This window comes from Kosakonia sp. 1610 (assembly GCF_050435845.1).
GTDB classification, from domain to species: domain Bacteria; phylum Pseudomonadota; class Gammaproteobacteria; order Enterobacterales; family Enterobacteriaceae; genus Kosakonia; species Kosakonia cowanii.
The window spans coordinates 113,368-170,563 of the sequence record NZ_JBNDKZ010000003.1; the positions used below are offsets into that span (position 1 = coordinate 113,368).

The 57,196-nt window shown below is 57.7% G+C and carries 53 protein-coding genes (2 of these 53 running past the window's edge); 33 read left to right on the top strand and 20 right to left on the bottom strand.

Annotation, left to right across the window (positions count from 1 at the left end; translation table 11 throughout):
• Positions 1-5 carry the beginning of a hemolysin family protein gene (locus tag ABIC80_RS11180; protein ID WP_023478420.1) on the bottom strand. The gene continues 1,330 nt to the left of window position 1, outside the view, so only the first 5 of its 1,335 coding nucleotides appear in the window; its start codon is at positions 3-5; its stop codon lies off the left edge, out of view.
• 179 nt (positions 6-184) lie between these two features.
• Positions 185-829, bottom strand: a complete 645-nt coding sequence (gene msrA, locus ABIC80_RS11185) for a peptide-methionine (S)-S-oxide reductase MsrA (RefSeq protein WP_270221177.1) — start codon at positions 827-829, stop codon at positions 185-187.
• Between the two features lie 246 nt (positions 830-1,075).
• Between msrA and tamA the strand changes: the two genes are divergently transcribed.
• From tamA to ABIC80_RS11200, 3 genes are read left to right on the top strand one after another with little or no spacing between them, the layout of a single operon-like run.
• The gene (tamA, locus tag ABIC80_RS11190; protein WP_429177135.1) at positions 1,076-2,809 is read left to right on the top strand and encodes an autotransporter assembly complex protein TamA; all 1,734 of its coding nucleotides are present in this window, start codon (positions 1,076-1,078) and stop codon (positions 2,807-2,809) included.
• Positions 2,806-6,582: an autotransporter assembly complex protein TamB gene (gene tamB, locus ABIC80_RS11195; protein WP_429177138.1), complete on the top strand. Its 3,777-nt coding sequence runs from the start codon at positions 2,806-2,808 to the stop codon at positions 6,580-6,582. Before tamA ends, tamB begins: the two co-directional genes overlap by 4 nt.
• Before the next feature lie 2 nt (positions 6,583-6,584).
• The gene (locus ABIC80_RS11200; RefSeq protein WP_023478402.1) at positions 6,585-6,935 is read left to right on the top strand and encodes a gamma-glutamylcyclotransferase family protein; all 351 of its coding nucleotides are present in this window, start codon (positions 6,585-6,587) and stop codon (positions 6,933-6,935) included.
• A 344-nt stretch (positions 6,936-7,279) separates the two neighbouring features.
• Here the strand turns inward: ABIC80_RS11200 and ppa are convergent, their stop codons facing one another.
• Positions 7,280-7,810, bottom strand: coding sequence for an inorganic diphosphatase (ppa, locus tag ABIC80_RS11205; RefSeq protein ID WP_023478348.1), 531 nt, complete (start codon positions 7,808-7,810; stop codon positions 7,280-7,282).
• Positions 7,811-8,210: 400 nt separating this feature from the next.
• Here ppa and ytfQ point away from each other — a divergent pair, with 400 nt between their 5' ends.
• From ytfQ to ABIC80_RS11235, 6 genes are all read left to right on the top strand, one after another.
• Positions 8,211-9,167, top strand: a complete 957-nt coding sequence (gene ytfQ / locus ABIC80_RS11210) for a galactofuranose ABC transporter, galactofuranose-binding protein YtfQ (RefSeq protein WP_023478471.1) — start codon at positions 8,211-8,213, stop codon at positions 9,165-9,167.
• 54 nt (positions 9,168-9,221) lie between these two features.
• On the top strand, positions 9,222-10,724 hold the full coding sequence (ytfR, locus tag ABIC80_RS11215) for a galactofuranose ABC transporter, ATP-binding protein YtfR (RefSeq protein WP_094419218.1): 1,503 nt from the start codon (positions 9,222-9,224) through the stop codon (positions 10,722-10,724).
• A gap of 10 nt (positions 10,725-10,734) precedes the next feature.
• Positions 10,735-11,760 carry a galactofuranose ABC transporter, ATP-binding protein YtfT gene (gene ytfT, locus ABIC80_RS11220; RefSeq protein WP_164896952.1) on the top strand — a complete coding sequence of 342 codons (1,026 nt, stop codon included), beginning with the start codon at positions 10,735-10,737 and terminating at the stop codon, positions 11,758-11,760.
• Positions 11,747-12,745 carry a galactofuranose ABC transporter, permease protein YjfF gene (gene yjfF / locus ABIC80_RS11225; RefSeq protein WP_023478490.1) on the top strand — a complete coding sequence of 333 codons (999 nt, stop codon included), beginning with the start codon at positions 11,747-11,749 and terminating at the stop codon, positions 12,743-12,745. Before ytfT ends, yjfF begins: the two co-directional genes overlap by 14 nt.
• A 110-nt stretch (positions 12,746-12,855) precedes the next feature.
• Complete coding sequence (locus ABIC80_RS11230) at positions 12,856-14,421, top strand: methyl-accepting chemotaxis protein (RefSeq protein ID WP_305206984.1); 1,566 nt, start codon at positions 12,856-12,858, stop codon at positions 14,419-14,421.
• Positions 14,422-14,437: 16 nt separating this feature from the next.
• Positions 14,438-14,935, top strand: coding sequence for a DUF2569 domain-containing protein (locus ABIC80_RS11235; protein WP_094419219.1), 498 nt, complete (start codon positions 14,438-14,440; stop codon positions 14,933-14,935).
• Between the two features lie 44 nt (positions 14,936-14,979).
• Here the strand turns inward: ABIC80_RS11235 and fbp are convergent, their stop codons facing one another.
• Positions 14,980-15,978: a class 1 fructose-bisphosphatase gene (fbp, locus tag ABIC80_RS11240; RefSeq protein ID WP_023478503.1), complete on the bottom strand. Its 999-nt coding sequence runs from the start codon at positions 15,976-15,978 to the stop codon at positions 14,980-14,982.
• Positions 15,979-16,257: 279 nt separating this feature from the next.
• Between fbp and mpl the strand changes: the two genes are divergently transcribed.
• Positions 16,258-17,640 carry a UDP-N-acetylmuramate:L-alanyl-gamma-D-glutamyl-meso-diaminopimelate ligase gene (gene mpl / locus ABIC80_RS11245; RefSeq protein WP_124970340.1) on the top strand — a complete coding sequence of 461 codons (1,383 nt, stop codon included), beginning with the start codon at positions 16,258-16,260 and terminating at the stop codon, positions 17,638-17,640.
• 60 nt (positions 17,641-17,700) lie between these two features.
• On the opposite strand, the gene ABIC80_RS11250 is transcribed toward mpl, so the two are convergent.
• Together ABIC80_RS11250 and yjgA are read right to left on the bottom strand one after the other, a co-directional pair.
• Entirely contained in the window at positions 17,701-18,909 is a 1,209-nt protein-coding gene (locus tag ABIC80_RS11250; protein WP_263753392.1) for an aldose 1-epimerase family protein, read from the bottom strand.
• A 259-nt stretch (positions 18,910-19,168) separates the two neighbouring features.
• On the bottom strand, positions 19,169-19,726 hold the full coding sequence (gene yjgA / locus ABIC80_RS11255; RefSeq protein WP_023478484.1) for a ribosome biogenesis factor YjgA: 558 nt from the start codon (positions 19,724-19,726) through the stop codon (positions 19,169-19,171).
• Positions 19,727-19,820: 94 nt separating this feature from the next.
• On the opposite strand from yjgA, the gene pmbA reads away from it, so the two are divergent.
• The 12 genes from pmbA (at position 19,821) to ABIC80_RS11315 (ending at position 30,579) form a co-directional block, all read left to right on the top strand.
• Positions 19,821-21,173 carry a metalloprotease PmbA gene (gene pmbA, locus ABIC80_RS11260; RefSeq protein ID WP_042714065.1) on the top strand — a complete coding sequence of 451 codons (1,353 nt, stop codon included), beginning with the start codon at positions 19,821-19,823 and terminating at the stop codon, positions 21,171-21,173.
• Between the two features lie 55 nt (positions 21,174-21,228).
• Positions 21,229-21,615: a cytochrome b562 gene (cybC, locus tag ABIC80_RS11265; RefSeq protein WP_023478426.1), complete on the top strand. Its 387-nt coding sequence runs from the start codon at positions 21,229-21,231 to the stop codon at positions 21,613-21,615.
• Between the two features lie 826 nt (positions 21,616-22,441).
• On the top strand, positions 22,442-22,780 hold the full coding sequence (locus ABIC80_RS11270; RefSeq protein ID WP_071789532.1) for a glycine dehydrogenase: 339 nt from the start codon (positions 22,442-22,444) through the stop codon (positions 22,778-22,780).
• Positions 22,781-22,790: 10 nt separating this feature from the next.
• Entirely contained in the window at positions 22,791-23,153 is a 363-nt protein-coding gene (locus ABIC80_RS11275) for an SFCGS family glycine-rich protein (RefSeq protein WP_023480243.1), read from the top strand.
• 2 nt (positions 23,154-23,155) lie between these two features.
• The gene (locus ABIC80_RS11280; protein ID WP_429177140.1) at positions 23,156-23,452 is read left to right on the top strand and encodes a DUF4312 family protein; all 297 of its coding nucleotides are present in this window, start codon (positions 23,156-23,158) and stop codon (positions 23,450-23,452) included.
• Positions 23,453-23,503: 51 nt separating this feature from the next.
• The gene (locus tag ABIC80_RS11285) at positions 23,504-24,280 is read left to right on the top strand and encodes a DUF4311 domain-containing protein (protein WP_094419225.1); all 777 of its coding nucleotides are present in this window, start codon (positions 23,504-23,506) and stop codon (positions 24,278-24,280) included.
• Between the two features lie 9 nt (positions 24,281-24,289).
• Positions 24,290-24,931 (top strand): DUF4310 family protein, encoded by a 642-nt coding sequence (locus ABIC80_RS11290; protein ID WP_023480214.1) that lies wholly within the window; start codon positions 24,290-24,292, stop codon positions 24,929-24,931.
• Positions 24,932-24,973: 42 nt separating this feature from the next.
• Positions 24,974-26,107, top strand: coding sequence for an amidohydrolase/deacetylase family metallohydrolase (locus ABIC80_RS11295; RefSeq protein WP_429177142.1), 1,134 nt, complete (start codon positions 24,974-24,976; stop codon positions 26,105-26,107).
• Positions 26,091-27,209, top strand: coding sequence for a DgaE family pyridoxal phosphate-dependent ammonia lyase (locus ABIC80_RS11300; RefSeq protein ID WP_429177144.1), 1,119 nt, complete (start codon positions 26,091-26,093; stop codon positions 27,207-27,209). The genes ABIC80_RS11295 and ABIC80_RS11300 overlap by 17 nt, the downstream gene beginning before the upstream one ends.
• Positions 27,206-27,943: a 2-dehydro-3-deoxy-phosphogluconate aldolase gene (dagF, locus tag ABIC80_RS11305; RefSeq protein ID WP_429177146.1), complete on the top strand. Its 738-nt coding sequence runs from the start codon at positions 27,206-27,208 to the stop codon at positions 27,941-27,943. The genes ABIC80_RS11300 and dagF overlap by 4 nt, the downstream gene beginning before the upstream one ends.
• 83 nt (positions 27,944-28,026) lie before the next feature.
• Entirely contained in the window at positions 28,027-29,937 is a 1,911-nt protein-coding gene (locus tag ABIC80_RS11310) for a BglG family transcription antiterminator (protein WP_346439953.1), read from the top strand.
• A 216-nt stretch (positions 29,938-30,153) separates the two neighbouring features.
• Positions 30,154-30,579: a putative T6SS immunity periplasmic lipoprotein gene (locus ABIC80_RS11315; RefSeq protein WP_242389738.1), complete on the top strand. Its 426-nt coding sequence runs from the start codon at positions 30,154-30,156 to the stop codon at positions 30,577-30,579.
• 85 nt (positions 30,580-30,664) lie between these two features.
• Here ABIC80_RS11315 and nrdG read toward each other — a convergent pair whose 3' ends face one another.
• The 3 genes from nrdG to treR all read right to left on the bottom strand — a co-directional run bounded on the left by nrdG (position 30,665) and on the right by treR (position 34,910).
• Positions 30,665-31,129, bottom strand: coding sequence for an anaerobic ribonucleoside-triphosphate reductase-activating protein (gene nrdG / locus ABIC80_RS11320; protein WP_305206976.1), 465 nt, complete (start codon positions 31,127-31,129; stop codon positions 30,665-30,667).
• A gap of 353 nt (positions 31,130-31,482) precedes the next feature.
• Positions 31,483-33,618 (bottom strand): anaerobic ribonucleoside-triphosphate reductase, encoded by a 2,136-nt coding sequence (gene nrdD / locus ABIC80_RS11325; RefSeq protein WP_429177147.1) that lies wholly within the window; start codon positions 33,616-33,618, stop codon positions 31,483-31,485.
• A 347-nt stretch (positions 33,619-33,965) separates the two neighbouring features.
• Entirely contained in the window at positions 33,966-34,910 is a 945-nt protein-coding gene (gene treR, locus ABIC80_RS11330) for a trehalose operon repressor TreR (RefSeq protein WP_429177149.1), read from the bottom strand.
• A gap of 382 nt (positions 34,911-35,292) precedes the next feature.
• Between treR and mgtA the strand changes: the two genes are divergently transcribed.
• Positions 35,293-38,001: a magnesium-translocating P-type ATPase gene (mgtA, locus tag ABIC80_RS11335; RefSeq protein ID WP_429177150.1), complete on the top strand. Its 2,709-nt coding sequence runs from the start codon at positions 35,293-35,295 to the stop codon at positions 37,999-38,001.
• 262 nt (positions 38,002-38,263) lie between these two features.
• On the opposite strand, the gene ridA is transcribed toward mgtA, so the two are convergent.
• From ridA to ABIC80_RS11355, 4 genes are all read right to left on the bottom strand, one after another.
• Positions 38,264-38,650 carry a 2-iminobutanoate/2-iminopropanoate deaminase gene (gene ridA, locus ABIC80_RS11340; protein ID WP_023480382.1) on the bottom strand — a complete coding sequence of 129 codons (387 nt, stop codon included), beginning with the start codon at positions 38,648-38,650 and terminating at the stop codon, positions 38,264-38,266.
• Between the two features lie 75 nt (positions 38,651-38,725).
• Positions 38,726-39,187, bottom strand: a complete 462-nt coding sequence (gene pyrI, locus ABIC80_RS11345) for an aspartate carbamoyltransferase regulatory subunit (protein WP_023480436.1) — start codon at positions 39,185-39,187, stop codon at positions 38,726-38,728.
• 13 nt (positions 39,188-39,200) lie between these two features.
• On the bottom strand, positions 39,201-40,136 hold the full coding sequence (pyrB, locus tag ABIC80_RS11350; RefSeq protein WP_042714036.1) for an aspartate carbamoyltransferase: 936 nt from the start codon (positions 40,134-40,136) through the stop codon (positions 39,201-39,203).
• Positions 40,129-40,275 carry a pyrBI operon leader peptide gene (locus ABIC80_RS11355; protein WP_223284269.1) on the bottom strand — a complete coding sequence of 49 codons (147 nt, stop codon included), beginning with the start codon at positions 40,273-40,275 and terminating at the stop codon, positions 40,129-40,131. Before ABIC80_RS11355 ends, pyrB begins: the two co-directional genes overlap by 8 nt.
• Positions 40,276-40,515: 240 nt before the next feature.
• Between ABIC80_RS11355 and ABIC80_RS11360 the strand changes: the two genes are divergently transcribed.
• The gene (locus ABIC80_RS11360) at positions 40,516-40,968 is read left to right on the top strand and encodes a YhcH/YjgK/YiaL family protein (protein ID WP_128483763.1); all 453 of its coding nucleotides are present in this window, start codon (positions 40,516-40,518) and stop codon (positions 40,966-40,968) included.
• Between the two features lie 35 nt (positions 40,969-41,003).
• Here the strand turns inward: ABIC80_RS11360 and argF are convergent, their stop codons facing one another.
• Positions 41,004-42,008, bottom strand: a complete 1,005-nt coding sequence (gene argF / locus ABIC80_RS11365) for an ornithine carbamoyltransferase (RefSeq protein WP_313276278.1) — start codon at positions 42,006-42,008, stop codon at positions 41,004-41,006.
• Positions 41,978-42,073, bottom strand: a complete 96-nt coding sequence (gene argL / locus ABIC80_RS11370; protein ID WP_225975695.1) for a putative translational regulatory protein ArgL — start codon at positions 42,071-42,073, stop codon at positions 41,978-41,980. Before argL ends, argF begins: the two co-directional genes overlap by 31 nt.
• A gap of 98 nt (positions 42,074-42,171) precedes the next feature.
• Here argL and rraB point away from each other — a divergent pair, with 98 nt between their 5' ends.
• From rraB to ABIC80_RS11385, 3 genes are read left to right on the top strand one after another with little or no spacing between them, the layout of a single operon-like run.
• Positions 42,172-42,597 carry a ribonuclease E inhibitor RraB gene (rraB, locus tag ABIC80_RS11375; RefSeq protein WP_023480438.1) on the top strand — a complete coding sequence of 142 codons (426 nt, stop codon included), beginning with the start codon at positions 42,172-42,174 and terminating at the stop codon, positions 42,595-42,597.
• Between the two features lie 46 nt (positions 42,598-42,643).
• Positions 42,644-43,402, top strand: coding sequence for a tRNA isopentenyl-2-thiomethyl-A-37 hydroxylase MiaE (miaE, locus tag ABIC80_RS11380; RefSeq protein ID WP_042714029.1), 759 nt, complete (start codon positions 42,644-42,646; stop codon positions 43,400-43,402).
• A gap of 20 nt (positions 43,403-43,422) precedes the next feature.
• Complete coding sequence (locus tag ABIC80_RS11385) at positions 43,423-44,244, top strand: topoisomerase II (RefSeq protein ID WP_233631505.1); 822 nt, start codon at positions 43,423-43,425, stop codon at positions 44,242-44,244.
• 28 nt (positions 44,245-44,272) lie between these two features.
• Here the strand turns inward: ABIC80_RS11385 and ABIC80_RS11390 are convergent, their stop codons facing one another.
• Positions 44,273-44,776, bottom strand: coding sequence for a GNAT family N-acetyltransferase (locus ABIC80_RS11390; protein WP_094419235.1), 504 nt, complete (start codon positions 44,774-44,776; stop codon positions 44,273-44,275).
• A 191-nt stretch (positions 44,777-44,967) separates the two neighbouring features.
• Here ABIC80_RS11390 and ABIC80_RS11395 point away from each other — a divergent pair, with 191 nt between their 5' ends.
• Positions 44,968-46,170 carry a YjgN family protein gene (locus ABIC80_RS11395; RefSeq protein ID WP_429177151.1) on the top strand — a complete coding sequence of 401 codons (1,203 nt, stop codon included), beginning with the start codon at positions 44,968-44,970 and terminating at the stop codon, positions 46,168-46,170.
• 194 nt (positions 46,171-46,364) lie between these two features.
• Here ABIC80_RS11395 and ABIC80_RS11400 read toward each other — a convergent pair whose 3' ends face one another.
• From ABIC80_RS11400 to pepA, 3 genes are all read right to left on the bottom strand, one after another.
• Positions 46,365-49,220, bottom strand: coding sequence for a valine--tRNA ligase (locus ABIC80_RS11400; RefSeq protein ID WP_305206967.1), 2,856 nt, complete (start codon positions 49,218-49,220; stop codon positions 46,365-46,367).
• Positions 49,220-49,663 (bottom strand): DNA polymerase III subunit chi, encoded by a 444-nt coding sequence (gene holC / locus ABIC80_RS11405; RefSeq protein ID WP_139569590.1) that lies wholly within the window; start codon positions 49,661-49,663, stop codon positions 49,220-49,222. The genes ABIC80_RS11400 and holC overlap by 1 nt, the downstream gene beginning before the upstream one ends.
• 206 nt (positions 49,664-49,869) lie before the next feature.
• Positions 49,870-51,381, bottom strand: a complete 1,512-nt coding sequence (pepA, locus tag ABIC80_RS11410) for a leucyl aminopeptidase (RefSeq protein ID WP_023480432.1) — start codon at positions 51,379-51,381, stop codon at positions 49,870-49,872.
• A 153-nt stretch (positions 51,382-51,534) separates the two neighbouring features.
• Between pepA and ABIC80_RS11415 the strand changes: the two genes are divergently transcribed.
• The 5 genes from ABIC80_RS11415 (at position 51,535) to ABIC80_RS11435 (ending at position 56,100) form a co-directional block, all read left to right on the top strand.
• Positions 51,535-51,585: a hypothetical protein gene (locus tag ABIC80_RS11415; protein WP_216848985.1), complete on the top strand. Its 51-nt coding sequence runs from the start codon at positions 51,535-51,537 to the stop codon at positions 51,583-51,585.
• A gap of 63 nt (positions 51,586-51,648) precedes the next feature.
• A complete protein-coding gene (gene lptF / locus ABIC80_RS11420) occupies positions 51,649-52,749 on the top strand; it encodes an LPS export ABC transporter permease LptF (protein WP_200134142.1) in 1,101 nt (366 codons plus the stop codon).
• The gene (gene lptG, locus ABIC80_RS11425) at positions 52,749-53,834 is read left to right on the top strand and encodes an LPS export ABC transporter permease LptG (protein WP_242389727.1); all 1,086 of its coding nucleotides are present in this window, start codon (positions 52,749-52,751) and stop codon (positions 53,832-53,834) included. Before lptF ends, lptG begins: the two co-directional genes overlap by 1 nt.
• Positions 53,835-53,884: 50 nt before the next feature.
• Positions 53,885-54,376, top strand: a complete 492-nt coding sequence (locus ABIC80_RS11430; protein ID WP_429177152.1) for a hypothetical protein — start codon at positions 53,885-53,887, stop codon at positions 54,374-54,376.
• Between the two features lie 86 nt (positions 54,377-54,462).
• Positions 54,463-56,100: a dihydroxyacetone kinase subunit DhaK gene (locus ABIC80_RS11435; protein WP_429177154.1), complete on the top strand. Its 1,638-nt coding sequence runs from the start codon at positions 54,463-54,465 to the stop codon at positions 56,098-56,100.
• A gap of 172 nt (positions 56,101-56,272) precedes the next feature.
• Here ABIC80_RS11435 and ahr read toward each other — a convergent pair whose 3' ends face one another.
• A protein-coding gene (ahr, locus tag ABIC80_RS11440; protein WP_042713995.1) for an NADPH-dependent aldehyde reductase Ahr crosses the window boundary here: on the bottom strand, positions 56,273-57,196 show its 3' portion. Its footprint extends 96 nt past the window's final position; 924 of the gene's 1,020 nt are visible here — the last part of the coding sequence; its start codon lies beyond the right edge, outside the window; it ends in the stop codon at positions 56,273-56,275.

The following is a 57,196-nucleotide window of genomic DNA, read 5'->3' on the forward strand; positions in this document are numbered from 1 at the left end:
AACATAATTTATCCAGCTATTAACCGGATCCTCGGAAGGTTTTTTTGGAATATCCATGTGGTAAACACAATGAATGCCGGCCCGAAGCGGTGGACCGGCAATTGCGCCGTTAGTATAGCGTAAGCGTGTTACAGCCTGCCAGCGGCTAATTTCGCCACTTTTCGTCGCCTATTCCCCCCTTTATTTAGGGGTTAAGCTGCGGCGGCAAGCACACACCGATACCACCAATCCCGCAATAGCCCTGCGGATTTTTGTAGAGATATTGCTGGTGCTCATCTTCCGCGTAATAGAACGGTTTGGCGCTGGCGATCTCGGTAGTGACGGTGCGCGCGTCACCCGCTTCACGCATTGCGGCCTGGAAGCGCGCCAGGCTTTCGCGGGCGGCGGCGTCCTGCTCCGGGGTGAGCGGATAGATGGCGGAGCGGTATTGCGTGCCGCGATCGTTGCCCTGACGCATTCCTTGCGCCGGATCGTGGTTCTCCCAGAAGATCTGCAACAGCTGCTCGTAGCTCACCACTTTCGGATCGTAAACCACGCGTACCGCTTCGGCATGCCCGGTCTGGCCGCTGCACACTTCGCGGTAGGTTGGGTTTGGCGTGTAGCCGCCGGTGTAGCCTGCGGCGGTGCTGTAGACCCCTTCACGCTGCCAGAAGAGGCGTTCCACGCCCCAGAAGCAACCCATGGCGAAAATCGCTACCTCCATGCCCTCCGGCACATGTGTCATCGAGTGCTCGTTAACAGCGTGTAAACTGGCGACAGGCATCGGCGTCGGGCGTCCGGGCAGAGCATCAGACTGAGAAACAAGGTTATTTTTATCGAACAGGCTCACGGTAATACCTCCCGGCGAGTGTCATTGCGGTTAGGGTTGTGTTAAGGATGGTGTTTTAACACAATGTACGACCTAAATCAGACTAGATTTAAACATAAGAAATTTTGGGCTAGTCGTCCGTTTTTCAACCCGATAATGCGGGTTTTTATCAGCCTGGCTGCTGCTGTCGTGGCACAATCAGGCCCAGCGCGGAGCTGCGCTTACGTTTCCTTCCAGGAGTGGGAGCGAGGATATTCAGGAGAGAACGTGCCAAAGATCCGTCTTTTATGTTTTGCCGGTTTGTTGCTGGTGAGCGAAACGGCATTCGCCGCCAATGTGCGATTGCAACTTGAGGGGTTAACCGGGCAACTGCAAAAAAATGTGCGCGCCCAACTGTCGACTATCCAGAGTGATGAAGTGACGCCCGACCGCCGTTTCCAGGCGCGCGTTGATGATGCCATCCGCGAAGGGTTAAAAGCGTTAGGCTACTACGAGCCAACCATTGTTTTCGAACTGCGTCCACCGCCGGAGAAGGGGCGCCAGGTGCTGATCGCCCGCGTTACGGCGGGTGAGCCTGTGCGCATCGGCGGCAACAACGTGATCCTGCGCGGCGGCGCGCGCACCGACAGCGACTATCTTTCGCTGCTGAAAAAGCGCCCGGCTATCGGCACGGTGTTAAACCACCACGACTACGACAGCTTTAAAAAATCCCTTACCAGCGTCGCGCTGCGTAAAGGCTACTTCGACAGCCAGTTCAACAAAAGCCAGCTGGGTATTGCGCTGGCTCGCCGCCAGGCGTTCTGGGATATCGATTATGACAGCGGTCAGCGTTACCGCTTCGGCGATGTTACCTTCCAGGGCTCGCAAATTCGCGACGAGTATCTGCAAAACCTCATCCCTTTCCACGAGGGGGACTATTACCAGACCCAGGATCTGGCCGAGCTTAACCGCCGCCTCTCCGCCACCGGCTGGTTTAACTCAGTAATTGTCGCGCCGGAATTTGATAAAGCGCGTAAGACCAAAGTGCTGCCGCTGAGAGGCGTGGTTTCGCCGCGCACGGAAAACACCATTGAGACCGGCGTCGGTTACTCGACCGATGTCGGGCCGCGCGTCAAAGCGACGTGGAAAAAACCGTGGGTCAACTCCTACGGCCACAGCTTTACCACCAGCATGAGCGTCTCGGCGCCGGAGCAGCAGCTCGATTTCAGCTACAAAATGCCGCTGCTGAAAAATCCGCTGGAGCAGTATTACCTGGTGCAGGGCGGGTTCAAGCGTACCGATCTTAACGATACGGAAGCGGACTCAACGACGCTCGCGCTGTCGCGCTACTGGGATCTCTCCAGCGGCTGGCAGCGGGCGATCAACCTGCGCTGGAGCCTCGATCACTTTACCCAGGCCAACGTCACCAACACCACCATGCTGCTCTATCCGGGCGTGATGATCAGCCGTACCCGCTCGCGCGGCGGCCTGATGCCAACCTGGGGCGACTCTCAGCGCTACTCGGTTGATTACTCCAACACCGCCTGGGGATCGGATGTCGACTTCCTCGTCTTGCAGGCGCAAAACGTCTGGATCCGCACGCTCTACGATCGCCACCGCTTTATCGCGCGCGGCAACCTCGGTTGGATCGAAACCGGTGATTTCCAGCGCGTGCCGCCGGATCTGCGCTTCTTCGCCGGGGGCGATCGCAGCATTCGTGGTTATAAATACAAATCGATCTCGCCGGAGAACGAACGCGGCAAACTGATCGGCGCCTCAAAACTGGCGACCGGCTCGCTGGAGTACCAGTACAACGTCACCGGTAAATGGTGGGGCGCGGTGTTTGTCGACAGCGGCGAAGCGGTGAGCGATATCCGCCGCAGCAACTTTAAAACCGGCACCGGCGTCGGCGTGCGCTGGCAGTCGCCGGTCGGGCCGATCAAGCTCGATTTCGCGGTACCGGTCGGCGATAAAGAGGAGCACGGGTTGCAGTTTTACATCGGGTTGGGGCCAGAATTATGAGTTTATGGAAGAAGATCAGCCTCGGCGTGGTGGCGTTTCTTGTGTTACTGCTGGGCACGGCGATCTTTCTGGTCGGCACCACCAGCGGCCTGCATCTGCTGTTTAAGGCAGCGAACCGCTGGGTACCGGGGCTGGAGATTGGCCAGGTCACCGGCGGCTGGCGCGATCTGTCGCTGAAAAATATCCGCTACACCCAGCCGGGTGTGGCGGTCGACGCGGGGCAGATCCACTTTGCGCTCAATCTCGGCTGCCTGCGCAACAGCAGTGTTTGCGTCAACGATCTGTCGCTGAAAGATATCAACGTGGCGATCGACACCAAAAAGATGCCGCCTGCGCAGAAGGTAGAAGAGGAAGATAGCGGGCCGCTGAACCTCTCCACGCCGTACCCGATTACCCTGAGCCGGGTGGCGCTGGAAAACATCAATATCAAAATTGATGACACCACCGTCTCGCTGATGGATTTTAGCTCCGGCCTCAACTGGCAGGAGAAAAACCTGACCCTGAAACCGACCTCGCTGCAGGGCCTGCTGATTGCCCTGCCGAAAGCGGCCGATGTGGCGCAGGAAGAGGTTCTCGATCCGAAGGTTCACAACCCCAAGCCGGAAGAGAAACCGCTGGGCGAAACGCTGAAAGCGTTGTTTGAGAAGCCGCTGCTGCCGGAGATGCAGGATGTGCATCTGCCGCTGAATCTCAATATCGAAGCGTTTCGCGGCGAGCAGCTGCGCCTGACCGGCGACACCGATATCCTCGTGCGCAGCCTGCTGCTGAAAGTGAGCAGCATTGACGGGCAGATGAAGCTCGACGCCTTCGATATCGACTCGAATCAGGGCCAGGTCAACGCCACCGGCACCGCGCAGCTGCGCGACAGCTGGCCGGTCGATATCACGCTCAACTCGACGCTGAATGTCGATCCGCTGAAAGGCGAGAAGGTGAAGCTGAAAGTGGGCGGCGAAATGCGCAAGCAGCTGGAGCTTGGCGTTAACCTCTCTGGCCCGGTGGATATGGTGCTGCGGGCGCAGACGCGGCTGGCAGAAGCGGGGCTACCGCTCAATCTCGATATCACCAGCCAGCAGCTCTACTGGCCCTTTACCGGCGAGAAGCAGTACCAGGCCGATAACCTGAAGCTGAAGCTCAGCGGCAAAATGACCGACTATGCGCTTTCGTTCCGCACGGCGGTAAAAGGGCAGCAGGTTCCGCCGGCCACCATCACGCTGGACGGTAAAGGAAATGCGCAGCAGATCAGCATCGATAAGCTCTCTATTGCTGCGCTGCAGGGCACTACTGAACTGAAAGCGCTGCTCGACTGGCAGCAGGCGATCAGCTGGCGCGGCGAACTGACGCTGAAGGGCATCGATACGGCAAAAGCCTTCCCGGAATGGCCTGCGAAGCTCAATGGCCTGGTGAAAACCCGCGGCAGCCTTTACGGCGGCAGCTGGCAGATGGATGTGCCGGAGCTGAAGCTTAACGGCAACGTTAAGCAGAACCGGGTCAAGGTTGACGGGCAGCTGAAAGGCAACAGCTATTTGCAATGGGTGATCCCGGGTCTGCACCTTGAGCTGGGCAAAAACAGCGCGGATATCAAAGGCGAGCTGGGGGTAAAAGATCTCAATCTTGACGCCACTATCGATGCGCCAGGCCTCGATAACGCGTTGCCGGGTCTCGGCGGCACGGCGAAAGGGGTGGTGAAAGTGCGCGGCACCGTCGATGCGCCACAGGCGCTGGCGGACATTACTGCCAACAATCTGCGCTGGCAGGAGCTCTCCATCGCCCGCGTGCGCGTGGAAGGGGATGTGAAATCCAGCGATCAGATTGGCGGCAAGCTGAACGTGCGCGTTGAGCGTATCGCCCAGCCTGGTGTCAACATCAGCCTGGTGACGCTGGCCGCCGACGGCAATGAGAAGCAGCACAAGTTGCAGCTGCGCGTGCAGGGCGAACCGGTCTCCGGTCAGCTGGCGCTGGCAGGCAGTTTCGACCGCCAGCAGCAGCGCTGGAAAGGGACGCTCAGCGACACGCGTTTCGCCACGCCGGTCGGGCCATGGTCGCTGACGCGCCCGATTGCGCTCGATTACCGCAACCAGGAGCAGAAGATCGCCATTGGCCCGCACTGCTGGCTCAACCCGAATGCCGAGCTGTGCGTGCCGCAGACCATTGATGCCGGTGCGGCAGGGCGCGCGGTGGTCAATCTCAATCGTTTCGATCTTGCGATGCTGAAACCGTTTATGCCGGAAGCGACGCAGGCGAGCGGTGTCTTTAGCGGCAAAGCGGATGTCAGCTGGGACAGCACCAAACCGGGTCTGCCGCAGGGGCAGGTGACGCTTGCCGGGCGCGGGGTGAAAGTGACGCAGGAGGTCAACGGTGCGCCATTGCCGGTCGCCTTCGACACGCTGAACCTGAATGCGAAGCTGCAAAACGATCGCGCCGATCTCGGCTGGCTGATGCGGCTGACCAATAATGGTCAGTTCGACGGCCAGATCCAGGTCACCGATCCGCAAGGGCGACGTAATCTCGGCGGAACGGTGAACATTCGCAACTTCTCGCTGGCGATGGCGAATGCCATCTTTAGCCGCGGCGAGAAAGCGGCGGGGACGCTCAATGCCAACCTGCGCCTTGGCGGCAACGCTCAAAGCCCGCAGCTGTTTGGTCAGCTTGGGCTGAATGCGCTGGATGTTGAGGGCAACTTTATGCCGTTCGACATGCAGCCGAGCCAGCTGGCGATGAACTTTAACGGAACCACTTCCACGTTGCAGGGTGTGGTGCGCACCAGCCAGGGGCAGATTAACCTCAGCGGCGATGCGGACTGGAGCCAGATCGACAACTGGCGCGCGCGTATTGCGGCGAAAGGCAGCAAGGTGCGCATCACCGTGCCGCCGATGGTGCGCCTCGATGTTTCGCCGGATGTGGTGTTTGAAGCGACGCCGAGCTTGTTTACCCTCGACGGCGATGTTGATGTGCCGTGGGCGCGCATTGTGGTGCATGATGTTCCGGAGAGCGCCGTCGGCGTCTCCAGCGATGAAGTGATGCTCAACGATCAGCTGCAACCGGAAGAGGAGCAACACGCATCGATCCCGATCAACAGCAATGTGACGGTGCATGTCGGCAATAACGTGCGGCTCTCGGCCTTCGGCCTGAAAGCGCGGCTGACGGGCGATCTGAAAGTGGCGCAGGATAAGCAGGGCCTTGGGCTGAACGGGCAGATCAATATTCCGGAAGGGCGCTTCCGCGCATACGGGCAGGATCTGATTGTGCGTAAAGGTGAGCTGCTCTTCTCCGGCCCGCCGGATCAGCCGCTGCTCAACCTCGAAGCGATCCGTAACCCGGAAGCCACGGAGAACGATGTGATTGCCGGGGTGCGCGTCACCGGCTCTGCGGATGAACCGAAAGCGGAGATCTTCTCCGACCCGGCGATGTCACAGCAGGAAGCGTTGTCCTATCTGCTTCGTGGGCAGGGGCTGGAGAGCGAACAGAGCGATAGTGCGGCAATGACCTCGATGTTAATTGGTCTTGGGGTTGCGCAAAGTGGGCAGGTTGTGGGTAAAATCGGCGAGACCTTTGGCGTCAGCAACCTGGCGCTGGACACACAGGGCGTCGGCGACTCCTCACAAGTGGTGGTCAGCGGCTATGTGCTGCCGGGTCTACAAGTAAAATATGGTGTAGGAATTTTTGACTCACTGGCGACTCTCACGTTACGTTATCGTCTGATGCCTAAGCTGTATCTTGAAGCGGTGTCTGGCGTAGATCAGGCACTTGATTTGCTCTATCAGTTTGAGTTTTAGCAATGCGAATATTTGTCTACGGCAGTTTACGACGCAAGCAGGGCAACAGCCACTGGATGACCAACGCTCAGTGGCTGGGCGACTTCAGCGTTGAAAATCATCAGCTGTACAGCCTGGGGCACTACCCAGGCGCGGTGCCGGGCAACGGCAGCGTGCTGGGTGAAGTCTATCGCATCGACGCCTCAACGCTCGGTGAGCTGGACGCCCTGCGTACCGCAGGCGGCGAGTATAAACGGCAGTTGATCCAGACGCCGTACGGTGGCGCATGGATGTACGTCTACCAGCGTTCGGTTGAGGGGAAAACCTTGATTGAAAGCGGCGACTGGCTTGACCGCGACCATTATCAAAAGTAGTAATCAGTCACAGAGAACCGCGCCAATGGCGCGGTTTTTTTTGCGCCGCGCATTTTTGCCGGATGGCGCTGCGCTTATCCGGCCTACGTTTGACCGCAACCTCTGTCATCCCGCATGCCGCAGGCGCACACCGTAGGCCGGATAAGGCCCCGCCGCCATCCGGCAGAATTTGTAGGCCGGATAAGGCCCCGCCGCCATCCGGCAAAACAGGCCCGCGCCGAAAGCCGGACGTGCGCACTTCGTAGGCCGGATAAGGCATCGCCGCTATCCGGCAATCCCACTCGCAGGCATAAAAAAAGCCCTGTGCGCTTAAGGCGCTACAGGGCTTCTCTTACGAAAACGGCTTACTTCTTGGCAGCGCGCTCGAAGGAGGCAACGATTTCAGCTTTCGCCGCTTCAGCGTTGTCCCAACCGTCCACTTTCACCCATTTGCCTTTTTCGAGATCTTTGTAGTGCTCGAAGAAGTGAGTGATCTGCGCTTTCAGCAGTTCCGGCAGGTCGTTCACATCTTTAATGTGATCGTACTCTTTGCTCAGCTTGGTGTGCGGAACCGCAACCAGCTTGGCATCTTCACCGGATTCGTCGGTCATTTTCAGCACGCCAACCGGACGGCAGCGGATCACAGAGCCTGGCTCCAGCGGGTACGGCGTCGGCACCAGCACGTCTACCGGGTCACCATCCAGAGAGAGGGTGTGGTTGATGTAACCGTAGTTGCACGGATAGAACATCGCGGTGGACATGAAGCGGTCAACGAACAGCGCGCCGCTCTCTTTGTCGACTTCGTATTTGATCGGGTCAGCGTTAGCCGGAATTTCGATAACAACATAGATATCTTCTGGCAGATCTTTACCCGCCGGGACGTTGAGTAAGCTCATGTTTGTTTCCTTTAAAATGTGTGGCAAACAAGTGCCGGGTATTATAGCCAACTGGCGGTGAATGTCTTGGGCTGTTTTACTCGCCAGCGACTTTTCAGAGCCTTTACCGGCGCCATTTAATGACAACTTTGTCCATATCCATAGCAGCATACTGAATAATTTTGTGTAAGCGGTTACAGCGTAAAAATGCGTTTTTGCTGCGCCAGTAAATTTCTGCAATTTCAAGGGAGATTCCTGCTGTGTTTCGCCTCCCCTTTTCGCGCGCCAGATCGCAACTGATAACTAACAATTCATTCACTTTTCCGATTTGTGATGTAACTCATTTTGTTACATCTCCGATTGTCTATAGTTTCCCCGCAGGCGAAGTAGTAGCCAACAATAACCCTACGAGGATGCTCTTATGTGGAAGCGTTTACTTCTTGTCACAGCAGTTTCGGCAGCTATGTCGTCTATGGCGATGGCTGCGTCGTTAACCGTGGGATTTTCGCAGGTCGGTTCGGAGTCCGGCTGGCGTGCCGCTGAAACCAACGTCGCGAAAAGCGAAGCCAGCAAACGCGGCATTACGCTGAAGATTGCTGACGGTCAGCAAAAGCAGGAGAACCAGCTTAAAGCGGTGCGCTCCTTTATCGCGCAGGGCGTTGACGCCATCTTTATCGCCCCGGTAGTTGCCACCGGCTGGGAGCCGGTCCTGAAAGAAGCGAAAGAGGCGAAGATCCCGGTCTTCCTGCTGGATCGCTCCATCGATGTGAAAGACAAATCGCTCTATATGACAACCGTTACCGCTGACAACGTCCTCGAAGGGAAGCTGATTGGTGAATGGCTGGTGAAAACCGTCGCTGGCAAACCGTGTAACGTGGTTGAGCTGCAGGGCACCGTTGGCGCAAGCGTTGCCATCGACCGTAAGAAAGGGTTCGCAGAAGCGATCTCGAAAGCCTCTAACATCAAAATTATCCGCTCTCAGTCCGGTGACTTTACCCGTAGTAAAGGTAAAGAGGTGATGGAGAGCTTTATCAAAGCCGAGAACAACGGCAAAAACATCTGCATGGTTTACGCCCATAACGACGACATGGCGATTGGTGCCATTCAGGCCATTAAAGAAGCGGGCCTGAAACCGGGCAAAGATATCCTCACCGGCTCTATCGACGGCGTACCGGATATCTATAAAGCGATGATCGATGGCGAAGCCAATGCCAGCGTCGAGCTGACGCCGAACATGGCAGGCCCGGCATTCGACGCGCTGGAGAAATTCAAAAAGGATGGCACCGAGCCGCCGAAGTTGACCATTACCAAATCCACCCTCTATCTGCCGGATACGGCGAAAGAGGAGCTGGAGAAGAAGAAAAACATGGGTTACTGAGTCCTGTCGTCCCTCTCCCCGCCGGGGAGAGGGCATCTGTGTAAGGGGTCAACAATGAACGCGGAAGCACACCAGGAAATCCTGCGTACCGAAGGCTTAAGTAAATTCTTTCCCGGCGTAAAAGCGCTCGATAACGTGGATTTCTCGCTGCGACGCGGTGAAATCATGGCCCTGCTCGGTGAGAACGGCGCGGGAAAATCGACGCTTATCAAAGCGCTGACCGGGGTTTACCACGCGGATAAGGGCACCATCTGGCTCGAAGGCCAGGCTATTAATCCCAAAAATACCGCCCATGCCCAACAACTGGGGATCGGCACCGTTTACCAGGAAGTGAACCTGCTGCCGAATATGTCGGTGGCGGATAACCTGTTTATTGGCCGCGAGCCGCGCCGCTTCGGCCTGCTGCGCCGCAAAGAGATGGAGCAGCGCGCCAGCGAGCTGATGCAATCTTACGGCTTCTCGCTCGACGTGCGCGAGCCGCTTAACCGCTTCTCCGTGGCGATGCAGCAAATTGTCGCCATCTGCCGCGCTATCGATCTCTCGGCAAAAGTGCTGATCCTCGATGAGCCAACCGCCAGTCTTGATACCCAGGAAGTGGAGATGCTCTTCACCCTGATGCGCCAGTTGCGCGATCAGGGCGTCAGCCTCATCTTCGTCACCCACTTTCTCGACCAGGTTTACACCGTCTGCGACCGCATCACCGTGCTGCGCAACGGCAGCTTTGTCGGCTGTCGCGAAACGCGCGAGCTGCCGCAAATTGAGCTGGTGAAGATGATGCTGGGCCGCGAGCTGGAGAGTAACGCCCTGCAACGCGCCGGGCGCACGCTGCTTAGCAACAAGCCGGTGGCCGCCTTTAACAACTATGGCAAGAAAGGGGTTATCGCCCCGTTCGATCTTGAGGTTCGCCCCGGAGAGATCGTCGGTCTCGCCGGGCTGCTAGGCTCCGGGCGCACCGAAACGGCAGAGGTGATCTTCGGCATCAAGCCCGCCGATAGCGGCAGTGCGATGATCAAAGGTCAGCCACAAACCCTGCGCTCGCCCCATCGTGCCTCCTGTCTTGGGATCGGTTTCTGCCCGGAGGATCGCAAAACCGACGGCATTATTGCCGCCGCTTCGGTACGCGAGAATATCGTGCTGGCGCTCCAGGCCCAGCGCGGCTGGCTGCGTCCAATCCCGCGTAAAGAGCAGAACGCGATTGCCGAGCGCTTTATCCGCCAGCTGGGTATTCGTACGCCGAGCGCCGAACAGCCGATTGAGTTTCTCTCCGGCGGCAATCAGCAAAAAGTGCTGCTTTCGCGCTGGCTGCTGACGCGCCCGCAGTTCCTGATCCTCGATGAACCCACGCGCGGGATTGATGTTGGCGCGCATGCTGAAATCATCCGCCTGATCGAGACCCTCTGCGCCGACGGGCTGGCGCTGCTGGTGATCTCTTCTGAGCTGGAGGAGCTGGTGGGCTATGCGGATCGGGTGATCATCATGCGCGATCGCAAGCAGGTCGCCGAGATCCCGCTCGCCGAGCTTTCCGTTCCGGCGATCATGAATGCCATTGCGGCGTAAGGAGTAGAGTGTGATGCCTCAATCACTGGGCCAACAGGCGCAGCCGAAGCGCCGTTTTAGCTGGCCGACCGGCACGCCGCAGATCTTAGCCCTGCTGCTGGTTTTACTGGTGGACAGCCTGGTCGCGCCCCATTTTTACCAGGTGGTGCTGCAGGATGGCCGCCTGTTTGGCAGCCCGATCGATATTCTTAACCGCGCAGCGCCGGTCGCGCTGCTGGCCATCGGCATGACACTGGTGATTGCCACCGGCGGCATCGATCTCTCGGTCGGCGCGGTGATGGCGATTGCCGGCGCGACGGCGGCATCATTAACCGTCTCCGGCCATAGCCTGACGGTAGTGTTGCTGGCGGCGCTGGCCACCGGCGTGCTGGCCGGGCTGTGGAACGGCATTCTGGTGGCGATCCTCAAGATCCAGCCCTTTGTCGCCACGCTGATCCTGATGGTCGCCGGGCGCGGGGTGGCGCAGTTGATCACCTCCGGGCAGATCGTCACCTTTAACGCGCCGTCGCTGGCGTGGCTCGGCAGCGGCTCGCTGCTGCTCTTCCCGACGCCGGTGATCATCGCACTGGTGACATTGCTCATCTTCTGGCTCTTTACCCGCAAAACGGCGCTGGGCATGTTTATCGAAGCGGTGGGGATTAATATCCGCGCGGCAAAAAACGCCGGGGTGAATACGCGGCTGGTGGTGATGCTGACCTACGTGCTGAGCGGCGTTTGCGCGGCCATCGCCGGGGTGATTGTCACGGCAGATATTCGCGGTGCGGATGCCAACAACGCCGGGCTGTGGCTGGAGCTGGACGCCATTCTGGCGGTGGTGATTGGCGGCGGCTCGCTGATGGGCGGGCGTTTCAACATTGTGCTGTCAGTGGTGGGGGCGCTGATTATTCAGGGCATGAACACCGGTATTCTGCTCTCCGGTTTTCAGCCGGAGCTTAACCAGGTAGTGAAAGCGGTGGTGGTGATGTGTGTGCTGATTGTCCAGTCGCCGCGCTTTATTGCGTTGCTTAAAGGAGTGCGCGGTCATGATAAAACGTAACCTGCCGTTGATGATCACGCTGGGCGTTTTCGTGCTCGGCTATCTCTACTGTCTGACGCAGTTTCCCGGCTTCGCCTCGACGCGCGTCATCTGTAATATCCTGACGGATAACGCCTTTCTCGGCATTATCGCCGTCGGTATGACTTTTGTGATCCTCTCCGGCGGTATCGATCTCTCCGTCGGCTCGGTGATTGCTTTTACCGGCGTCTTCCTGGCGAAAGCGATCGGTGCCTGGGGTATCTCGCCGCTGCTCGCCTTTCCGCTGATTTTGCTGATGGGCTGCGCTTTCGGGGCCTTTATGGGGCTTTTGATCGACGCGCTGAAAATCCCGGCCTTTATCATCACCCTCGCCGGGATGTTCTTCCTGCGCGGGGTTAGTTATCTGCTGTCGGAAGAGTCGATTCCCATTAACCACCCGATGTATGACACCCTCTCCAGCCTCGCCTGGACCATCCCCGGCGGCGGGCGGCTGAGCGCGATGGGGCTGCTGATGCTGATGGTAGTGGTGGTCGGTATTTTCCTTGCTCACCGCACCCGTTTTGGCAACGAAGTCTACGCCATTGGCGGTAACGCCACCTCGGCGAACCTGATGGGCATCTCGACGCGCAGCACCACGATTCGCATCTATATGCTCTCAACGGGGCTGGCAACGCTTGCCGGGATTGTCTTCTCCATTTACACCCAGGCGGGCTATGCGCTGGCGGGCGTGGGCGTCGAGCTGGATGCGATTGCCTCGGTAGTGATCGGCGGCACGCTGCTGAGCGGCGGCGTTGGCACAGTGCTTGGCACACTGTTCGGCGTGGGGATTCAGGGGCTGATTCAGACCTATATCAACTTCGACGGCACGCTCAGCTCCTGGTGGACGAAGATCGCCATCGGCATCCTGCTGTTTATCTTTATCGCCCTGCAACGCGGCCTGACGGTGCTGTGGGAGAGCCGTCAGAACTCGCCGGTGACGCGGGTAAGCCCAACGGCAACAAAGTAACAAGATATTGAAATTGCTATTTTTCTTCTAAAGGAATTCCGGTAGCGGTCGATAACTGACGAATGGGCTTAATTTACGCCAAAAAGTTCTTCGCTACCGGAATCCACATCATGCTTAAAACGCTTTCGATCCGTACGGGCTTACTTTCTCTGCTGGCTGTTATGACTCTTCTGCTGCTGCTGGTCAGCGGTATCGGTATTTATGCGCTCAATAAGAGCTCCGCTTCGCTGGCGCGAATCAACCAGCTTCAGGGCGAAAAGATGGCGCGCCTGAACAGCGGCTACACCATGATTCTGCGCGCGCGCAACGAAGCCGGCCAGGCGGTGCGTATGATGGAGGTGGGCCTGCTGGATGATGCAGCCAACTCCGTAAAACTGATTAATAACGAAATCGCGCTCGGTGAGCACTCTCTAACTGGCGTTATCAGCGCGGGCGTTGATGATGAGCAGGGCGCGGCGCTGCTGGCAAAGGTGGCGAAAAGCTATGGCGATTACGTCAGCCAGGGCATTAAGCCGATGCAGGACGCGCTCAACCAACAGAGCGCCGATGCCTATTACGAACTCCTCGAAAGCAAACTGATCCCCGTCTCCCGCCAGTTCGATAACGATATGCAGGCCTTCCAGGCGTGGGGCGAAGCGCGCGGTAAAACCGAAGTGGCGGCGGTGCAGAGCAGTAAGCGCTTTGTTATGTCGCTGATTTTTGTGGTCGCGCTGCTGGTGGCCGGGATTATCGTGCTTGCCTGGCTGGCGCTGCGCCATATGCTGCTTAAACCCCTCGACACCTCGATTCAACAACTGGAACAGGTGGCGGCGGGCAACCTGATTGCCGCGAAAACCGAGGTGACGGGAAAAGAGTTTAACCGCCTGAACGCGGCGATTGAGGAGATGCGCCATGCGCTGATCGGCTCCGTGATGCGCGTGCGCGATGCCAGTTCGCAGATTGATACCGGCAGCCGGGAACTGGCGGCAGGTAACCTCGACCTCTCGCAGCGCACCGAATCCACCGCCACTTCACTTGAGCAGACCGCCGCCAGCATGGAGCAGATCACCGCCACGGTGAAGCTTAACGCCGACAACGCCGAGCAGGCGCACACGCTGGCGAAAGCGGTTTCCGATACCGCCGATCGCGGCAGCGAAATGGTCTGCTATGTGATTGAGAAAATGCGCGATATCGCTGGCAGTTCCGATCGCATCGCCGATATTCTTAGCGTGATCGACGCCATTGCTTTCCAGACCAACATTCTGGCGCTCAACGCCGCCGTCGAAGCGGCGCGCGCGGGTGAGCAGGGCAGAGGCTTTGCGGTAGTGGCGGGCGAAGTACGCAGCCTCGCCAGCCGCAGCGCCGATTCGGCAAAAGAGATCCGCCAGCTTATCAGCAGCTCGCAGGCGCAGGTCTCCGAAGGCAGCGAACTGGCGATGCAGGCCGGTGAAACGATGGATGAGATCGCCGAAGAGGTGTTGCGCATGACTAAATTGATGCGCGAAATTGCTAACGCCTCGCAAGAGCAGAGTCGCGGTATTGAGCAGGTTAATATTGCAGTAAGTCAGATGGATGAAACGGCGCAGCAGAATGCGGCGCTGGTACAACAATCGTCTGCGGCGACGCGCTCGCTGGAGCAGCAATCACGAGAGCTGCTTGAAGCGATGGCGTCGTTCCGTTTGCAGACGCAAGCATAATCAAAGGTAAGGTGTCATGGCTGTATGTATTCAATGTGATAGCGAGGCGCTGAAGGGCAGCGACTATTGTGCCATCTGCGAGGAGCGCGAATTTAAAAAGATCCGCGGCTGGCTCTATCTCCCGGCGCTGGGGTTGGTTGCGTCGATCATCGTCAACCTGATATCCATTAACTTTACGCTGCGCTTTTTAATGGAGAACTTCGCACTGATTGGCTCGGGGCAGAAAGGGATCCTCTTTTTCGAGCTGGCGTCGTTTGTCGGCATGTTTGCCTATGCGCTGTTTGTCAGCAGCCTCTTTTTCCGTAAAAAGCGTCAGCTGCCGCGGCATTACATTGTACTGGTGGGGGTGGGTACGGCCTTTGTCGCCGTCGATCTGCTGTTGGGGCACCACTATCTGGATGTGCCTTATGTCTTTGAGACGGTGAAACCGCTGGTGCGCAATGTGCTGAGCGCCTGTATCTGGATCCCTTACTTCATCGTGTCCGAACGCGTGAAGCGTACCTTTGTGAAGTAAATATTTGCCGGAGGGCCATCGCGCCCTCCGGCCATCACAACGTGTTATGCGTCCGGGTACTCACGCATATAACGCTCAACATCATCCACCATATGCTCATTGCCGACGAAGAACGGACGGCGCTGGTGCAGGCTCTCTGGCTGGATATCAAGAATACGCTCTTTTCCGTCGCTCGCTTTGCCGCCGGCCTGTTCCGCGAGGAAGGCCATCGGGTTGCACTCATACAGCAGGCGCAGTTTCCCTTGCGGGTGGCTGGCGGTGCTCGGGTAGAGGTAGATGCCGCCTTTCAGCAGGTTACGGTGGAAATCCGCCACCAGTGAACCGATGTAGCGCGAGGTGTAAGGGCGGTGGGTCGCTTTATCCTCTTCCTGGCAGAACTTGAGGTACTTCTTCACGCCCTGCGGGAATTTGATGTAGTTCCCTTCGTTAATCGAGTAGGTGTTGCCGCGTTCCGGGAAGCGCATGCGCTCCTGGGAGAGACAGAAGACGCCAAGTGACGGATCGTAGGTGAAGGCGTGAACGCCGCAGCCGGTGGTGTAGACCAGCATTGTCGACGAGCCGTAAACCACATAACCGGCAGCAACCTGTTTGTTGCCCGGCTGCAGGAAATCCTCTTCGGTGACCGGCGTACCAACAGGCGTAACGCGGCGGTAGATAGAGAAGATGGTGCCAACAGAGACGTTAACGTCGATGTTGGAGGAGCCATCCAGCGGATCCATCAGCACCACGTATTTAGCGTGTTCGCACCCTTCGAAAACGACGATCTCATCTTCTTCTTCAGAGGCGATACCGGCGACGATGTCGCGGGCGCGCAGCGCGGATTTCAGTTTCTCGTTCGCAAACAGGTCGAGTTTTTGCTGCACTTCGCCCTGTACGTTCTCAGCACCGCTGGCACCCAGGATATCGACCAGACCGGCCTTATTGATATCGCGATGAATGATCTTGGCGCCCAGTTTTATCGCCGACAGTAAAGCAGTCAGTTCACCCGTGGCATGCGAGAACTCATGCTGCTTTTCGACAATAAATTCACCTAACGTTTTCATAACACTTTCCCTGCATTTTTGAATATGGAGTAAAGCGATTGTAGCCTGCGGTTTTCTGCATGTTTGGCGGAGAAGTTCAGGGCCGTTAACCAACGAAACGGTAACAACCCGAGCTTTCGCAAACGAAAACGCAGCGGACATGCAACAATACTAACAAACATTCAAAACTTCGCGCACAGGTGAATCGCGCCAGCGGGGTACGGATTATCCTGAAATGCATTTCTCAGACGTTAAACATATGCGTAAAATGTGCGCCAGGTTAAGCAAGGATAATGACGTATGCGCATTCATATTTTGGGGATTTGTGGCACTTTCATGGGCGGGCTGGCAATGCTGGCGCGCTCGCTGGGCCACCAGGTAACGGGTTCGGATGCCAATGTCTATCCGCCGATGAGCACGCTGCTTGAGAAGCAAGGCATTGATTTAATTCAGGGATATGATGCAAGCCAGCTCGATCCCGCGCCGGATTTGGTTATCATCGGCAATGCGATGACCCGCGGAAATCCGTGTGTCGAAGCGGTGCTGGAGAAGAACATTCCGTTTATGTCCGGCCCGCAATGGCTGCATGATTTTGTGCTGCGCGACCGCTGGGTTGTGGCGGTTGCCGGTACGCACGGCAAGACCACCACCGCCGGGATGGCGACCTGGATCCTCGAAGCCTGCGGCTATAAACCCGGTTTTGTCATCGGCGGCGTGCCGGGCAATTTCGATGTTTCCGCGCGCCTCGGCGAGAGCGATTTTTTCGTTATCGAAGCTGACGAATACGACTGTGCCTTCTTCGATAAGCGCTCCAAATTCGTCCATTACTGCCCGCGCACGCTGATCCTCAACAACCTTGAGTTCGATCACGCGGACATTTTTGACGATCTGAAAGCGATCCAGAAGCAGTTCCACCACCTGGTGCGCATCGTGCCGGGGCAGGGGAAAATCATCTGGCCGGAAAACGACATCAACCTGAAACAGACGATGGCGATGGGCTGCTGGAGCGAGCAGGAGCTGGTGGGCGATCAGGGCCACTGGCAGGCGAAGAAGCTGACCACCGATGCTTCAAACTGGGAAGTGTGGCTGGATGGCGAATGCGTCGGCCAGGTCAACTGGGGCCTGGTGGGCGAGCACAACATGCATAACGGCCTGATGGCGATAGCCGCCGCGCGTCATGTTGGCGTTACGCCTGCGGATGCCGCCAACGCGCTTGGCTCGTTTATCAACGCCCGCCGCCGCCTTGAGCTGCGCGGTGAAGCGCACGGCGTCTGCGTGTATGACGATTTTGCGCACCACCCGACGGCAATCCTCGCCACACTCGCCGCGCTGCGCGGCAAAGTGGGCGGCACGGCGAAGATCATCGCCGTGCTGGAGCCGCGCTCCAACACCATGAAGATGGGGCTGTGCAAAGACGATCTCGCGCCGTCGCTGGGCCGCGCCGATGAGGTCTTCCTCCTGCAACCGCAGCATATTCCCTGGCAGGTTGCGGAAGTGGCGGAGGCCTGTATCCAGCCTGCGCACTGGAGCGCGGATGTCGATACGCTGGCGGATCAGATTGTGAAAAGCGCCCAGCCGGGCGATCACATTCTGGTGATGAGCAACGGCGGCTTTGGCGGCATTCACCAGAAGCTGCTCGATAAGCTGGAGAAAAAAGCGCAGCTCGCGGCTGAAAAAGCCTGATAGCTAACGCGTAAAAAAACCGCGCACGGGCGACCGGCGCGGTTTTTTTTATGCCTGGCGTTACTCTTTCGCCATCGGCGTATCAATGGATTGCGGTGCTTTGTCGCCCTGAATGGTTTTCACGCGCTCTTCAACTTTCGCCACCTGATCGCGGTTGTGCAGCAGGGTATAAGTGAGGTCGAAGCGGGTGCTCTGGCCTGCCTGAAGTTGCTTAACGCGTTTCTGCTCGCGCTCGATGGTGACCGGGTAGGCGTAGCTGGTGCCCGGCTCGATACCGGTGACGTAACCCTGTTTTTCGGTATCGGTGTTTTTCCACAGCGTCAGCACTGGCAGCTGATCGGTGTTGTAGTCAATCGCCACGCCTTTATCGCCCGCTTTATTCAGCAGCGCGGCGACGGTCTGCTTGTTCGCATCGGCCAGCGGTTTGATATTAAAGACCATTTCGTCGAAGCCTTTGGTCGGCCCGGCATAGGTTTGCCACGTTTTCATGCCGCCTTTGGCGTAGTCATTGAACGGGCTGACGCTCTCCAGCGGCGTGATAAAGCGCGCGCCCTCTTCGAGGATCGGTTTGCTGAAGTTGCTGTGATAGATGATCTGGTAATCATGCGGGTAGTCGGCGTGGTTGGTCAGCACATCATGCAGGCTGAAGCTGTTGCTGCCCGGAATGTAGCGCAGCTCCATCTCGGTTTGCAGATCGGCTTTCTTGAAGGTGCTCTCTTTCACCAGCCCGCGAATGCGGATCTCATACGGCGCTTTTTCGCTGACATCGACGGAAACCTGCGATGCAGGCGTGTTGCCCGCTTTACCATGCAGGGTGTAAAGCTGCCCGTCAGCGGTAACCGGGTGACCCGTCCACTCATAGCCGCAGCGCACCACCATTTCGTTGAACCCTTCCAGCCAGCCAAGCCCGTTGCGGCTCTCCAGGTTGATAAACGCCGGATTTACCACTTCTTTCACCGGCGAACTCCAGCCCATATGCACACCAAAACCATCGGCGTAGAGCAAATTCATGCCGCGCGTTGGGCTAAGGGCAATGGTCAGGCCGTTTTTGCTGGTCAGTTTGATGACTTTGCTCCCCTCCTGCTTGCCGCCGTGCAGCACCACCTGCTCAATGCTGAACTGCTGATCTTTAATGTTCAGCTGATCGCTGGTGATACGCCAGTTTCCCTGCTCGATGTTGCCTTCAGCACTTGTCAGCACCCAGGTTTTTGCCATCACCGGCGCGGACACCAGCAGCGCAACAGCGGAGAGCATCACGGTCTTTTTCATCTTATTTTCCTTTTTAGCTGAATCGATTACCTGCGTTACAGCAGGAATCTACGTTTTGCGCCGCCAGGAAAATGTGATCCGTTTCATCTGCTGAAAATGAGCGTCGGGCAGAGACAGAAAGGGAGATATTGATCTCGTTTATTGATGAAATGAAAATAATGGAGGGTATGAATATGTGAAGTGGCGTGCTTTTAGCTTTAACGTTTCAGCTAAAAAGGAATAAAAAAACCCTCTTCGGTTAAAGAGGGTTCTGTGCGGTTTAGCTCTCTTCGCTGCTCTCTGCGAGCTCACGCAGATACTGAAAGATCAAACGCGCGGTTTTTGGCGGCTTGTTGCTCTCTTTCTCTTTCTTGGCGTTGCGGATCAGCGAGCGCAGTTGCTGACGGTCAGCATTCGGCCACAGATTCAGCACGTCCGGCACCGCGTCATCACCCTCTTCAATCAGGCGATCGCGCAGGTGCTCAAGCTTATGGAAGAAGGCAACCTGCTGGTTATGGCGGTTTTTCAGCTTATCCAGCGCCTGGCGAATCGGCTCGACATCGCGCTGACGCAGCATTTTACCGATCAACTGCAACTGACGGCGGCGGCCCTCTTTCTTGATGCGCTGCGCCAGCTCAATGGCGTCGCGCAGATCCTGGTCGAGCGGGATCTTATCCAGCGCGTTTTTTCCCAGCTCTACCATTTCAGCGCCAAGCTGCTTTAACTCTTCAGCATCGCGCTTAATTTCACTCTTACTGACCCAGATGATCTCATCATCTTCGTCTTCACTCTCGTTACCGGGCACGTCGTCGAGCCAGTCGTCGGGCTGCTTTGTCATCTCAGGCTCCTTAAAAAAGAGGCTAATGTTACCAGTTAAGGCGCGCACTGAAAAACGGTTCTCTGTTAGACTTCAAAGATTCTCTCCCTTAATTATGGCATTGGCGATGAAAGTAATCACACAAGTGGCACAACAGCGCAAAGTTCTGGAAGAAGCGGTCGCAACCGCGCTTGATCTGGCTTCAGGCCGTTCGGATGGCGCGGAAGTGGCGGTCAGCAAAACCACCGGTATCGGCGTCAGCACCCGCTATGGTGAAGTGGAGAATGTCGAATTTAACAGCGATGGTGCTTTAGGCATCACCGTTTATCACCAGAACCGCAAAGGCAGCGCCTCGTCGACGGATCTGAGCCCGGAGGCGATTGCCCGCACGGTGCAGGCGGCGCTTGATATTGCCCGCTACACCTCGCCAGACCCGTTCGCTGGCGTGGCAGAAAAAGAACTGCTGGCCTTTGACGCGCCGGATCTCGATCTTTTCCACCCGGCGGAAGTGACCCCCGATGAAGCAATTGAGTGGGCGGCGCGCGCCGAGCAGGCGGCGCTGAAAGCGGACAAACGCATCAGCAACACCGAAGGCGGCAGCTTCAACAGCCACTACGGCATTAAAGTCTTCGGCAACAGCCATGGCATGTTGCAGAGCTACTGCTCCAGCCGCCACTCGCTGTCGAGCAGCGTGATTGCCGAAGCGAATGGCGATATGGAGCGCGATTACGCCTACACCATTAGCCGTGATATCAACGAGTTAAAAACGCCGGAGTGGGTGGGTGAAGAGTGCGCCCGCCGCACGCTGTCGCGCCTCTCGCCGCGTAAACTGTCGACCATGAAAGCGCCGGTGATTTTCGCTAATGAAGTGGCGACCGGGCTGTTTGGTCACCTGGTCGGCGCCATTGCTGGCGGCGCGGTCTACCGTAAATCGACCTTTTTACTCGATTACCTCGGCAAGCAGATCCTGCCGGAGTGGTTAACCATTGAAGAGCACCCGCACCTGCGTAAAGGGTTGGCCTCCACGCCGTTCGACAGCGAAGGCGTGCGCACCGAGCGCCGCGATATCGTCAAAGAGGGCGTGCTGATGCAGTGGCTGCTGACCAGCTACGCAGCGCGCAAGCTGGGACTGAAGAGCACCGGTCACGCGGGCGGCATTCACAACTGGCGCATTGCCGGGCGCGGCCTGAGCTTTGAGCAGATGCTGAAAGAGATGGGCACCGGTCTGGTGGTCACCGAGCTGATGGGCCAGGGCGTGAGCGGCATCACCGGGGATTATTCGCGAGGCGCGTCTGGTTTCTGGGTTGAAAACGGTGAAATTCAGTACCCAGTAAGCGAAATTACCATTGCCGGCAACCTGAAGGATATGTGGCGCAATATTGTTACCGTCGGTGACGATATTGAACAGCGCAGTAACATCCAGTGTGGTTCAGTGTTGCTGCCGGAGATGAAGATCGCCGGACAATAATTCGTGGCGCGGCGTTCTGCGCCTTTAAGCGTGATAATAAAAAAGGAAATGAGCAATGCGTAAAAACCTGTTAGCGATCCTCGCGGTGTCGTCGTTGTTTGTGGGTTCAGCGGTCTTTGCCGCTGACCTTGAAGATGATATGGAAACGCTGAATGACAACTACAAAGTGGTGCAGAAAACCGACGATGCTTCTGAGTTGAAAGAGGCGTTAGGGAAAATGCGCACCGCCGCGCAGGACGCCCAGAAAGAGACCCCGCCGAAGCTGGAAGGCAAAGCGCCGGACAGCCCGGAGATGAAGGATTTCCGCCACGGTTTTGATATTTTGATTGCCCAGATCGACGGCGCGATGAAGCTGGCGAACGAAGGTAAAGTGAAAGAGGCGAAGGCGGCAGCGAAGGATATTGCCGGTACCCGCAATACCTATCATCAGAAATTCCGCTAACCGAATTCCATCAGGAAAGAGCCGCCACCTCACCGTCGCGGCTCTTTTTTTATGCCGTTTTCCAGCATACGTGACGCGCCGTTGTAGGCCGGATAAGGCGCAGCCGCCATCCGGCATGATCTCCGCGGCACAATTGCCGGATGGCGCGTTACACGCTTATCCGGCCTACCAAACCGTACCTACATACCTACAGCCACACCGATATTGCTTTTACCCAAGATCTCACAGCGAGGGGTTGTGTCCCCGCTGAAATCGGCGAACCGAAGCGTGAATGACAAGGTCTGGACGCCATGGATGGCGGACAGAGGCGAACCGAGACAGGATGTCGAGTCGAGCCGGCCGCAGTCAGGCACGTGGGAGGTGAGCGCAGTGCGAAGCACCGATTTCCTCGCGGGGCCGCGGGGATTGATAAGGGGAGCGCGGCCGCTCCCCTTATCCCGTTCACCGCATAAGAGATTAATGAAACTCCCGAACGCGTGGTGAACGGAACCATTCCACCGTGGTAAGCCCATTGCCGGATGGCGGCTGCGCCTTATCCGGCCTACGCGGTTTCAGCGGTTCCGTAACCCCCAATAAGCAAACCTTATCCCCCTCACACTTTCTCTACTCGCGTGCCCCTTTTTTTCTGCTCCATCGGGCATGAAATCCCGCTCTCATCGCCCAACGTTGTGACCGCCGTTCAGTGAAAAATCCCCCCGTGCTCTTTTTTTGTGGCGCAGATCACTAACGCCCTCCCGGTTTCCACTTCGAAGTGGAAAACTCCTCGCTACAAACTCTGCCTTCGCGCCGTTAGCTTTATCCCTGAGCCATCAACGGGGTACGACGAGTGAATAACGGAGCGGTAATGAACGATGCGACCATGCAGGCGGCGCAAACGGCAACCCTGGCGGAGCGCATGCTGTCGCAGGTCTACACCTTGCTTCATGCGCAGAACATCACGCCGAATGCGGTGCAGCAGCAAATGCTGACCTCCCATCTTCGCGCGATGGCGCACCGGTCGGTGACCGGCGAGCCGCTGCCGGAAGTGGATGCCAGCCTGTTTGATGAGATCTCGCCTGAATCGATGCGCCTCGCCCACGACGTGGTGGCGGCGTTTGGCAATCTCCCGCAAGAAGAGGCCTGGCTGCTGTCAGTGCACTTCGAAGTGGCAAAAGAGAACCTTTAAGGAGCAAACCATGGAACAGATTACCGTAGTGATTGGCGACCGCCTGGGCAAAGGGCAGAAAGTTGCGGCAGGCGTCGAGAAAGCGGGCGGCCGCGCGGTAGTGGTACCGGGCGTGGCGGCGGATATGAAACTTGGCGATGTGATGAACGCGGAAAACGCCACCTTCGGCATCTCCTTCTGCGGCAGCGGTGGCGCAGGCGCCATCACCGCGCAGAACAAATATGGCTATAAAGCGAAACACGGCATGCGCTCCATCGACGAGGGCGTCACCGCCATCAACGAAGGGTGCAAAGTACTCGGTTTCGGCTTTATGGATAAAGAAGAGTTAGGCGAGCGCCTGGTGCAGGCGTGGCAGAAAAAACACGGCGCATAACCATGAAAGAACAGTTCACCACCACGGTCAGGGTGAAGGGCAAGGGCGACGCCAAAACGCGCGCCTTTGCTGACGCGCTGAACCATGTTCAGGCCGCGGTGATGAAGGCGTCGCCGCACATTTTACTGCGTATTGAGCCACAGGATGTGCAGGTCGTTCAGGCGCAGGAAAAGACGCGCAAAGAGGCCTTTCTGTTCCTCTTTCTGCGTCGCGAAAGACGCTCGTACAGTGTGGAGCTGGACGTGACCGTCAACGTGACCGCCATCAATCTCGATAAGGTGGAGTTCGTCACGCACTAACTTACCGCATACCCCGCAGGCATCGCTGGCAGGGTAGAAGAGGGCAGACTGATGTTCTTACTCATACTAATAAAATCGCTCATTATCGGCGGCCTGGTCGGCGTCGGTGTGGGCGCCGGGGCTGCACGCATGTTTCACGCGCCAACCACTCAGGGAATGGGCGCATTTCGTACACTGGGCGAGCTGAACTCCTGCGAAGGGGATCCGGCGTCGCACTTCTCCTTTGGCCTGGGCTTCTTCTTTAACGCCTGGGCTTCATCAGTAGCGGCGGGTTCGTTTACCCAGGACGTTGATCACCGCATCATTCCGAACTGGGGCGCGGCGGCGCTGATGGTCAAAAACCGCAACGTCGGCGAAACCCTGCACAATCCGAAAAAGATGGCGATTGCCTGTGGTTTGATCGGCATGGCGGTCGTCACCTTTCTTAACCTTACGGCTTCCTCCGTTCCGGCAGCGCTGCAAGTCACCGCCGTCAAAGTGCTGGTACCCGCCGCTAACCTGCTGGTCAACACCATCATGCCGGTGATCTTCTGGCTGGCGGCAATCGACGCGGGCAAAAAATCAGGCTTCTGGGCGACGGTGTTCGGCGGCGCAGCGCAGCTGATTATGGGCAACGCCGTACCGGGCCTGGTGCTCGGCATCCTGATTGGTAAAGGGGTGGAAGAGAGCGGCTGGAACCGCGTCACCAAAGTGATGATGAGCGCCATTGTCGCCCTGTTTGTGCTGAGCGCCTTCTTCCGCGGCTTCGATCTGAAAATGATTGAGTCATTCCACCTGAGCGCGCCGAACTGGCTGGAGCTCATCCACAACTCGCTGAGCGGCAAATAAGGATCTGCAATGGAAGAGAATAAAGGCTTCTGGTACGCCGACTGGTCATTCCCGATCTTCGTTGGCCTGCTCTCCTCCGGCGTCTTTGCCGGAACGCACATGTACTACCTCTACGGCATCGGCGCGTTTAACGAAGTGGCGTTTGTCTCGATGCTGCGTGCAGGCATGGATACCGGCGTTTACGGCGCGGTCGCTGCCTTCGGTGCCAGCTTCCTGTTTGCGCGCATTATCGAAGGGTCGCTGGTCGGTATTCTCGATATCGGCGGCGCGATCCAGACTGGCGTTGGGCTTGGCGTCCCGGCGCTGCTGCTCGGCGCGGGCTTTGTCTTCCCGGTTGCCAACTTTGTTGCCTCGCTGGCCACCGGGCTGGTGATTGGCCTGGCGATTGGTTACCTGATCATTCTGGCGCGTAAATTCACCATTAATCAGAGCGACTCCACCTACGGCGCAGACGTAATGATGGGTGCGGGTAACGCCTCCGGCCGTTTTCTTGGCCCGCTGATTATCTTAAGCGCCATGACCGCCTCGATTCCGATTGGCATTGGCTCGCTGGTGGGCGCGCTGCTCTTTTACCTCTGGCAAAAGCCGATTACCGGCGGCGCTATCCTCGGCGCGATGTTGCTGGGCGCGATCTTCCCGGTCGCACTCTGATCGATACGGGTGCTGCGGCACCCGTCACTTCTGGAGAGAGATATGTTTGATTTACTCCTGCGCCGGGCGCGTCTGGTGGACGATACGGTAACGGATATTGCCCTCAGCGACGGGAAAATCGCCGCACTTGGCGAAATTAGCGGCCCGGCGGTGAAAACCGTCGATCTGGCGGGCAAACACTATGTCAGCGCTGGCTGGATCGACTCCCATGTCCACTGCTACCCCAACTCGCCAATTTACTATGACCAGCCGGACAGCGTCGGGATTGAAACCGGCGTCACCACGGTTATCGATGCTGGCAGCACCGGCGCGGATGATATTGATGACTTCTACGCCATCACCCGCCAGGCCACGACCGACGTTTACGCCCTGCTTAATATCTCCCGCGTCGGGCTGATTGCGCAGAATGAGCTGGCGAACCTCGACAATATTGATGCCAGCGCCGTGCGCGACGCCGTGCAGCGCCACCCCGACTTTGTTGTTGGCCTGAAGGCACGCATGAGCAGCAGCGTGGTTGGTGACAACGGCATCACGCCGCTGGAGCGCGCGAAGGCGATGCAGCAGGAGAATGGCGATCTGCCGCTGATGGTGCATATCGGCAACAACCCGCCGAACCTCGATGAGATTGCCGACCTGCTGAGCACCGGGGACATCATCACCCACTGCTACAACGGCAAGCCGAACCGCATTCTGACGCCGGGCGGCGAACTGCGCGCTGCGGTGACCCGCGCCATTACGCGCGGCGTGCGCCTCGATGTCGGCCACGGCAGCGCCAGCTTCAGCTTTGCGGTGGCGAAGCAGGCCATCGGCCTCGGTATTTTGCCGCACACCATCAGTTCCGATATCTACTGCCGCAACCGCATCGATGGCCCGGTGCGATCGCTGGCGAACGTGATGTCCAAATTTCTCGCCATCGGCCTCGCGCTGCCGCAGGTGATCGCCTGCGTGACCGACCACGCCGCCGACGGCCTGCGCCTGGCGAAAAAGGGGCGGCTTGCGGTTGGCTTTGATGCCGATCTGACAATTTTCGATCTTCGCCGCCAGCCGGTGCTGTTCACCGATGCAGAGAACAGCGCCTTGCAGGCCGACCAGTTACTTACGCCGCTGGCCGCCATTCGCGCGGGCCGGGGCTATCTGACCGAACAAGGGAGGGCAGAGCATGTCTTCGATTTATGAGAAGTACCAGTTAAAACAGGTAATTAACGCCTCCGGGCGCATGACGGCGCTCGGCGTCTCGACCCCGCGCCCGGAAGTGGTTGAGGCGGCGTTGCAGGGCATGAACCACTACTTTGAAATGAAAGACCTGGTGAATAAAACCGGCGATTACATCGCGAAGCTGCTGGATGTTGAAGGCGCGACCGTCGTCTCCTGCGCCTCGGCCGGGCTGGCGCAAGCCGTTGCCGCCGTGCTGGTGAAAGAGAGCGACTGGCTGCTGGAGAACCTGCACAGCACAAAGATCGAAAACAGTGAGATTGTTTTGCCGCGCGGGCACAACGTCAACTACGGTGCGCCGGTCGGCACGATGGTGGCGCTTGGCGGCGGCAAAGTGGTTGAAGCCGGTTACGCCAACGAATGCTCCGCCGATCAGCTGGCGGCGGCGATCTCCCCACGCACTGCGGCGATCCTCTTTATCAAGTCTCACCACTGTGTGCAGAAGAGCATGCTCAGCGTCGAGCAGGCCGCCGTGGTAGCGCGTAAACATAACCTGCCGCTGATTGTCGATGCCGCTGCCGAAGAGGATTTGCAGTGCTACTACCGTGCCGGGGCCGATCTGGTGATCTACAGCGGCGCGAAGGCGATTGAAGGGCCAACCAGCGGGCTGGTGATTGGCAAAACGCAGTATGTCGAGTGGGTGAAACGCCAGACGGCGGGCATTGGCCGCGCGATGAAGGTGGGCAAAGAGGGTATTCTTGGCCTCACCTGCGCCATCGAGCACTACCTCAGCGCGAAAAAGGAGAGCGGGGCGGAGATGGTCGCCAAAATGACCCCCTTTATTGAACAGCTTAATAGCCTTAATGGCGTCAGCGCCCGCGTGGTGTGGGACAGCGCCGGGCGCGACATCGCCCGCAGTGAAATCAAATTTGATGAAGCCGTCACCGGCATTGCTACCGGTGAGCTGGTCGAGGCCCTCAAACAGGGGGAGTACGCCATCTATTTTCGCGGCTACAAAGCCAATGAAGGGATTATCGAAGCCGATGTGCGCAGCGTCAGCCCTGAGCAACTGATCATCATCGCGCAACGCATCGCCGAGGAACTGAATAAGGAGCCACGTCCATGAAACTGACCCCCAACTTTTACCACGACCGCGTATGTCTGAACGTGCTGGCAGGCAGCATTGATAACGCCAGCGCCATCTATGAAGCGGCGGAAGGGCATGTGCTGGTCGGCGTGCTGTCAAAAAACTACCCCGATATCGACTCAGCGGTGGCCGATATGCGCCAGTACGCGCTGAGGATCGATAATGCGCTCTCCGTTGGCCTTGGTGCTGGCGATCCGAACCAGTCGGCGATGGTCAGCGCCATCTCCCGCGAAGTGCAGCCGCAGCATGTGAACCAGGTCTTTACCGGCGTAGGCACCAGCCGCGCGCTGCTCGGGCAGAACGAGACGGTAGTTAATGGTCTGGTGTCACCTACCGGCACGCCAGGGCAGGTGAAAATCTCCACCGGGCCGCTTAGCAGCCAGGCCGCCGATGCGATTGTGCCGGTGGAAACGGCGATTGCCCTGCTGAAAGATATGGGTGGCAGCTCAATCAAATATTTCCCGATGGGCGGGCTGCAATGCCGCGAGGAGTACAAAGCCGTAGCCGAAGCCTGCGCGCGACACGACTTCTGGCTGGAGCCGACCGGCGGCATCGATCTGGAGAATTTCAGCGAGATCCTGGAGATCGCACTGGCAGCAGGCGTCAGCAAAATCATTCCGCACATTTATAGTTCAATTATTGATAAGGTGAGTGGCGAGACCCGCCTGGCGGATGTCCGCCAACTGCTCATGATGACTAAAGCGCTGGTGTAAGGCCATCGCCGGATGGCGGCTGCGCTTTGATTATCTGCATAGGCTTCAACGCCTTACGCCACTTTTAACCATGAGGTAACGACGTGCGATTTCCGAACCAACGTTTAGCGCAACTCTTCAGCCTGCTGCAGAACGAGACGCTGCCGCAGGATGAGCTGGCGCAGCGGCTGTCGGTCTCCACGCGTACCGTCCGCGCTGATATCACTGCGCTCAATGCGTTGCTGGAGAACCATGGCGCGCAGTTTATTTTGAGCCGCGGCAGCGGTTACCAGTTGAAGGTGCTTGATGCCGCGCTTTATCACGCCCTCCAGGCAACGCGTCCGCGCGCGCTGCGCATTCCGCGCACCGGGCCGGAGCGGGTCCACTATCTGGTGGTGCGCTTTCTCACCTCGGCCTTTTCGCTCAAGCTTGAGGATCTGGCTGACGAGTGGTTTGTCAGCCGCGCCACGCTGCAAAACGATATGACCGAGGTTCGTGAGTGGTTCTCCCGCTACCGCCTGACGCTGGAGACCCGCCCGCGCCACGGTATGAAGCTCTTCGGCAGCGAGATGGCGCTGCGCGCCTGCCTCACCGACCTGCTGTGGGAACTGGCGCAGCACAATGCTCATAACCCGCTGATTACCGAAGATGCGCTTAATGCGGGGGTGCCGGAGGCGCTGGCACCGTTTCTGCACGACTGCTTTAGCCGCTACCATATTCGCCTTACCGATGAGGGCGATCGCTTTATCCAGCTCTACTGCGCCGTCGCCGTGCGGCGTATCAGCGAAGGGTTTCCGCTCTCGGAGTTCACCGCCGACGATGGTGATGAGCAGGTGCATCACGCCGCGCGGGATATCGCCAGTGCGTTGCAGCAACTGGCGGGCAAACCGCTGGCGGAGGCGGAAGAGCACTGGCTGCGGGTGCATATCGCCGCCCGGCGGGTGCAGGATCCGGCACCCAGCGCCATCAGCGCCGATGATGACGAAACGCTGGTGAACTACATCCTCGGCTATATCAACACCCACTATAACTACAACCTGCAGGGCGATGCGCAGCTGCATGCCGACCTGCTGACCCATATCAAAACCATGATCACCCGCGTGCGCTACCAGATTATGATCCCTAACCCCTTGCTGGATAACATAAAACAGCACTACCCGATGGCGTGGGATATGACGCTGGCGGCAGTGTCGAGCTGGGGGAAATATACGCCCTATACCATCAGCGAAAATGAGATCGGTTTTCTGGTGCTGCATATCGGCGTCGGGCTGGAGCGGCACTACAACGTTGGCTACCAGCGCCAGCCGCGCGTGCTGCTGGTGTGCGATGCCGGGAATGCGATGGTGCGGATGATTGAAGCGGTGCTGGCACGCAAATATCCGCAAATCGTCATTACCCGCACCGTGACGCTGCGCGACTACGAGCAGTGCGACACGCTGGCGGAAGATTTTGTTATCTCTACCGCGCGCATCAGCGAAAAAGATAAACCGGTGGTGATCATCGCGCCGTTCCCCAGCGACTACCAGCTGGAGCAGATTGGCAAACTGGTGCTGGTGGATCGCACCCGCCCGTGGATGCTGAAGAAGTATTTCGACGCCGCCCACTTTCGCATTATCGATGAGGCGATGGATCAGCAAACCCTGTTCCGCACTCTCTGCGCCGAGCTGCAGCAGGAGGGCTTTGTCGATGGCGAGTTCCTCGATTCGGTGGTGGAGCGCGAAGCGATTGTCAGCACCCTGCTCGGGGAAGGCATCGCGCTGCCGCACGCCCTTGGCCTGCTGGCAAAGAAAACCGTGGTTTACACCGTGCTGGCCCCGCAGGGCATCGCCTGGGGCGATGAGACGGCGCACGTTATCTTTTTACTGGCGATCAGCAAAAGCGAGTATGAAGAGGCGATGGCAATCTACGATATTTTTGTCACCTTCCTGCGCGAACGCGCCACCGCGAGGCTCTGCGCCTGCGCCGATTTCGACACCTTTCAACGCGTGGCAATGGCCTGCGTCAGCCGGTTTTGAGAGCGGTTATGTGGGGATGTTCTACCCGCTAAGCCGTATTAAAAGCGGAAACACAGATATATGACTCTTTCATTTTGTTAGAATTTACGGCGCTAAATATTTTACATTGGCACCGCAAGCTTAGTTTTAGCTCATTAATTTTTTACCGCGTAACTGCGGGTTTTAAATTGGGTTGATAAGAAAGGTGGTGTTTATGATGTTTTCCGGGGGCTATAAATGAACAGCTTAAATAAACTCGCTATAGTTTTAATCGTTGTTGTGAGTGGTTGTACATTGGGGGATAACCTCGATCGTCGGTATACGAAAGAGACTCCCGTCTCTGCTCACGTAAACAATAACGATATATGCTTGTCTTTACCTCTACAGAGTGATGAGGCGGTGGTATCGGCAATAACTTACAACCTCGAAAAGCCATCGGAACAGTTCATCTATCCCTCTTCCAAACAAGCAAAATCTGGGCTTTTTTGTATCCAGCCTGATGAATTTAAATTCAAATCAGGTCAGGAGTACCTCACCCAGATTGAAGTAAACAGAAGTGCAGATAGTGAGAATAAAAAAGCGACAAGGAAAGCCTATGTCTCAACTTTCCGTGTGATAGAGAAGGGCGATAAATTAGACATTATTCAGACTCGGCATAAATAAAATAAGCCCGCACTCATTATGTGCGGGTTAATTTATCTAATGACTGCGTAACGTTTAATACAGCCTGACTCAGGAAATAACCCCATCACCGCAAATGGTGCACCACCTGATTGCTGCTGCCGCGCCAGATCAGCATCGGGTCTTTCAGATCCTGCATAAATTTCCCGTCGATCAGCACATTGATCAGATCCACAACCTCCTGCTGCGCGGCGTTCAGCTCATCGATTTTATACCCGGTCCACACCCAGATATCTTTGCCGGGGCACTCTGCGCGGATGCGTTTTACCAGCTTCAAAATATCGGGCACGTTTTGCGGATGCAGCGGATCGCCGCCGGAAAGCGAGATCCCCTGGCGCTTAATACGCGTGTCGTTGAGATCGGCGATGATCCGATCCTCCATCTCCTGCGTGAACGGCAGGCCGGAGTTCAGCCGCCAGGTGCTTTTGTTGTAGCAGCCCGGGCACTCATGCACGCAGCCGGAGACGAACAGGGTGCAGCGGGTACCGGGACCATTCACGATATCGACAGGGTAATACTGATGGTACTTCATTTTCGCTTCCCACTTGACGCCATAACTGTGTTGGCTGCTCTCACTCACCCGGGTCACTTACTTATGTAAGCTCCCGGGATTCCTTCGGTTGCCGCCTTGTTATGACGTCAATTGCTTTGCGAAATCGCTTCCCACTTGCCGCCATAACTGTGTTGGCTGCTCTCACTCACCCGGGTCACTTACTTATGTAAGCTCCCGGGATTCCTTCGTTTGCCGCCTTGTTATGACGCCAATTGCTTTGCGAAATCGCTTCCTGCTTGACGCCATAACTGTGTTGCGAAATCGCTTCAGAGTCGTTTTGCAAAACAACCGTAGGCCCGATAAGCGGAGCGCCATCGGGCACGTCTCCGGGCTTAACCCATCTGCCCATTGCCAAGGTGTTTCACGCGGCGTTTTACCTCTTCCTGCTTGCCAGCGTTGAACGGGCGCGCGTCCGGGCTGCCGAGATAACCGCACACGCGGCGGGTGACCGATACGCGAGAGGCATCATGGTTACCGCATTTCGGGCAGGTAAAGCCCTTACTGGTGCAGGCAAACTCGCCGGTAAAACCGCACTCATAACACTCATCAATCGGCGTATTGGTGCCGTAATAGGGCACATGCTGATAGCTGTAATCCCACACATCCTCCAGCGCGCGCAGGTTGTGCTGAATGTTCGGGTACTCGCCGTAACAGATAAACCCGCCGCTGGCTAACGGCGGATAGGGCGCTTCGAAGTCGATTTTGTCGTACGGGTTCACCTTCTTCTCCACGTCGAGGTGGAAGCTGTTGGTGTAATACCCTTTATCGGTCACGCCATCGACCACGCCAAAATCGGCGGTATCGATACGGCAGAAGCGGTCGCAGAGGTTTTCGCTCGGCGTGCTGTAGAGGCTGAAACCGTAGCCGGTCTCCTCTTTCCACTGATCCACCGCCTGGCGCAGGCGCTCAACAATCGCCACGCCTTTCGCACGTAGGGTTTCGCTGTCGTAGATATGTTTATTGCCGGAAAGGGCATTGATGGTCTCATGAATGCCGATATAGCCCAGTGAGATCGACGCGCGGCCATTTTTGAAAATCGGCGCAATATCGTCATCCGCTTGCAGACGCACGCCGCACGCCCCCTCCATATAGAGGATCGGTGCTACACGCGCTTTCACCCCTTCAAGGCGGGCGATACGGGTCATCAGCGCTTTGCGCGCCAGCGCTAAGCGGCTATCCAGCAGCTTCCAGAAAGCGGCTTCATCCCCTTTCGCTTCCAGCGCGATGCGCGGCAGGTTAAGGCTGATAACGCCAAGGTTGTTGCGCCCGTCGTGGATCTGCTCACCGTTCTCTTCATACACGCCGAGGAAACTGCGGCAGCCCATCGGGGTTTTAAACGAGCCGGTCACTTTCACTACCTGGTCATAGTTGAGAATGTCCGGGTACATGCGTTTGCTCGCGCACTCCAGCGCCAGCTGTTTGATGTCGTAATTTGGATCGCTGAACTTGTGGTTTAGCCCGTCGCGAATGGCAAACACCAGTTTCGGGAACACCGCAGTTTTGCGGTTTTTACCTAAGCCTGCGATACGGTTACGCAGAATCGATTGCTGGATCAGGCGCGATTCCCAACTGGTGCCGAGGCCAAAGCCGAAGGTGACAAACGGCGTCTGACCGTTGGCGGTATGCAGCGTGTTGACTTCATACTCCAGCGACTGAAACGCGTCGTAGCACTCCTTCTCGGTGCGCGAGCGGGCGTAGGCGTCGGCGTCGGCAATCTGCCACTCGTTTGCCACTTTGCGATGCTTTTCAAAACTCTCAGTAACAAACGGTGCCAGCACTTCATCAATGCGGTTGATGGTGGTGCCGCCATAAATATGGCTGGCGACCTGGGCGATAATCTGCGCGGTCACCGCCGTGGCGGTGGAGATCGATTTCGGCGGTTCAATCTCCGCATTGCCCATCTTAAAGCCGTGAGTCAGCATCCCTTTCAGGTCGATCAACATGCAGTTGAACATCGGGAAGAAGGGGGAGTAGTCGAGATCGTGGTAGTGAATCTCGCCGCGCTCATGGGCCTGCACCACATCGCGCGGCAGCAGGTGCTGGCGGGCGTAGTGCTTAGCGACAATCCCCGCCAGCAGGTCGCGCTGAGTCGGGATCACTTTACTGTCTTTGTTGGCGTTCTCGTTAAGCAGCGCCGAGTTGGTCTGCTCCACCAGGCCGCGGATCTCCTGGTTCAGGCGGCCACGCTTTTCGCGGGCGATGTCGCGGTCGTGACGGTACTCAATATAGGCGCGCGCCAGCTGCTTGTAGGGGCCGGACATCAGCTGGTTTTCAACGGCGGTCTGGATTTCGCTGATATCGACCTGCGCGCGATCCTCCATCTGGCTACTGATAACTGCTGCGACGGTGGCGCAATAGTCTGCGTCATCGACTCCCGCTGCGGTTGCGGCGCGCCAGATTGCCTCCTGGATCCGCGCCGAGCTGAAAGGCACTTTACAGCCATCTCGTTTCATCACATGCGGTGTCATGATCACTCCCTTCTGCAAAACAGGTTATCCACACGATAAAGACGCCCCATCGGTTGGTTATTCATTATTAAAACCAATAAGTTCGTCCCGTTCTGGCCCCGATTATCCACAGAATGACGTGCATTCCGGGCGGTAGGTTTGTTCGTATAATAGTCAAGAACTACAACATGTAGGGCCGGGTGGCATTCTAATTTCTATATATAGTGATTTGCATCAAAGATGTTTACGTCTTTTTTGACTCAGGACAAAGTAAAAATCTGACGCTACAGCGGGCGGGGCATTCAGGGGAGATATAAAATTTCACGCTTTTATGATGATTAAAAATGCATCAAAAAAGCGTGCAAAAGTTAAACCAGACGGGCAGGAATGACGTGCTGGTGGGGGGCGTCAACGTCGGTCACCTGGGCGATCAGCTGCGCCGCCGCCTGACGACCAGCTTCGGCGTAACCCGGATCAACGGTAAGGATCTCCGGGTGGAGAAAATTGATAAGGGATGTGTTGCCGACGCTGGCAAGCTGAAGCGTGATGCGCCGCTCCTGCAGATATTTGCTGGCACCCAGGGCCAGGCTGTCGCTGGCGCAGAGCAGCGCCGTGGTCTCGGGTGTCAGCACCTGAGCCACATGATCGTAACCCGGCTGCATACCCAGGCCGGGCAGCACCGCGCGCGGCGTCAGATTGTGCTGGCGGCAAAAGGTCTCATAAGCCTGGTGGCGACGCTTACCGGTGGTGATATCGCTGTGCGGGACGCCAATAAAAGCGATCTGCCGGTGGCCCTCGGCATAGAGCTTCGCCATCAGCAGTTCAATAGCGCCCTCATCGTCATAACTGACGGAGGAAAAGCCGCTGACGTCGCGCGCCATCACCACCAGCGAGTCGCGCCAGGCGGCAAGCAGGCAGGGCGTGATGCCGGTAAAACCGAACAGCACCACGCCGTCGATATTACGCTGGCTCAGCATCTGCAAATGCTCCGCCACCAGCTCCGGCTGAAAGCGGCTCTCCATCATGATCGGGTCGTAGCCCTGCTCATAAAAGGCCGGGAGCATGGTTTGTACCGCCAGGTTTTCGGCGCGGGAGTCGAGCCGCGTCACGATAATCGCCACCACTTTGTCACTCTGCCCGCGCATGGCGCGTGCGGAGCGGGAAGGGGAGAAGCCATGCTGATTCACCACCGCCGCCACCCGTTCGCGCGTCTGCTGGCTGACGCCATTTTCATTGTTCAGCACGCGCGAGACGGTCGATTTTCCCACGCCGCTTAAACGCGCGATGTCATTAATGGTCAGCCGGTTTGGCATGCAGCACTCCTGATACTGGCGATAGGGGTTGGCAGAGTCAGAAAGTGTTGCACTTCAGAGCAAATAACAACAATGAGTAAAGTCTGGTTTATCCCTGGGCGCCGCGAGTGGTGGTCGTATACGTTCGGTTTACATTTCGGGGTATATGATACCGCTGCGTAATCATTCCCTTTTAACCCTTACCGGAGGCGCTATGGATCCCGATCCCACCCCTCATCCCCGATGGAGAAGACCCTTCCGGTAAGCCCGCATTTGCTGCCTTACCGGATGCGTAAGGCAGCGACGCCCTATCGTCCCTGCCCAAGTTATTGACACCTGCTGGTGCGGCATTGTCGCGCCTGTAGTTAACGCACCCGCGTGATGCGGGGGCAAGGACATCGCTATGCTGAAAACATTTACCTGGCAGCTTTTCGCTCGCCTGAATCGCCACTTACCGCGCCGCCTGGTGGCGCGCGATCCGCTTCCCGGCGTGCGTAGCGCCACCCAGGGCGAGATCCCGCCCTCAATGAGTGAACGCTGCCTGCAAACGGCGCTGATGGAGCAGCCGCAGCTGTGGGAAACCTTTAACAGCCACCCGGAGGGGTTAAACGCGCAGGAGGTGCGTCTGGCGCGGGAGATCCACGGCGAGAACCTGATCCCGGCGCAGAAACCGTCGCCGTGGTGGGTGCATCTCTGGCTCTGCTACCGCAACCCGTTCAACCTGCTACTCACCGTGCTCGGCATCATCTCCTATGCCTCGGAAGATCTCTTTGGCGCAGGGGTGATCGCGCTGATGGTGGCGATCTCCACCTTGTTGAACTGGTTACAGGAAGCGCGCTCGACCAAAGCGGCGGATGCGTTAAAAGCGATGGTCACCAACACCGCGACGGTGCGGCGCGTGGTGAGTGATACCGGCGAGAGCGACTGGTGCGAGCTGCCGATCGATCAACTGGTGCCGGGCGATATCGTCAAGCTCTCCGCCGGGGATATGATCCCGGCGGATCTGCGCATCGTGCAGGCGCGGGATCTCTTTGTCGCCCAGGCGTCGCTGACCGGGGAATCACTGCCGGTTGAGAAGAGCGCCATCACCCGCCAGGTGGCGCAGAGCAACCCGCTGGAGTGCGACACCCTCTGTTTTATGGGCACCAACGTGGTGAGCGGCACCGCGCAGGCGCTGGTGATTGCTACCGGCGGCCAGACCTGGTTTGGGCAACTTGCCAGCCGGGTCGGCGAGCAGGAGAGCGAACCGAACGCCTTCCAGAAGGGGATCGGCCGCGTCAGCCTGCTGCTGATCCGCTTTATGCTGGTGATGACGCCCATCGTGCTGCTGATCAACGGTTTTACCAAAGGGGACTGGTGGGAGGCGGCGCTGTTTGCCCTCTCCGTCGCCGTTGGGCTGACGCCGGAGATGCTGCCGATGATTGTTACCTCGACGCTGGCGCGCGGCGCGGTGAAGCTCTCAAAACAGAAAGTGATTGTGAAACACCTCGACGCCATTCAGAACTTTGGCGCGATGGATATTCTCTGCACCGATAAAACCGGCACGCTGACGCAGGACAAAATCGTGCTGGAGAACCATACCGATATCAGCGGCAGAGTGAGCGAGCGGGTGCTGCACTGCGCGTGGCTCAACAGCCACTACCAGACCGGGCTGAAAAACCTGCTCGATACCGCGGTGCTGGAGAGCGTCGAGGCGGAGATGGCGCAGACGCTTGCCGCGCAGTGGCGCAAAGTGGATGAAATTCCCTTTGATTTCGAGCGCCGCCGCATGTCGGTGGTGGTGGCGCAGGAGGCGGACGCCCATCAGCTGATTTGCAAAGGCGCGCTCAGCGAGATGCTCAGCGTCTGCGGCCATGTGCGCTACAACGGTGAGATTGTGCCGCTGGATAACAGCATGCTGCGGCGCATTGAGCGCGTCACCAGCACCCTTAACCGCCAGGGATTGCGCGTCGTGGCGGTGGCGACTAAGTATCTGCCTGCGCGCAGCGGTGACTATCAGCGGATTGATGAGTCGGATCTGATCCTCGAAGGCTATATCGCGTTTCTCGATCCGCCGAAAGAGAGCACCGCCCCGGCGTTAAAGGCGCTGAAAGCCAGCGGCATCACCGTCAAAATCCTTACCGGCGACAGCGAACTGGTCGCTGGCAAAGTGTGTCACGAAGTGGGCTTAGCGGTGGGCGATGTGCTGATTGGCAGCGAAATCGAACGCATGAGCGACAACGAGCTGGCGCACGTGGCGCAGCATGTGACGCTGTTTGCCCGCCTGACGCCGATGCACAAAGAGCGCATTGTGCGCCTGCTGAAACGCGAAGGGCACGTGGTGGGCTTTATGGGCGACGGCATTAACGATGCGCCAGCCCTGCGGGCGGCGGATATTGGTATCTCGGTGGATGGCGCGGTCGATATCGCCCGTGAAGCGGCAGATATTATCCTGCTGGAAAAGAGCCTGATGGTGCTGGAGCAGGGGGTAATCGAAGGGCGTCGCACCTTTGCCAATATGCTCAAGTACATCAAAATTACCGCCAGCTCGAACTTCGGGAACGTCTTTAGCGTGCTGGTGGCCAGTGCGTTTCTGCCCTTCTTGCCGATGCTGCCGCTGCACTTGCTGATTCAGAACCTGATTTACGATGTGTCCCAGGTGGCGATCCCGTTTGATAACGTCGACGAGGAGCAGATCGCCAAGCCGCAGCGCTGGAACCCGGCGGATCTCGGGCGTTTTATGGTCTTTTTCGGGCCGATCAGCTCCATCTTCGACATTATTACCTTCGCCGTGATGTGGTGGGTGTTTAAGGCGAATACGGTGGAGGCGCAAACCCTGTTCCAGTCCGGCTGGTTTGTGGTGGGCGTGCTGTCGCAAACCCTGATTGTGCATATGATCCGCACTCGCCGCGTGCCGTTTATTCAGAGCCGCCCCGCCTGGCCGCTGGTGGCGATGACGCTGATGGGCATTTGTGTCGGCATTGCGCTGCCCTTCTCACCGCTGGCGGGTTACCTGCAATTACAGGCGCTGCCGCTCGGGTATTTCCCGTGGCTGGTGGCGATTCTGGCGGGGTATATGATTTTGACCCAGTGCGTGAAGGGGATCTTTTACCGCCGCTATGGCTGGCAGTAACGCGGATAAGTGCCGGATGGCGCTGCGCTTATCCGGCCTACGCCGTTTCAGCAACATGGTCTTCCCATGCCTGATAAGGCGCAGTTTCGTAGGCCTGATAAGGCGAAGCCGCCATCAGGCATTGCGCCGGAGGGCGATGTGCGGGCTGTTTGCCGGATGGCGCTTTGCTTATCCGGCCTACGCCGTTTCAGTTACATGGGTTTTGTAGGCCTGATAAGGCGAAGCCGCCATCAGGCAAGGGGGCTGATGGCGGCTGAAGGCATTAACGACGAACGGCGATGGCTTCGATTTCGATTTTCACATCTTTCGGCAGACGAGCCACTTCGACACAGGAGCGCGCCGGGAAGGAGGCGTTATGCTCGGTGAAAAAGGCTTCGTAGGTGGCGTTAACGGTGGCGAAATCGTTGAGATCTTTGACGAAAACGGTGGTTTTCACGATGTCGCCCACGGTCAAACCTGCCGCTTCAACGATCGCTTTCACGTTCTCCAGCGACTGGCGCGCCTGGGCATCGATCGCATCCGGCACGCTGCCGGTTTTCGGATCGACTGGGATCTGACCAGAAGTCAGGATCATATTGCCCAGATCGACGGCCTGCACATAAGGACCAATCGCGGCTGGCGCGTTTTCCGTGGCGATAACTTTAGTCATAAATCACTCCTGTAATCTGCGGTAAAAGGGATGCCGATCCATTATAGGGAGGGCATCCGGCTTTACCAGCCGCAATTAGTTAGCCAGCACCACGTGGTGCGAGAACTCTTTTTCACAATATTTGCACTTCAGCGCGATGTCGTTTTCGCGCTTTTTCACCGCAAAACTCGACGACACCGGTTCGGCATGGCTGATGCAGTTGCTGTTCGGGCAGGTCAGCACGCCGCTGATGCGCTCCGGCAGGCTTGGGCGAGATTTGCCCACCACTTCATACTCATCAATGCGGTTCACCGTCGCCTGCGGCGCATAGAGCGCCAGCTGGTTTACCTGCTCGTCGGTCAGAAAGGTATTCTCGATTTTAATCAGGTCTTTACGGCCCATTTCACCGGAAGGCAGGTTCAGGCCGATGGTAATGCGCTGATCCGTTTCCGTCAGCTTGAACAGCGTCAGCAGCTTAAAGCCGATACGCGCCGGAATATGGTCAATCACGGTGCCACGTTTGATGGCTTCGACCTGAAGTTTGTTGTCATGCGTCATTGTCGTTTCCCTCTTACAGAGCCAAATCGCGATTCAGAACCAGCGCCAGCAGCGCCTGGCGGGCGTAAATACCGTTCCCGGCCTGCTGGAAGTACCAGGCGTGCGGGGTTTTATCGACATCGGTGGTGATCTCATCGACGCGCGGCAGCGGGTGCAGCACTTTCATATTGCTGCGTGCGCCCTCAAGGTCGGCGGCGCGCAGCACAAACTGCGCTTTAACGTTGGCATACTCTGAAGGATCGAGGCGCTCTTTCTGTACGCGCGTCATATAGAGAATATCGACCTCGGCCATCACCTCGTCGATGCTGGCATGCAGGCTCCAGGCGATCCCTTTTTCATCAAGCATATCGAGGATGTACTGCGGCATTGCCAGCGCGTCCGGGGCGATAAAGTAGAAGCGATTGCCGTTAAATTTCGCCAGCGCCTGCGCCAGCGAGTGCACGGTACGGCCATATTTCAGGTCGCCCACCATCGCGATATTAAGGTTCTCCAGACGACCCTGGGTCTCCTGAATGGTAAAGAGATCCAGCAACGTCTGCGTCGGATGCTGATTCGCACCGTCGCCGGCGTTGAGGATCGGAATGCCGCCGGAGAACTCCGTCGCCAGGCGCGCCGCGCCCTCCTGCGGATGGCGCATCACAATCGCATCGACATAGGTGCTAATCACCGAAATAGTGTCCGCCAGCGTTTCGCCCTTCTTGCCGAGCGAGGTGTTGCTGCTGTCGGAGAAGCCGACCACGCTTGCGCCCAGGCGGTGCATCGCGGTTTCAAAAGATAGACGCGTGCGGGTGGAGGCTTCAAAGAAGCAGCTGGCGATCACTTTATGCTTCAGCAGCTCCGGCTGCGGGTTGGCTTTCAGGCTCGCCGCCGTGTGGAGTACCCGTTCAAGTTCTTCGCGGCTGAGATCGTTTATGGAAATGATATGTTTCTGATATAGCGGATTAGCCATGGTTATCTCCTGACGACGGCGCAAAAAAAAGCCCCTCAAAAGAGGGGCTGGATATGGGGTAAGCAACGGGAGCGAAAAACGGCAGGCCTGCGCCTGTATTCAGACGCGGTAAGAGAGACTCTCGAACACACTGGACCATGCTTCCTCCCGGCAAATTGTCCCGGATTATACGCAGCTGTTTTCGCGGATCAAGCGTTTGATGCACACTTTACGCAGTGCAAACGGTTCTCTATGAATAGTAATGCGTTTTAAACGCCGCTTACGCGCCAGCGTTGAAACATGCGTTAACGCAAAACTCAGGCAGATAGGGGTAGCAGGGGCCAGAGAATCCTCGTATAAATGGTGGAAATGAAACGCTGTTTTAATTGAGGGTTTAGCAATGATTGTTGGCAATATTCACAACCTACAACCCTGGCTGCCGGAAGAGCTGCGCCAGGCGATTGAGCATATCAAGCAGCATGTGACCGCAGCGACGCCGGTTGGCAAACACGATATCGATGGCAACCGCCTCTTTTACCTCGTGTCGGAAGATATGACGCAGCCCTTTGCCGAGCGCCGCGCCGAGTATCACGCGCGTTATCTGGATATCCAGATTGTTTTAAAAGGCGAAGAGGGGATGACCTTCAGCACACAGCCTGCGGGCGCGCCGGATACCGACTGGCTGGCGGATAAAGATATCGCCTTTTTGCCGCAGGGCGAGCAGGAGAAAACCGTGGTGCTGAGCGCAGGAGATTTTGTCGTCTTTTATCCTGGCGAAGTGCATAAACCGCTCTGCGCGGTGAACGCGCCCGCGCAGGTGCGCAAAGTGGTGGTTAAGCTGCTGGTGGCCTGATTGCTCCCCCTCTCTGCGAGGAGAGGGGAAACGCGTTACTCGCTGAGCGTGGCGACCATCACCGCTTTAATGGTGTGCATGCGGTTTTCCGCCTGATCAAACACCACGCTTGCCTGCGATTCAAACACTTCATCCGTCACTTCCATCCCGCCGTGCAGGCCGAACTCCTGCGCCATCTGCTTGCCAAGCGCGGTCTGATCGTCATGAAATGCTGGCAGACAGTGGAGAAACTTCACCTGCGGGTTGCCGGTCAGCGACAGCATTTTGCTGTTGACCTGGTAAGGACGCAGCAGGGCGATGCGCTCCGCCCACTTCTCTTTCGCTTCACCCATCGATACCCAGACATCGGTGTAGATAAAGTCCGCATCTTTCACGCCGACGGCGACATCTTCGGTCAGCAGGATATTGCCGCCGTTTTTCACCGCCTGCGCCTGGCACTCCGCCACCAGGCTCGACTCCGGCCAGCAGGCTTTCGGTGCTACAAGGCGTAGATCGAGGCCCACCAGCGCGGCGGCTTCCAGCATTGAGTTGCCCATGTTGTTACGCGCATCGCCTGCATAAACCAGCGTCATCTGGTTAAAGGCTTTGCCCGGCAGGTGCTCGCGCATGGTGAGCAGATCCGCCAGCAGCTGCGTGGGGTGAAACTCATCGGTTAAGCCGTTCCACACCGGCACGCCCGCGAAGCGTGCCAGGGTTTCAACAATCTCCTGGCCGTAGCCGCGATACTGAATGCCGTCATACATCCGGCCCAGTACGCGCGCGGTATCTTTAATTGACTCTTTATGCCCGATTTGACTACCGCTTGGGCCGAGGTAGGTGACGCGAGCGCCCTGATCGTAAGCGGCAACTTCGAAAGAGCATCGTGTGCGGGTAGAGTCTTTTTCGAAGATGAGCGCGATGTTTTTGCCGGTAAGCTTCTGGACTTCCTGGCCTTTTTTCTTATCTGATTTGAGTTGCGCGGCAAGTTGCAGCAGAGCGTGGATTTCAGCAGGGGTAAAATCGAGCAATTTCAGAAAATGTTTCTGGTAAAAAGGTGACATTTTTTCCTCGCATGGCGAACGCCACTTATTGAATTAAAATTCAATCTATATGGATGAATATTCATTTGCAACCCTGATGGATAAATCTTTTCGGCGAAGAGTGGAGGCAACGGCGGCGGTGTGTGACAATAAGAGTATCTGCCACTTTGATGAGGAACGACCCATGGCAAACCCGGAACACCTGGAAGAGCAGCGCGAAGAGACGCGTTTGATTATTGAAGAGTTGCTGGAAGATGGCAGCGATCCTGATGCGCTCTACACCATTGAGCATCACCTGTCGGCAGATGATTTCGAAACGCTGGAAAAAGCGGCCGTTGAAGCCTTCAAACTCGGCTACGAAGTGACCGAGCCGGAAGAGCTGGAGCTGGAAGAGGGCGAAGTGGTCATCTGCTGCGATGTGCTGAGCGAAAGCGCGCTGAATGCCGATCTGATCGACGCGCAGGTTGAGCAGCTGATCAACCTGGCAGAGAAATTCGACGTTGAGTACGACGGTTGGGGCACCTACTACGAAGACCCGAACGGCGAAGAGGGTGACGACGAAGACGACGAAGATTACGTTGACGAAGAAGATGACGGTGTCCGTCACTAAGTGAACGTTGCGGCAGCTCCCCGCTGCCGCAAAGCAAGGAAATGCCATGGATTACCCGCAACTACTCGCCCCGGTTCGCGCTTTTCTGCACTGCCCAACCCCCACCGCCTGGATAGAAAAAGCCCGTCAGCCCGAGATGCTGCCGCTGCTACTTACGGATCATCTGGTCTGCGAACTGAAGGCCGCACAAACCGCCATGCTGCTGGTGCGCCGCTACGTTGCCGATAAAACCGGCTCAGAAGCGCTGCTTGCCTGGCTGAAACCTTATGAAGAGTTTGCTTTCCGCGAAGGCCCGGAACCGGACTTTGTCGCCCTGCATAAGCAGATCGGCAAGAGCGTGATGCCGCAGACTGATGATGCCTGGGGCCAGGCGCTGATCGACAGCATGGTGCTGCTGATCAAAGAGGAGCTGCACCACTTCTGGCAGGTGCGCGAAGCGATGCTCGCCCGCAATATTCCCTATGTGAAAATTACCGCCAGCCGCTATGCCAAAGGGATGCTGAAAGAAGTTCGCACTCATGAACCGCTGACTCTGGTCGATAAATTAATTTGCGGTGCCTATATCGAAGCGCGCTCCTGCGAACGCTTTGCCGCACTTGCGCCGTGTCTTGACGCGGATTTGCAAAAATTTTACCTGTCGCTCCTGCGTTCCGAAGCGCGCCACTACCAGGATTACCTCGCGCTGGCGCAGCAGATTTCGGCCACCGATATTGCGCCGCGCGTGCGCCATTTCGGCGAAGTGGAAGCGGCGCTGATTAGCTCACCGGATACGGAGTTCCGTTTTCACAGCGGCGTACCGGCCTGATTTGAGATCAAAGGAAAATAATGAACTGGACACATATCCTGATGGCGGGCTACGCCGGGATGGCGATCGCCGTGGTCGCCAGCCTGCTGCGTAAAAAAGGGTGGCTGAGCAAAGGAAGCGCGATCGTGCTGGTGGTGGTGTTTATCGCCCTGTGGAACGTGATCGACATTAAATATTTGCAGGGCGAAAAGTTAGCCCAGACCGCGGATGAGAAGTTTGACGCGACGGTGCAGCAGATCCCAGCGTGGAAGTTTATCGCCGAGCACGATCCCGCCCTGATGGCGAAACTGCGCGCCCAGGTGATGGTGATGATGAAAGAGGGGGCGAATGAGCAGAAGGTGATCGACGCCATTCAGCCGCAGATCCTCGCGGTGCAGATGCAGCGTTTGCAGTTTGCGCCGGACGATCTGGTGGTCGCCGAAATGCGCGTGATGATGGAGCAGGCCGCCGAAATTCAGGCGAAGAGCGATGATGCCTGTTTCCGCTTTCAATACCCGGCGGTAAAAGGGGGCATCAACCCGGTGCGCTTTATCTCCCCGGAGATGTTAAAACGCCGCCTGGATACTGAAGCCGCCATGCTCAACGCCTCTTACGGGCCCAATAAACACACGGTGACAGCCGAAGAGCGGGCCAATGCGCAGCGGGATGTGGCGACGGTGGTGCAGCCAATGGCGCAGAAGTATGGTCAGGATCTGCAACTGCTGGATGCGCCGCAAAATGCCATCGGCAAAGAGAAGCTGGTCTGCGATATGCTGCAACAGCTTTGGGGTGATGTACTGGCGCTACCGCCGCAGAAAGCCGCCGCGATTGTACGGCTGGTGCTGGCGTCGGAAGAGCAGTGATGGCGCGGGCCGATGCGCCCGCACTTAATTAGAGCGTTTTTAACATCCGCACTTCGCAATCGACGTGCCCGGTGCAGCCCAGCGGGCCGTCGATATGCGCAAACCCCAGGTGCTCATACAGACCGATGGCGTCGGTTAAAAAGGCGGTGGTCTCTAAATAGCAGCGCGTGAAGCCGCTTTTTTTCGCGTGATCGAGCGCCATCAGCGCCAGCTTTTTCGCCAGCCCCTTGCCGCGCGCGCAGGGCAGAAAATACATCTTTTGCAGTTCGCAGATATCCGGCTCGCTGCACTTCAATGGCGCCACGCCGCCGCCGCCCACCACGTCGCCATTTAATTCCACGACCCAGTAAGCGCAGCCTTCGCGGCTATATAACTGATAAAGCTCGTCCAGTTCAGGATCGGCAACGGTGTAGCCTTTATCGGCCGTCAGGCCATATTCGGCTGACACCTGACGGATCACCGAGGCGATAGCCGCATTATCTGTCGCGGCAATGCGGCGCATTTTGACCTCTACCGGCGCGGTTACATTCATTTTCGCACTCTGTCTGTTGCTTTTTCGGGGATCCTGGTTAATACCACTACAGGGCCCATCTGGCAAGACCAGGAATATTGGGCGCTATTTTTTTGACCGTAAGGTATTTACACTGCACAGTGGAGATAATTCTTAAGCAATATTGCTGTGGTTAACTCCGTTAGCACCTCTTTTTTACAATAAGGATTGTTATGACTTCCGACATTCATGCTTCTGTGGCGGCTCCCGTGCGCCATTTCCGCTTTCAGGGTAGCGGGAAAGGCTATTTCGTTGTTTGGCTGGTTAATATTCTGCTGACCTTAATAACGCTGGGGATTTATTTACCGTGGGCGTTAATTCGCGCGCGTCGTTATTTCTACGAAAACACCGATCTGGAGGGCGCGCGTTTCTCTTACCACGCGACCGGCAGCTCCATTTTTGTTGGCTGGCTCTGTCTGCTGGCGCTGTATGCGATTTTTATTGTTAACGTGGTACATGGGAACGTTATTCTGCAACTCTGCATGATGGGTTTATTTATTCTCTTCTTCCCATGGTTAATTACGCAGGGTCTGCGTTATCAGATGCTGATGACCGAGATTAACGGCGTGCGCTTTAACTTTTACGCCAGCCCGCTGCGCGCGTGGTGGGTGATGATGGGCTGCCCATTGCTGATTATGGTTGGCGTAGGGATTATTTTCTCTATCTTCGCAACGATGGTGGCAAGCAGTGGTTCGATTGGCGCCATTGTTACGGTAGGCATCATCGGATCGCTGGCCGTATTGCTGGGTATTGGCGTGATGCAGGGCGTATTTGCCGCGCAGTGGTATGGCATGCTGGCGAATAATTTGCAGTACGGCAAATTAAAATTCTCCGGCAGTTTCTCAATGAAAAAATGTATCGGTATTGTGCTGCTGTCGATGCTGCTGTTTATTCCGTTTATCGCGCTGGTGATGGTATTGATTGTGCCAGCAATGATTGAACTGATGCAGTCCGCCTATTTGCTGCAGGGCGATCCGGAGCAGATGGCGATGATGATGGGGCCGATGTACGGCAAAATCATGCTCACCTACCTGATCTATATTCTCGGTGCGATTGTCTGCTTTACCTTTGCTTTCGTGAAGCTGCGCGCTTACCTCTACAGCCAGCTGGCGCTGGAAGGGGATATTCGCTTCTCTTCCACGGTGACCGTTGGGCGCATGCTGTGGATCGCCATCAGTAATATGGCGGTGTGCCTGGTGACGCTGTTCCTGGCGTGGCCGTGGGCGAAAGTGCGTATGACCCGTTACCTGCTGGAAAATACCCATGTGCATGGCAACCTGGAAGCGCTGACGCTGGAAGATCACGGCGTGCAGCCAGCGAAAGATCCGGCCAACCTGCTGGCGCGTGGTTTGTCGTTCTATCCGGCGGCGATTTAAGTTCGGTAGAGAGTGCCGGATGGCGGCTGCGATTTAGTTCGGTTGAAAATGCCGGATGGCGGCTACGCCTTATCCGGCCTACAAAAGCAGTCGGGCAGGAGAGTCGCCTTATCCGGCCTACAAAAGCAGCGGGAGTTATCCCGCAGCCAATAAAAAAGCCGGGCGCGATGCCCGGCTTTTTTTCGTGCTGAACATTACAGCGCGGCGATAACCGCCTGCTGCTCAATCAGCTTCGCTTTGGTCTGCGCGTAGCCGTCGAGCTTCTCACGCTCTTTGGCGATCACCGCTTCCGGCGCGCGGGCAACAAAGCCTTCGTTACCCAGCTTGCTCTCGATGCGGCCAATCTCCTGCTCAACCTTCGCCACCTCTTTCGCCAGACGCGCCAGCTCGGCCTCTTTGTCGATAAGACCGGCCATCGGGATCAGCAGCTCAGCGCCATCAACGATCTTGGTGACCGAAACCGGCCCTTTATCGTCGGCAGAGAGCAGCGTGATGCTCTCCAGACGCGCCAGCGTCTTCAGGAAGCTCAGGTTGTCGTTTACGCGACGCTGCGCTTCAGGGCTGGCGCTGCGCAGCAGCAGCTCAAGCGGTTTACCCGGCGCGATGTTCATCTCGGCGCGGATATTACGCACCGCAACGATCGCCTGCTTCAGCCACTCGGTATCGGCAACAGCCTGCTCATCCACCTGGGCGGCGTCAAAGCTCGGGAACGGTTGCAGCATGATGGTATCGGCATCAATACCTTTCAGCACTTTCACGCGCTGCCAGATGGTTTCAGTGATAAACGGAATGATCGGGTGCGCCAGGCGCAGCAGACCTTCCAGCACCGTTACCAGCGTGTTGCGCGTGCCGCGCAGCTCGGCTTCGGAACCGCCGTTCATCACCGGTTTGGTCAGCTCCAGGTACCAGTCGCAGAACTGGTTCCAGGTGAACTCATACAGAATGCCGGCTGCAATATCGAAGCGGTAGCTGTCCAGCGCATCGCGGTACGCTTTGATGGTCTGGTTGAACTCGGCGAGGATCCAGCGATCCGCCAGCGACAGCACCATTTCGCCGCCGTTGAAGCCGCAATCCTGCTCTTCGGTGTTCATCAGCACAAAGCGGCTGGCGTTCCACAGCTTGTTACAGAAGTTACGGTAACCTTCCAGGCGCTTCATATCCCAGTTGATATCACGGCCGGTTGAGGCGAGTGCCGCGAGGGTGAAACGCAGGGCGTCGGTGCCGTGCGGCTCGATACCGTCCGGGAACTGCTTCTCGGTGCGCTTACGGATTTTTTCCGCCAGCTGCGGCTGCATCATGTTACCGGTGCGTTTTTCCAGCAGATCCGGCAGCGAAATACCGTCAACCATATCCAGCGGATCGATAACGTTGCCTTTCGATTTCGACATCTTCTGCCCTTCGTCATCGCGGATAAGACCGGTCATGTAGACGGTCTTGAACGGCACCTGCGGTTTGCCGTTCTCATCTTTGATGAAGTGCATGGTCATCATGATCATGCGCGCGATCCAGAAGAAGATGATGTCGAAGCCGCTCACCATCACGCTGGTCGGGTGGAACTGACGCAGCGCGTCGGTGTTTTCCGGCCAGCCGAGGGTAGAGAAGGTCCACAGCGCGGAAGAGAACCACGTATCGAGCACGTCGTCGTCCTGGCGCAGGGCGACATCCGCAGAGAGGTTGTTCTCCTGACGCACTTCCTCTTCGCTGCGGCCAACGTAGACGTTGCCGTCGTTGTCGTACCACGCCGGAATGCGGTGGCCCCACCACAGCTGGCGGGAGATACACCAGTCCTGAATGTCGCGCATCCAGGAGAAGTACATGTTTTCATACTGCTTCGGCACGAACTGGATATCGCCGTTCTCGACCGCTTCAACGGCCGGTTTCGCCAGCACATCGGCGCGCACGTACCACTGATCGGTGAGCATCGGTTCGATCACCACGCCGCCGCGATCGCCATACGGGACGGTCAGGTCGTGCGGTTTAATCTCTTCCAGCAGGCCAAGGGCGTCAACGGCAGCGACGATCGCTTTACGCGCGGCAAAGCGCTCCAGCTTCTGGAACTCCGCCGGGATATCGCTGGCGTAGACGTCGGATTCATTGCCTTTGGTGTCATACACTTCTGCGCTTTCACGGATATCACCGTCGAAGGTCAGAATGTTGATCATCGGCAGGGCGTGACGACGGCCCACTTCGTAGTCGTTAAAGTCGTGCGCCGGGGTGATCTTCACGCAGCCGGTGCCTTTTTCCATATCGGCGTGTTCGTCGCCAACAATCGGAATACGGCGGTTAACCAGCGGCAGCAGCACGAATTTGCCAATCAGATCTTTGTAGCGCGGATCTTCCGGGTTCACTGCGACGCCGGTATCACCGAGCAGGGTTTCCGGACGGGTGGTGGCAACCACCAGGTAATCTTTACCGTCGGCGGTTTTTGCGCCGTCAGCCAGCGGGTAGCGGATGTGCCACATCGAGCCTTTAGACTCGCGGTTTTCCACTTCCAGATCGGAGATCGCAGTGCGCAGTTTCGGGTCCCAGTTTACCAGGCGTTTGCCACGGTAAATCAGATCCTCTTTGTAGAGACGGACGAACACCTCTTTCACGGCATTGGAGAGGCCTTCATCCATGGTGAAGCGCTCGCGCTCCCAGTCCACGGAGTTGCCGAGACGGCGCATCTGACGGGTAATGGTGCCGCCGGATTCCGCTTTCCACTGCCAGATTTTGTCGATAAAGGCGTCGCGGCCGTAATCGTGGCGGGTTTTACCCTCTTCAGCGGCAATCTTACGCTCCACCACCATCTGGGTGGCGATACCCGCGTGGTCAGTACCGGCCTGCCAGAGGGTGTTTTTCCCCTGCATGCGCTGGTAGCGGATCATGGTATCCATGATGGTCTGCTGGAAGGCGTGGCCCATATGCAAACTGCCGGTGACGTTCGGCGGCGGGATCATGATGCAGAAGCTTTCCTGGCTTTCATCACCGTTCGGTTTGAAATAGCCCTGCTTTTCCCACTGCTCGTACAGCGGCTGTTCGATATCTTTGGGGTTGTATGTCTTTTCCATTATTTCCAGGTTGCCGTGTTCAGGTTAAAACCGGCCACGCGGTAGGCTTTATAGCGTTCGCGAGCCAGTTGTTTCAGAGAGTCTTCGTGAGGGACGAAGTCTATCACTTCTGTGAAAGCGGTGGCAAAATCTGCAAATTCCGCGCGCAGGCTGATTAAGATGTCGCGCGGGCTGCTGTTACGTTTCGCCGGCCAGGCTATCTCGACCGGCGCACCGCCGCGCGGGCCTTCACCGGCCAGGTTGTGCGGCACAAAACTCTCCGCCGGTCGCGCCCACAGCGCTTCATCAAGACGAATGGCCTGCTGCTCATCGACGCAGGCGATCAGCACGCGTTTGCCATGACGCCAACGTTCTGCGGCAATCTCACACACCAGCTGTTCGACGGCGCTTAAGCCATCCTCAGTGTTGTCATTGTCCAGTAAATAAAAAGTCGCATTTTTCATATCTTTACCCGTCGTCTTTCACGCTGCCTCTTTGTTGGCTGCCTTCGCATACCCCAGTCACATAGTTATCTATGCTCCTGGGATCTGCTCAGTTGCCGCCGCGATGCAACGCGAAATCCATAGGGTAAAGGATCCACATTGCGCGAGGTTGTTGTAGGCCGGATAAGCGTAGCGCCATCCGGCAATCAATCCGGCGCGGACGACGCTTACTCTTCGCCGTTAAATCCGGCGCGATTGAGCAGGAACTGCGACAGCATGGCGACCGGACGCCCGGTGGCGCCTTTCGCTTTACCGGAACGCCACGCGGTACCGGCGATATCCAGGTGCGCCCAATTGTACTTGCGGGTAAAGCGCGCGAGGAAGCAGCCCGCGGTGATTGCACCGCCAGGACGGCCGCCGATGTTCGCCATATCCGCAAAATTGGACTCTAACTGCTCCTGATACTCATCGCTCATCGGCAGACGCCATGCGCGATCGCCCGCCTGCTCGGAGGCACCAATCAGCTCATGGGCCAGCGGATTGTGGTTCGACAGCAGACCGGTAATGTGGTGGCCCAGCGCAATCACGCAGGCACCGGTTAACGTCGCCACGTCGATCACCGCTTCCGGCTCGAAACGCTCAACGTAGGTCAGCACATCGCACAGCACCAGGCGGCCTTCGGCGTCGGTGTTCAACACTTCAACCGTCTGACCGGACATGGTGGTGAGCACGTCGCCCGGGCGGTATGCGCGACCGCCAGGCATGTTTTCACAGCCCGCCAGCACGCCGGTAACGTTGATCGGCAGTTGCAGTTCAGCCACCATGCGCATCACGCCATATACCGCCGCCGCGCCGCACATGTCGTACTTCATCTCATCCATGCCTTCGCCAGGCTTGAGCGAGATACCGCCGGAGTCGAAGGTCAGCCCTTTACCGACCAGCACAATCGGGCGCGCGTCTTCAGACGGGTTGCCTTTGTACTCAATCACCGACATCAGGGATTCGTTCTGCGAACCCTGGCCGACGGCGAGGTAGGAGCACATGCCCAGCTCGCGCATCTGCTGTTCGCCAATCACGCGGGTGGTGACGTTTTTGCTGTAGGAGTCCGCCAGCTGGCGCGCGTGGGAGGCGAGATAGGCCGGGTTACAGATATTTGGCGGCATATTGCCGAGATCTTTCGCCGCTTTGATACCGGCGGAGATCGCCAGGCCATGCTGAATGGCGCGCTCGCCGCTGGTCAGCTCGCGACGGGTCGGCACGTTGAAGACCATTTTACGCAGCGGGCGACGCGGCTCGCTTTTGGTGGTCTTCAGCTGATCGAAGCTGTAGAGCGTCTCTTTCGCCGTCTCAACGGCCTGGCGCACTTTCCAGTAAGTGTTGCGCCCTTTAACGTGCAGTTCGGTCAGGAAGCAGACCGCTTCCATCGAGCCGGTATCATTCAGCGTATTGATGGTTTTCTGAATGACCTGCTTGTACTGACGCTCATCCAATTCACGCTCTTTTCCGCAACCAATCAGCAAAATACGTTCGGAAAGCACATTTGGCACATGGTGCAGCAGCAGGGTTTGACCCGGCTTGCCTTCCAGTTCGCCGCGACGCAGCAGCGCACTGATATAACCGTCGCTGATTTTATCCAGCTGCTCGGCAATCGGAGAGAGCCGGCGCGGTTCAAAGACGCCAACAACGATGCAGGCACTCCGCTGTTTCTCCGGGCTACCGCTTTTTACACTGAACTCCATGCACTACGCTCCTGAATCTTAAAGACAACGGCGGCGGCTACGGATAGAATTGCAAGCTTTCGTAACTCAGGTCCGCTGTTGCGGTGACTTCGTGTTAATCTTAACGTTACTGCGGTTTCGGCACGTCAGAATCGGGTCTCACGCACGTATCCGCTGAGTATATTAATCTTAGCGATCATTTCGACGACTCAAGAGAATAAATGACGTTTAAGCCATGAAACAAGCGATTTTCCAGGAAAAAGACTGGTTTTTACGGGCGTAATTAAAGTGATAATCACAAGATATCTGGTGCGGGAGACGCTGAAAAGCCAGCTTGCAATCCTATTCATCCTGCTTCTGATTTTCTTTTGTCAGAAATTGGTCAGGATTTTAGGCGCAGCCGCTGACGGCGAAATCCCCACGAACCTCGTTCTCTCTCTCCTCGGGCTTGGCGTGCCAGAGATGGCGCAGCTTATCCTGCCGTTGAGCCTCTTCCTGGGTCTGTTGATGACGCTGGGTAAACTTTATACAGAAAGTGAAATTACGGTGATGCACGCCTGCGGCCTGAGCCGGGCGGTGCTGGTGAAAGCCGCGCTGGTACTGGCGCTGTTTACCGGTGTCGTGGCGGCGGTCAACGTGATGTGGGCCGGGCCGTGGTCTTCGCGCCATCAGGATCAGGTGCTGGCCGATGCCAAAGCCAACCCCGGCATGGCGGCGCTGGCGCAGGGCCAGTTCCAGCAGGCGTCGGACGGCAACTCGGTGCTCTTTATCGAAGGCGTTGACGGTAAGAACTTCAACAACGTCTTTCTTGCCCAGCTGCGTCCAAAAGGCAACGCCCGTCCTTCTGTGGTGCTGGCGGACTCCGGGCAGCTCTCCCAGCATAAAGATGGTTCGCAGGTTGTGACCCTCAACAGCGGTACGCGCTTTGAAGGCACCGCGATGCTGCGCGACTTCCGCATTACCGATTTCCAGAACTACCAGGCCGTTATTGGTCATCAGGCCGTGGCGCTTGATCCGACGGATACCGAGCAGATGAACATGCGCACGCTGTTCAATACTGACAACCCGCGCGCAAGCGCCGAGCTGCACTGGCGTTTAACGCTGATTTTCGCCGTGGTGATGATGGCGCTGATGGTGGTTCCGCTGAGCGTGGTCAACCCGCGTCAGGGCCGCGTGCTCTCGATGCTGCCCGCGATGCTGCTCTATCTCATCTTCTTCCTGTTGCAGACCACCCTGCGCTCCAATGGCGCGAAAGGGAAGCTCGACCCGATGATCTGGATGTGGGCGGTTAACCTGCTCTATCTGGCGCTGGCCGTGGTGCTGAACCTGTGGGATACGGTGCCGATGCGCCGGGTTCGTGCCCGTTTTACCCGTAGAGGAGCGGTATAATGCAGGCTTTTGGCGTTCTCGACCGCTATATCGGTAAAACCATTTTTACCACCATCATGATGACCCTGTTCATGCTGGTGTCGCTCTCGGGCATCATCAAGTTTGTCGACCAACTGAAAAAGGCCGGGCAGGGGAGTTACGATGCCCTCGGCGCAGGTCTCTATACCCTGCTCAGCATGCCGAAAGATATCCAGATCTTCTTCCCGATGGCGGCGCTGCTTGGCGCACTGCTCGGCCTCGGCATGCTGGCGCAGCGCAGCGAGCTGGTGGTAATGCAGGCCTCTGGCTTCACCCGTATGCAGGTTGCGCTGGCGGTGATGAAAACCGCTATTCCCCTGGTGCTGCTGACCATGGCGATCGGCGAGTGGGTTGCGCCGCAGGGCGAACAGATGGCGCGTAACCAGCGTGCGCAGTCGATGTACGGCGGCTCGCTGCTTTCGACCCAGTCTGGCCTGTGGGCGAAAGATGGCAGTAACTTTGTTTACATTGAACGCGTGAAGAGCGACATCGAGCTGGGTGGCGTCAGTATCTATGCGTTCAATAAAGAGCGCCGTTTGCAGTCGGTGCGCTATGCCGCGTCGGCGAAGTTCGACGCCGAGCACAAAATCTGGAATCTGTCGCAGGTCGACGAGTCTAACCTGACCGACCCGAAACAGGTGACCGGCTCGCAGACCGTGACCGGGACCTGGAAAACCAACCTGACGCCGGACAAGCTCGGTGTGGTGGCGCTCGATCCCGATGCGCTCTCCATCAGCGGCCTGCACAACTACGTGAAGTACCTGAAATCGAGCGGCCAGGACGCCGGGCGTTACCAGCTCAATATGTGGAGCAAGATCTTCCAGCCGCTCTCCGTGGCGGTGATGATGCTGATGGCGCTGTCGTTTATCTTCGGCCCGCTGCGTAGCGTGGCGATGGGCGTGCGCGTTATTACCGGCATCAGCTTCGGCTTTGTCTTCTACGTGCTGGATCAGATTTTCGGCCCGCTGACGCTGGTCTACGGCATTCCGCCGGTGGTCGGGGCGCTGCTGCCAAGCGCGTCGTTCTTCCTGCTGAGCCTGTGGCTGATGTCACGCAAGAGCCAGTAAATCCCAAGAGAGAGGCTGCGGCCTCTCTTCTTTTTTGCAAGGAGCACACGATGTTTTCCCTCGCCAGGCGCTTTGCGCTCCGTTTCTCTACCGCACTGCTGTTCGGCATCCTTAACGCCCTTTTCACCATGGCCGTATTGAGCGGGCAGTGGCTGACCTCGGCTGCGGGCGACAGCGCGCTGCTGGCCTTTGAAGCCGCGGTGGTCGTGCTGGCACTGCTGCTGGAGCAGTGGCTTATCCGCCGTGCCGCTGCGCTGGCGCAAGCCGTTGGTACGGTGCGCCGCGGCTCGCCCGAAGAGGCGCAGGCGGATCGTGTGCTGGCACGTTTTAACGCGGCGGAGACCCTGCTCGACCAGCTCTGGATGAGCGCGCTGCTGCCGGTGATTGCCGGGTTTTTCCTCCTCGATACCCACCTTGCGATGTACCTGCACGGCGGCCTGCTGCTGCTGGCTATCGCCATTACCTTCTGGCAGGGCACTCGCCTCGACAAGCTGCGTAACACCCACGGTTACCACGCCGGTTTTGGCCGTACAACGCCCTGATACCTTTCAGTAAAATCTGGTCTTTGCCCCGCTGCGCCCGGCGCGGGCTATGCTTGAGGGATGTTTCACTACACTCCCGGAAGATTATGTCCAGATTCTTTTTCAACGACCGCAAACAGCTGGTCAACGACGCCATCGAAGGGCTGGTGATCTCCGCCCCGCATGGCAACCTTGTACGCCTTGAGAGCGATCCGGCGATCCGCATCGTCGCCCGCGCCGACTGGGATAAAAGCCGCGTGGCGGTTATCTCCGGCGGCGGCTCCGGCCATGAACCGGCCCACGCAGGGTTTGTCGGCAAAGGCATGCTCACCGCCGCCGTCTGCGGCGATCTCTTTGCTTCACCGAGCGTAGACGCGGTGCTGAACGCCATTGTGGCGGTAACCGGCGATCGCGGCTGCCTGCTGATTGTCAAAAACTACACCGGCGACCGGCTCAACTTCGGCCTCGCCGCCGAGAAAGCCAAACGCTACGGCCTGAAAGTGGAGATGGTGATTGTCGCCGACGACATAGCGCTGCCCGACAACAAACAGCCGCGCGGCATCGCCGGCACGGCGCTGGTGCACAAAATTGCCGGTTACGCCGCAGAGCAGGGCAAATCCCTGAGCGAAGTGCGCGACCTCGCCCAGCAGGCCTGCGACAACGTCTACAGCCTCGGGCTGGCGATGGAGAGCTGCAACCTGCCGGGCAGCGACAGCGAAGAGGGGCGCATTCAGCAGGGCCACGTTGAGCTTGGCCTCGGCATTCACGGCGAGCCGGGCGCGAGCACCCTTGAGACCCATAACAGCAAATCGCTGATCGATACGCTGGTTGAACCGCTGCGCGCGGCGGTGGGCAACGATCGCGTGGCAGTGCTGATCAATAACCTTGGCGGCGTCTCCGCGCTGGAGATGGCGCTGCTGACCAAAGAGCTGGCCCATTCGGCGCTGAGAGATCAACTGGCCTACCTGATTGGCCCCGCGCCGCTGGTCAGTTCGCTCGATATGAAAGGCTTCTCCCTTTCGCTGCTGAGCTTAACGGACGAGTTTGAGCAGGCGCTCTGCGCTGAAGTGCAGACCGTCGGCTGGCAGAAACCGGTCGCCTTCGCGCCGATGAAAACCCAGCCGCACAAAGCCGTTTACACCGGGCTGGAGATTGAGCCTTCCGATAACCCGCAGGTAAAAGCGCTGGTAGGCACCGCCGCGCAGACGCTGATTGACCTGGAAAACCGCCTTAACGCGCTGGATGCGAAAGTGGGCGATGGCGATACCGGCTCGACCTTTGCCGAAGGCGCACGCGAGATCAAGCGCCTGCTGGAGCAGAACGCGCTGCCGCTGAACAACACCGCCCAACTGCTGCAACTGATTGGCGAACGGCTGGCGACGGTGATGGGCGGCTCCAGCGGCGTGCTGATGTCGATCTTCTTTACCGCCGCAGGCCAGGCGGTGCATAACGCCACGCCGTTGCCCGACGCGCTGCTGCTGGGGTTAAAGCAGATGAAACACTATGGCGGGGCGGATCTCGGCGACCGCACGCTGATCGATGCGCTACAACCGGCGCTGGAAGCGCTGCGCGATCGCGGATTAGCCGCTGCCATTGATGCCGCGCAGAAAGGGGCAGAGAGCACCGCCACCATGCAGAAAGCGGGCGCGGGGCGTTCATCTTACGTCAACAGTGAGAACCTTGAGGGCGTGACCGATCCCGGCGCAGTAGCGATTGCCGAAGTGTTTGCCGCGATAGGGAAATAGGAAGAGATGCCCGGTGGTCACCGGGCACAGTTGCCGTAAGGCATATGTCGCTGAAACCGCGTAGGCCGGATAAGCGTTTACGCGCCATCCGGCATTTAACTCGCACGCTCAACAACGCGCCGTACGGCGTTAAACCTGCCCGGCGGCATTGACGCTCACCGGGCTAAACGGCTTAAAAATCCGCTTTCAACACTACGCGATAACGCGCTTTACCGTCGCGCACATGCTGCAACGCTTCGTTGATCTGCGACATCGGGAACATCTCGATGGTCGGCGCAACCTTCGCACGACCGGCAAACTTCATCAGCTTACGCAGCTCGTACGGCGTACCGGTTGCGGAACCGGAGACGCTGCGATCGCCGCCAATCAGCGTAAAGGCCGGCACTTCCAGCGGCTTCATCACGGCACCAACGGTGTGGAAATGACCGCCGTGCGCCAGCGCTTCGAAGAAGGGCAGCCAGTCAAGATCGACGTTAACGGTGTTGATGATGAGATCGTACTGACCCGCGCGCGCTTTCAGCGCTTCCGGATCGCGGCTGTTGACCACATAATCCGCGCCCATCAGACGCACTTCCGCCTCTTTTGCCGGGTTCGAGCTGAACGCCGTCACTTCGCAGCCCATCGCGCGCAGCAGTTTGATGGCGATATGGCCCAGACCACCAATACCAATCACACCAACGCGGCTGGTAGCGGTGACGTTGTGCATCAGCAGCGGTTTAAAGACGGTGATGCCGCCACACAGCAGCGGACCGGCGGTTTCAATATCAATGCTGTCCGGCAGGGGAATCACCCACTGCCAGCCGGCGCGGATCTTATCGGCGAAGCCGCCGCGGTTCAGAATGGTCGGCACCGCGCCTTCCAGGCAGTTGATCTGGTTGCCGTCGATACAGGCGTCGCAGTGGCCGCAGCTGTGCGCTGTCCAGCCGATACCCACGCGCTGGCCCACTTTCAGCCCTTTGTTCTGCGCGGCGTCACCCAGTGCCACCACGTGGCCAATCACTTCATGCCCGGCAACCAGCGGATACTGGGAGAAGCCCCATTCGTTGTCGATCATCGACAGGTCAGAGTGGCATATCCCGCAATAATCCACGGCGAC

Excerpts from the sequence above, each read along its gene's own strand:
- tamB (WP_429177138.1), top strand. The coding sequence starts at position 2,806 with ATGAGTTTATGGAAGAAGATCAGCCTCGGCGTGGTGGCGTTTCTTGTG.
- ABIC80_RS11200 (WP_023478402.1), top strand. The coding sequence starts at position 6,585 with ATGCGAATATTTGTCTACGGCAGTTTACGACGCAAGCAGGGCAACAGC.
- ppa (WP_023478348.1), bottom strand. The coding sequence starts at position 7,810 with ATGAGCTTACTCAACGTCCCGGCGGGTAAAGATCTGCCAGAAGATATC.
- ytfQ (WP_023478471.1), top strand. The coding sequence starts at position 8,211 with ATGTGGAAGCGTTTACTTCTTGTCACAGCAGTTTCGGCAGCTATGTCG.
- ytfR (WP_094419218.1), top strand. The coding sequence starts at position 9,222 with ATGAACGCGGAAGCACACCAGGAAATCCTGCGTACCGAAGGCTTAAGT.
- yjfF (WP_023478490.1), top strand. The coding sequence starts at position 11,747 with ATGATAAAACGTAACCTGCCGTTGATGATCACGCTGGGCGTTTTCGTG.
- ABIC80_RS11230 (WP_305206984.1), top strand. The coding sequence starts at position 12,856 with ATGCTTAAAACGCTTTCGATCCGTACGGGCTTACTTTCTCTGCTGGCT.
- ABIC80_RS11235 (WP_094419219.1), top strand. The coding sequence starts at position 14,438 with ATGGCTGTATGTATTCAATGTGATAGCGAGGCGCTGAAGGGCAGCGAC.
- fbp (WP_023478503.1), bottom strand. The coding sequence starts at position 15,978 with ATGAAAACGTTAGGTGAATTTATTGTCGAAAAGCAGCATGAGTTCTCG.
- mpl (WP_124970340.1), top strand. The coding sequence starts at position 16,258 with ATGCGCATTCATATTTTGGGGATTTGTGGCACTTTCATGGGCGGGCTG.
- ABIC80_RS11250 (WP_263753392.1), bottom strand. The coding sequence starts at position 18,909 with ATGAAAAAGACCGTGATGCTCTCCGCTGTTGCGCTGCTGGTGTCCGCG.
- yjgA (WP_023478484.1), bottom strand. The coding sequence starts at position 19,726 with ATGACAAAGCAGCCCGACGACTGGCTCGACGACGTGCCCGGTAACGAG.
- pmbA (WP_042714065.1), top strand. The coding sequence starts at position 19,821 with ATGGCATTGGCGATGAAAGTAATCACACAAGTGGCACAACAGCGCAAA.
- cybC (WP_023478426.1), top strand. The coding sequence starts at position 21,229 with ATGCGTAAAAACCTGTTAGCGATCCTCGCGGTGTCGTCGTTGTTTGTG.
- ABIC80_RS11275 (WP_023480243.1), top strand. The coding sequence starts at position 22,791 with ATGGAACAGATTACCGTAGTGATTGGCGACCGCCTGGGCAAAGGGCAG.
- ABIC80_RS11280 (WP_429177140.1), top strand. The coding sequence starts at position 23,156 with ATGAAAGAACAGTTCACCACCACGGTCAGGGTGAAGGGCAAGGGCGAC.
- ABIC80_RS11285 (WP_094419225.1), top strand. The coding sequence starts at position 23,504 with ATGTTCTTACTCATACTAATAAAATCGCTCATTATCGGCGGCCTGGTC.
- ABIC80_RS11290 (WP_023480214.1), top strand. The coding sequence starts at position 24,290 with ATGGAAGAGAATAAAGGCTTCTGGTACGCCGACTGGTCATTCCCGATC.
- ABIC80_RS11295 (WP_429177142.1), top strand. The coding sequence starts at position 24,974 with ATGTTTGATTTACTCCTGCGCCGGGCGCGTCTGGTGGACGATACGGTA.
- ABIC80_RS11300 (WP_429177144.1), top strand. The coding sequence starts at position 26,091 with ATGTCTTCGATTTATGAGAAGTACCAGTTAAAACAGGTAATTAACGCC.
- dagF (WP_429177146.1), top strand. The coding sequence starts at position 27,206 with ATGAAACTGACCCCCAACTTTTACCACGACCGCGTATGTCTGAACGTG.
- ABIC80_RS11315 (WP_242389738.1), top strand. The coding sequence starts at position 30,154 with ATGAACAGCTTAAATAAACTCGCTATAGTTTTAATCGTTGTTGTGAGT.
- nrdG (WP_305206976.1), bottom strand. The coding sequence starts at position 31,129 with ATGAAGTACCATCAGTATTACCCTGTCGATATCGTGAATGGTCCCGGT.
- nrdD (WP_429177147.1), bottom strand. The coding sequence starts at position 33,618 with ATGACACCGCATGTGATGAAACGAGATGGCTGTAAAGTGCCTTTCAGC.
- treR (WP_429177149.1), bottom strand. The coding sequence starts at position 34,910 with ATGCCAAACCGGCTGACCATTAATGACATCGCGCGTTTAAGCGGCGTG.
- mgtA (WP_429177150.1), top strand. The coding sequence starts at position 35,293 with ATGCTGAAAACATTTACCTGGCAGCTTTTCGCTCGCCTGAATCGCCAC.
- ridA (WP_023480382.1), bottom strand. The coding sequence starts at position 38,650 with ATGACTAAAGTTATCGCCACGGAAAACGCGCCAGCCGCGATTGGTCCT.
- pyrI (WP_023480436.1), bottom strand. The coding sequence starts at position 39,187 with ATGACGCATGACAACAAACTTCAGGTCGAAGCCATCAAACGTGGCACC.
- pyrB (WP_042714036.1), bottom strand. The coding sequence starts at position 40,136 with ATGGCTAATCCGCTATATCAGAAACATATCATTTCCATAAACGATCTC.
- ABIC80_RS11355 (WP_223284269.1), bottom strand. The coding sequence starts at position 40,275 with ATGGTCCAGTGTGTTCGAGAGTCTCTCTTACCGCGTCTGAATACAGGC.
- ABIC80_RS11360 (WP_128483763.1), top strand. The coding sequence starts at position 40,516 with ATGATTGTTGGCAATATTCACAACCTACAACCCTGGCTGCCGGAAGAG.
- argF (WP_313276278.1), bottom strand. The coding sequence starts at position 42,008 with ATGTCACCTTTTTACCAGAAACATTTTCTGAAATTGCTCGATTTTACC.
- argL (WP_225975695.1), bottom strand. The coding sequence starts at position 42,073 with ATGAATATTCATCCATATAGATTGAATTTTAATTCAATAAGTGGCGTT.
- rraB (WP_023480438.1), top strand. The coding sequence starts at position 42,172 with ATGGCAAACCCGGAACACCTGGAAGAGCAGCGCGAAGAGACGCGTTTG.
- miaE (WP_042714029.1), top strand. The coding sequence starts at position 42,644 with ATGGATTACCCGCAACTACTCGCCCCGGTTCGCGCTTTTCTGCACTGC.
- ABIC80_RS11385 (WP_233631505.1), top strand. The coding sequence starts at position 43,423 with ATGAACTGGACACATATCCTGATGGCGGGCTACGCCGGGATGGCGATC.
- ABIC80_RS11390 (WP_094419235.1), bottom strand. The coding sequence starts at position 44,776 with ATGAATGTAACCGCGCCGGTAGAGGTCAAAATGCGCCGCATTGCCGCG.
- ABIC80_RS11395 (WP_429177151.1), top strand. The coding sequence starts at position 44,968 with ATGACTTCCGACATTCATGCTTCTGTGGCGGCTCCCGTGCGCCATTTC.
- ABIC80_RS11400 (WP_305206967.1), bottom strand. The coding sequence starts at position 49,220 with ATGGAAAAGACATACAACCCCAAAGATATCGAACAGCCGCTGTACGAG.
- holC (WP_139569590.1), bottom strand. The coding sequence starts at position 49,663 with ATGAAAAATGCGACTTTTTATTTACTGGACAATGACAACACTGAGGAT.
- pepA (WP_023480432.1), bottom strand. The coding sequence starts at position 51,381 with ATGGAGTTCAGTGTAAAAAGCGGTAGCCCGGAGAAACAGCGGAGTGCC.
- lptG (WP_242389727.1), top strand. The coding sequence starts at position 52,749 with ATGCAGGCTTTTGGCGTTCTCGACCGCTATATCGGTAAAACCATTTTT.
- ABIC80_RS11430 (WP_429177152.1), top strand. The coding sequence starts at position 53,885 with ATGTTTTCCCTCGCCAGGCGCTTTGCGCTCCGTTTCTCTACCGCACTG.
- ABIC80_RS11435 (WP_429177154.1), top strand. The coding sequence starts at position 54,463 with ATGTCCAGATTCTTTTTCAACGACCGCAAACAGCTGGTCAACGACGCC.